The sequence below is a fragment of the Paenibacillus sp. 32O-W genome, from assembly GCF_007679495.1.
In the GTDB taxonomy this organism is placed as follows: Bacteria; Bacillota; Bacilli; order Paenibacillales; family NBRC-103111; genus Paenibacillus_L; species Paenibacillus_L residui.
Map to the genome: position 1 here is coordinate 57,672 of NZ_VEGP01000004.1, position 57,671 is coordinate 115,342.

Consider the following 57,671-nt stretch of genomic DNA (forward strand, 5'->3'; position numbering starts at 1 on the left):
CCGCGCCATGGGGGAGTTCGGCGCCGTTTCCGTCGTATCCGGGCATATCCGGGGACAGACCAACACGCTGCCGCTTCATGTGGAAATTTTGTATAACGAGTATCAATTTTCCGCTTCATTCGCCGCCGCTTCTCTGCTTATGCTGCTGGCGCTGCTTACTTTGGCCGCCAAAAGCTGGGTGGAATGGAAGCACGGCCGCGAGCGGGAAGCACAGGGAAAGGAGGATAGCGTACATGCAGATTGAAGTCGAGGGGCTTAGAAAGCATTACGGCGATTTCGCGGCCTGCACGGAGGTAAGCTTCCGCATCGGCCAAGGCAATCTGATCGGATTGTTGGGGCCGAGCGGAGGAGGCAAGACGACGATTTTGCGTCTGCTCGCTGGCCTGGAGGTGCCCGATGCGGGGGAGATCCGTTTCGACGGCCGGCGGATTAACGAGGTCCCCCCGCAGAAGCGCGGGATCGGATTCGTTTTTCAAAATTATGCGTTGTTCAGGCATATGACCGTTTACGATAATATCGCCTTCGGCCTGAGCATTCGGAAGGCTGGAAAGGCCGATATTCGCCGCCGGGTAGAACAATTGCTGGCGTTAACCGGCCTGCAGGGGCTGGAGCGCCGTTATCCGCACGAGCTGTCCGGCGGACAGCGGCAGCGGGTCGCCTTCGCCCGAGCCCTGGCACCCGAGCCCCGGCTGCTGCTGCTGGATGAGCCATTCGCCGCCATTGACGCCAAGGTGCGCAAGGAGCTTCGCTCGTGGCTGAAGGAAATGATAAGCCGGGTCGGGGTGACGACGATTTTCGTCACCCACGATCAGGACGAAGCGGTGGAGGTGGCCGACGAAATCATTATTATCCATCAAGGAAGGCTGGAGCAGATCGGCACACCGATGGAGATTTACAACCGTCCGGCAAGCCCGTTCGTAGCGAAGTTTATCGGGGAATCCAGCCTGATCGGAAATCCGTCGGCCTTCCGAAGCTTCGCCGGCATAGCGGAGGGGGCGCAGGCGATCGTTCGCCCCGAATTTATCGAAGTCGGAAGCGAACGGGAGCTGTCTACCCCATCAGCCGCTGAACCGGGTGTCGTCAAGCAGTTATTTTTCCGCGGCAGCAGCTGGCTCGTGGAAGTAGAGGCGGGGGGCCAGACGCTGTTCGCCTACCGTTCCCTGGAATCCGCTCCTCTAACCGCGGGACAGGAGGTGCTGGTGCTGATACACCGGCTGTATCTGTATGCCGGCGGGCAGATGCAGACGATTGAGAACCAGGGCAAATACGATCCGATGCCTGTGCATATTTAGGAATCCGCGAGGTGATGGTGACGGGAAACTTCGTATATCTGGAACGGACACTGCCATAAGGGGGGATAGCAATTTCCTTAAAAGCTGGAGGACTACTTACCATGCACGATGCAACGCCTGCCGGGAAAGATGCGCGATGGGAAACCCTCTATAATGCTAACGTTGAGAGGATGTAAGGTGAACTGACAAATCACGCGCAAAAGTACATGTCTTTGAGACCACTTTAGTTAAAATGAGCCAAAGACATGCGAAAGTGCAGTTAAATTCGGCCATTTCGCTGATTTTCGGATTTTTCCGGCGATTGACCTGCAGTTTTGCTTGTCTTCTTCCATATTTGGCAGATCCCGCTAAATTGACATGCACTTTTGCTTGTCTTTGGGCGATGCTGTCCGGTTGGGACGGCACCGGAATGATGGATTCAAGGGGGGGACGCGATGAGAAGCTATCCGATGTTCGCCGACCTTCGGGGAAAGCTATGCGTCGTTGTCGGCGGCGGGCGGGTCGCAGAGCGGAAGGTCGCTTCACTGCTGGCTAGCGGCGCCCGCGTCAGGGTGATCAGCCCCTCGTGTACGGAGCGGCTGCGCGAGCTGGGGACTCATGGGGAGATCGAGCTTGTGGCAAGAAGCTTCGAGCCCGCAGATATTAATGACGCGTTGCTGGTCCTGGCGGCTACGGACGATGCCGCGACGAACTTGCTCGTCAGCCGGTCGGCCGGTCCGCATCAATGGGTCAACGTGGCCGACCGCCCGGACCTCTGCAGCTTTACCGTTCCGGCGGTGGTGGAACGCGGGGCGCTCCGGATAGCCGTCGGTACGGAGGGCCGGTGTCCCGGGTTCGCCAGGAAGATGAAGGAATGGCTGCAGGGCATCATCGGCCCCGAATATGGGGAGCATCTGAATTTTGTGGCCGCATGGAGAACCCGGGCCCGGACCCTGATGCTCTCCCCGGATTCCCGGCGGGAGCTGATGGATCGTCTGCTGGACGACGCTTTGCTCGAGTTGACCCGCAGGGGGGACCGGGCGGCCAGAGATCGGGAGGCCGAGCGGTTCGCCGCCGGACTTCTCGGCAGGAAGGAGGGATGATTTGAAGAAAACAGCGGTGCTGGTCGTTGCTCACGGTTCTCCTGATCCGGGTTGGGTGGAGCTTGTCGATGAGACGGTTCGTCAGGCCGGGCTTCGGCTTCCGGTACATATTGGGTATTTGGGCGGAGTGCCGGAGCGGGGCATTGCCGCACAATTGATTCGTCTGGAACGAATCGGGATGCGTCATGTGCTGGTCGTACCGTTATTCGTATCGGAGGGAAGCACACACCTGAACGAAATCCGATACAGCCTCGGACTGATTCCTGCTCCTGCTGTGGCCACGGATCTGCAGCGGCTGATCGTAAAGGTCCGCTTGCACTGGTGTCCTCCGCTAGAGGACGATGTCCGGATCATGCGAATCTTGGAGGAGCGGCTGCGGGAGCTGTCATCTGTCCCGGCTGGGGAGGCGCTGCTGACCGTAGGTCACGGCAGCGCGGTTCCGGGCTTTCAGGAGGCGTGGGAAAATTTGCTGCTGCGGGTGACGGAGCGGTTGAGACGGCAATTCGGTTTCAGCGCCGCCGCCTACGCGACATTAAGGCCGGATACGGTGGCCGCGCAGGCGAAAGCTCTGCTGACCTGCGGCCGTTTGCTTGTGCTTCCGCTGTTTTTGAGCGAAGGCTATTTTACAAATCGGGCCATTCCCGACAGATTAGAAGGCATTCATTATTCATATACCGGGAAGGCATATTTGCCGCACCCGCTAATAGCTGACTGGATTAGGCAAACGGTGGAGCAGGCTATGGAAACGCTATGGGGCGGGGCCGCTGTGAAAGCTCATTAAGGTGAGAATCACGACTATACTGCTAAAATGACAAATTCCCCTCGTCGGCTCCATGACTATACAAGATGAGGAAGGAAGCAAGGAACGGCAGTATAGGGAAGGTTGGGAGCGGCGGAGGGAAACTGGCTGAATTCATAAGAGACGGAGAGTGAAAGAACCGTGACGGAAAAGCGGAATTGGAAGTGGGCAGACGATCCGAATTTAAACAAGATGGAGCTTACCAAGCTGGAGAAGGACGGTCTGGATGTTATCGAAACGATAATCGACAAGTACTCGAAGGAGGGCTGGCAATCGATCGAGCCGTCGGATCTGGACCGGTTCAAATGGGCGGGTATCTACCAGCAGCGGCCCAAGGACGGCCACTTCATGATGCGGGTTCGCATTCCGGGAGGAGTGCTGTCGCATGAGCAGGCGGATGCCTTGGCGGGCATTGCCGAGGACTACGGACGGGATTTGATCGATGTGACGACCCGCCAGGCTATTCAGTATCATTGGCTGACTGTAGAGAGCCTCCCGGACATCTTCGAACGGTTGGCTTCTGTCGGGTTGTCCTCTTTCGAAGCTTGCGGGGATTGTCCCCGGACCATTGTAGGCAATCCGCTGGCAGGGATCGATCCGCATGAGGTATTGGATACGAGGCCGATTGTGGCCGAGTTGGAGAAGTTTTTTCTGGGCAATCGGGATTTCTCCAACCTGCCGCGCAAATATAAAATGTCCATCTCGGCCAACGTGTACAACACGGGCCATGCGCAAATCAATGACCTGGCTTTTACCCCGGCCCGCAAGACGATTAACGGCAAGGAAGAGATCGGTTTTCACGTGTGGGTCGGAGGCGGATTGTCGACCAAGCCGCATATGGCCCGGCAGCTCGACGTCTTCTGCCTCCCGGAGGATGTCGTTCGGGTAGCCGCCGGAGTCACTACCATCTTCCGTGACTTCGGCTACCGGCATAAGCGGACTCACGCCCGCCTGAAGTATCTCGTCGCCGATTGGGGGCCGGAGAAGTTCCGCGAGGAATTGGTCCGGGTCACCGGCGAGCTGCAGAGCCGTGGGGAGGATTTAATCCGGGGCTGGAATGCCGGATATTTCTACGGGATTCATGAGCAGAAGCAGAAGGGGCTGTATTACGCCGGACTGTCCGTTCCCGTCGGAAGAATGAATGCGGCGGAGATGCGTGAGCTGGCCCGTCTGGCTCGCGAATACGGGGACGGGACCATCGGAACGTGCAATTCGCAGAACGTCCTGATCCGCCAGATTCCGGCCGACAAGGTGGAAGCCTTCAAGGAGGAGTCTCTCATTGTCAACCGTTTCCGGTTAACGCCCAATACGTTCGTCGGCTATGCGGTCTCTTGCACAGGGATCGAGTACTGCAATCTCGCCGTCGTCGAGACGAAGGAAAGAATGAGGGCGCTCGCTGAGTATTTGGACGAAACGGTGGAATTGGATACGCCGCTCCGCATCCATATGGTCGGCTGCCCTAATTCCTGCGGACAGCATCAGATTGCCGATATCGGACTGCAGGGGGCGCTGGTGAGAACACCGGATGGTATGGTGGACGCCTTTGATGTCCATGTTGGCGGTACGTTGGAAGGCGAAGCGCGGTTTAACCGCAAGCTCAAGATCAGGGTGGATGTGAACCGGTTGGGCCCTTTCCTGGCGCAGTTGATAGGCGCCTATAAGGAAGAACGGCTCGAAGGGGAGACCTATTGGCAGTATGTGGAGCGAGTCGGGATCGAGACGATTCAGAGCCAGGCCGACAGTATTTTGACACCTGCTTGACGGAGCTTCGGAAAGTTTCTTGGACGATTACGATTCGTTGGAAAACTGCATCATCATATTTACGATACCTAAAAAGGAGGCATGGCTGATGCCGGAACAGCACACCGAGCCCTATTTGTATAAACTGGAAGCCATCTTGTCCCGGGAAAGGTTAATGACCGTCGTCGTCGTCTCATCCTCGGACGAGAAGGCTTTCACCTATGCGGAAAATCAACTGCTGCGGTACACGGTCGAACCGCCGGAAATCCGGTCGCTCGGAATTGTCGAGAAGAAGCCTCTCGGCCGAGACGGGGTCGGCTACTCGATTGAAACGCTGCAGTTCGATTAATCAAACTACCAGAGACATGGGGCGCTTGCTGCTTAAATCCACTCGGAGCCTGAGGCGGCTAAGCGGTGCAAAGTGAAGAAGCCATGGGAAAGGAGCCGGAGCATGAAGGCCGGGAAAGTATACTTTATCGGAGCGGGACCGGGGGATCCCGGCTTGATTCCGTTAAAAGGGATCAAAGCGTTGGAGGAAGCCCAGGTGGTCGTCTATGACCGGTTGGCGTCCCCCCAATTGTTGGCCTATGTGAAGCAGGGCGCCCGCTTCGTGTTTTGCGGCAAGGAAGCGGGAAAGCATTCGATGGCACAGGAGGAAATTAACGAAATCCTCGTCCGTGAAGCTCTGCGCGGGAAAAAGGTAGCCAGGTTGAAGGGCGGGGATCCGAGCATCTACGGCCGGGTGGGAGAAGAGGCGGAGGCTTGCGCCAGACATGGGATTCCGTTCGAAATTGTCCCCGGCGTCACTTCCGGCATCGCAGCGGCTTCTTATGCCGGTATTCCGCTCACCCACCGCGAATGGAGCTCGAATACGGCCTTCGTCACCGGGCATCGCTGCGCGGGCAATGAGGGGAAGGAGACGAATTGGCAGGCAGCCTCCGGCTTCGACACCCTCGTGGTCTATATGGGGGTGAAGAATTTGCCGTATATTCGGCAGCGGCTGATTGAATGCGGCAAGCCCCCGGCCACCCCGGCAGCGCTGGTCCGGTGGGGAACGACCGGCGATCAGCGTACGCTCGCCGGCACCCTTGATAATATCGCCTCCAAGGCGCAGGAGGCGAACTTCGAGGCGCCGGCGATCCTGATCATCGGTGAGGTGGTCCGGCTTAGGGAAACTCTTGGCTGGTACGAACAAAAGCCGTTATTCGGCCGCAAAGTGCTGTTGTTTCAATCCGAACCTGCTACTCGGGGGGACGGCCGGCTTCTCGAGCAATGGGGCGCCGAGACGGCGGAGGTTCCGGTCCTTCCGGAACCCGCATTGGAAGCGGAACGAGTACTCCAGGCTGCGGAGTCCAGCGATTGGATCGTGTTTGCGGATGTATGGGAGGTGCAGTTTTTCTTCCAAGCCTTGCATGCGGCGGGAAGGGATATCCGCAACATAAATACCCGTATGGCGGCACTCAACGAAGGAGCGGCGGCGGAGCTCGCCCGAAGAGCGATAACGGTTGAATACGACTTTTCTGCGGATTACGCAGCCGGATCGGGAGTGCGGCCCGGGGTGCTTGGGAGCCGGATCGGCCTGCAGGAAGGAGCCCGCATGCTGCTGTTATCGCCCGAGTACACCGGAATTAACGCCCCCTATTCGGAAGATGGGGTTTGCTGGCTATTGGCCGGCATGTCCCGGCAGAAGATTCGGGCTACCGCTTATCTGGCGGAGCTGTTCCGGGAGCGCGGCTTCGATACGCTCTGGATTGGCGATGTCCGTGCTATGTACGCTCTTCAGGAATTGGCAAATCGAGAGCCGGAGCTGGCTTCCAGGCTGCTGTGCATTCCCGAATTCATATGTGTAGGCGAGGGAACGGCGGCCGTAGCCGGAGCTTATGGCTGGAAGGTGACCCGGACTATTCGTGAAGGGGAATCGTTTGTCATAGATGCCGTGGAATGGCTGAATGAGAGCCGCATGGAAGGAAGCGCACTGCATCAGGAATTCGCCGGTTAAGGCGGAACGACGCGAGGAGGGAAACTTATGCCCGGTAACCAGTGGTTGTACGAAACGCTGACAGAGGAACAGTATCGCGGTATCAATGCAGAACTGGAAAAATTAGATTCGCTGGAGGTCATCAAATGGGCTTACGGCCATTATGCCGACGAGCTCGTCTATGCCTGCAGCTTCGGTGCGGAAGCGATCGTGCTGATTGATCTCATCAGCAAAGTGCGCAAGGATGCCAAGGTGATTTTTATCGATACCCATGTCCATTTCAAGGAGACCTACGAACTAATCGTCCGTGTTCAGGAGCGGTATCCGGCTTTGCGAATCGAATTCATCGAGCCGGATCTGACGTTGAGCGGGCAGGCGGCCGTCTATGGGGATAAATTGTGGGAGAGCGACCCTAACCTGTGCTGCCGGATGCGTAAAGTGGAGCCGTTGGCACGGGCGCTGAGTGGGCTGGCGGCCTGGATGTCCGGGCTGCGCAGGGAACAATCTCCGACAAGGGCCCATGTTCAATATGTGAATCGGGACGATAAGTTTCGCTCGATCAAAATCTGCCCGTTGATCCACTGGACGTGGGACGATATATGGGAGTACATCCATACTTACGATTTGACCTATAACGAGCTGCATGATCGCGGTTACCCGAGCATCGGATGCGAAACCTGCACGCTTCCGGTGTCCGGAATCGGCAGCTCCAGAGCCGGAAGATGGGCGGGCAGCGGGAAGACCGAATGCGGTCTTCATCAATGACGAACTCTTCAAACGGCCGATTCTGCGATGACTACAATCTTTTGGAATACGAAGGGGATGGAGCCAAATGAGTATCAATACCCCCCATGGCGGGGAACTGATCCACCGGATAGATGCCGACGCGCAATATGTATCACTGACGCAGGAAATAGAGCTGGATAATATCGCTTTATCGGATCTGGAACTAATCGCCATCGGGGCGTACAGCCCGCTGACCGGTTTCATGGGAAGAGAAGATTACTTGTCCGTCGTGCAGAATATGCGGCTGGCCGGCGGCCAAGTCTGGAGCCTGCCGATCACGCTGCCCGTAACGGTGGAGACAGCCCGGCAGCTAAAGCAGGGCGAGCGGGTGAAATTAGTTCAGAACGGGATTGTCTATGGAGTAATGGAGGTAGAGGAAATCTTCGTTCCGGACAAAAGGCTGGAGGCAGAGCAGGTCTACCGGACCTCCGATCAGGCCCATCCGGGGGTCAGAAATTTGTTCTCCCGTCCCGATGTGTATATCGGCGGGCCGGTGACACTGGTTAGAAGGCCGAAGAAGGGTGCCTTCGCCGATTATTATCTTGATCCCTCGGCAACGAGAAGCTTGTTTGAAGAGCGGGGGTGGAAGACGGTCGTCGGTTTTCAGACCCGCAATCCGGTTCACCGGGCGCATGAATATATTCAAAAATCGGCGCTGGAAATCGTAGACGGCCTGTTTCTGAATCCGCTGGTCGGCGAGACGAAGGCAGACGATATTCCTGCGGATGTCCGAATGGAGAGCTATCGGGTGCTGCTGGAAGCCTATTACCCGAAGGATCGCGTGTTTCTGGCTGTATTCCCGGCCGCCATGCGTTACGCGGGGCCGCGGGAGGCTGTTTTTCATGCGCTGGTCCGCAAAAATTACGGCTGCACCCACTTTATCGTCGGCCGTGATCATGCCGGTGTCGGAAATTATTATGGAACCTATGAGGCGCAGCAAATCTTCAGGCGGTTTTCCGGGGAGGAATTGGGAATCACGTTGTTGTTCTTCGAAAACAGCTTCTTCTGTACAAAATGCGGAAATATGGCCTCGACCAAAACTTGCCCGCATCCGTCCGAGGATCGGGTTGCACTGTCCGGAACAAAGGTAAGAGAAATGCTGAGCCGAGGGGAGGCGCCGCCGCCGGAGTTCAGCCGCAAGGAAGTGGTAGAGGTATTGATTCGCGGAATGCGGACGGAAGCTGCCGTCAAGAAGTAGAGAGATGTGAAGAGGTTGCAAGGGCTGACTGATTCTAGAGCTTGACGCAGAAATAGAAAAGGATGGAGGAATGGAGCATGTCGAATTCATCGGCCGCGGAAAATATTGTCTGGCATGCGGCATCTGTTACCAAACCCGATCGGCATCGCTTGAACCGGCACAAAAGCTGCGTGTTATGGTTTACCGGCTTGTCCGGTTCAGGCAAATCTACGCTGGCCAATGCGGTGCAAACCAAGCTGCATGAATTGGAAAAGCGCTCCTACGTGCTGGACGGGGACAACATCCGCCATGGCTTAAGCAAAGGTCTCGGCTTCAGCGCCGAAGACCGCAGGGAGAACATTCGCAGAATTGGCGAAGTCGCCAAACTGTTCGTCGATGCCGGAATCATTACGCTGACGGCCTTCATTTCTCCTTATCGCGAGGACCGGAATCTGGCGCGCGGGCTGCTTGAGCCGGGAGAATTTATCGAGATCTACGTCAAGTGCCCGTTGGAGGAATGTGAACGGCGCGATCCCAAAGGGCTGTATCAAAAAGCAAGAAACGGGGAAATTTCCGAATTTACCGGAATCTCCTCCCCCTACGAGGAGCCTTTGGCACCGGACATCGTCATTGACAGCTCCCGGAAATCGGTGGAAGAATCGGTTGAATTGGTGATTTCCTACTTATATGATTCATCCTTGATTTAGCTAAACGCCACTCCTACATCAAGCTGAAAAAATACAATTCGGACCTGATTATCCCATTGGTCGGCCGGGGCTTCTATATTTTTCCTCGAAGGAATATGCGGCCCATTGTGTCGAATTTGTCTGTAAAACTGCGTCAAGTCTTGGGGTTGTCTCATAAATCGAATTACGATTTTCCAAATCCCGCCTAGAGAGTTAATTTGGGCTGCAAAAAAAAGGACCCGTTCCCACTCCATAGTGGGATTTGAGGTCCTTTTTACTTCATTGTTGGGATGTTCCCGTCTTATGCAAACAATTCCGGGGCAGCACCGTCTATTGCTGCCCGGTCTCCGTCACGTAATCCTCAACGATATCTTCGGCCCGGATCGTTCCGATAAAGAACCAATCCATGTACAGATCACCGAATTTTTCATAAAACCAGTCGCTGCTGTATCGGCTGAAGCTTCCGAACAGGTCATAGAGGTCGCCAACGGTATTGTACCTCTTGTTTCCGGAATCATCGACCCATTCCACGACCTGGTTCAGGTCAACCTCTCTGATTTCATGCATTTGCGTATAGAGAATAGTGCCGTTAATTCTGTAGTAGATTTCTACAAGGTCCTCATATTCATGGCCCTTTAGCAATTGCCAGCCTTCCATCTCGCCGGTAGCCGGTTCGTGGGACAGGGGACGCTTCGCATCCGGATACCACTCCTTATAGGTCTCGAACGGAACTTCGCCTTGGGGTACAGTGCCGATATACGCAGTAGAGGTTGGCCCGTAAAAATGAACGTCCATCTCCATAATTTCGGCCACAGCTCTGATGGGGGCATAGGTCGTCCCATTGTACAGAATGTTGCTCGTTTCTACCGGAATTCCATGAACCTGGATGGCAATATCATTGAATACGGCTTCGATCGTGTCAAATCTCTTGTCCTCCAGCACGACCTCTTCTTCGGAGGCGGCGGCCGCCTGCGCTTCTGCGGCATCAATGACTTCATCCGGTACTTCTCCGGCCGGAAGCATTCCAATATAAGCGGTTCTAGTTTTGTCATAATAGATGACGTCCCAGCCCAGCATCTCGGCCAGATTTCGAACCGGAACATAAGTCGTGCCCTCATACAGCAAGTTGTTGCTGACAGAGGTGACCCCGTTCACCTTGACCTGGATTTGGTTGAATCCAACCTCAATTTTCTCGGGCTCCGCGGCCGAAGCATAGCCGGGCAGGAGCAGCAGGAAAGCCATCATTAGTGCGATCAAACTCTTTCTCATGGGCGGTCTTCTCTCCTTGATAGTAAGTAGTTTACCAGATTATAGCATCTTTTTAGTTCCGAAGCATCAATAAAATGAGACTTAAGGTGCAGAAATTTGTCCGACACATCGATTAAGATTGCAGCTCGCCAAACTTATTTCTGCAAATGAAGGCCGCAGGCTGGCAGATCATGGTACAATAGATAACGCGATATATTAGGATAAGGGAAAAGAGTAGGTCGGAAAGGACCGGATGAATTGTGGGGATAGGAGCTGAATCTATGAGCATTCGTAAAATAGGGGAACCGATCCAAGGCGTACATATTTGGACGGCCGCTTACGGACAAGAGGGCGGGGAAGACCGGATCTATGCCGTTTCCTCAGGGGAGCCCTGCGTATTATTTGTCATCGATCCTCATACGGCGGAATGCTTGGGCCGTTATTTGCTGGAAGGGGCGAAGCATTGCTGGGGCGTCGTAGCGGTCGATTCCGGTGTATATATCGGAGGGGACGGCAATTTGTACCGGTATACGCCGGAGCAAGGGGCGGTCAATCTGGGCAATGCGATTCCAGGGGAGCATTATACATGGCGTCTCGCCGCAGACAGTCAAGGCAGGGTGTACGGCGGATGCTATCCCGGAGGAAAGGTGTACCAATACGATCCGGCGGTAGGCGGCTTCCGGGATTATGGGCAGATCGTCGAAGGAGAGCAGTATACGCGCTGCATGAAGGCGTTGAATGACAAGCTGTATATTGGAGTCGGTACGAAGAAGCCGCATTTGATAGAATTGGATACGCAGACGGGGGTTGTGAGGGAGATTACACTTCCGGCCAAGTGGCAGGAGGAACAGCTGGTTTATGATCTCGACATTGCCTATCCGAAGCTATTGATCCGCATCACTCCTTCCAATGTGCTTCTCAGTTATGATCTGGAAACCGGAGAATGGGGCGATGAAGTGGAAGGGGTATCGGGCTTGTCTGTCTCGCCGCCCAGCGAGGAAGGGCTGGTGTACTTTGTTAAAGACGACGTTCTGCACTCCTATGATCCGCAGACGTCGGCATTGGCCCCGACATCCCTGGCCATGCCGCAGCCGGCTTCCGACTATGGATGGCTGGAATGGAAGAGCCCGGAATTCCCGGGGAAGAGCCTGGTCAGCGTCAACCGCGACGGAAGCTACTGGATTTATCATCCGGCTACGGACCGATACATAACGATGCGGCCGGAATTAACCGGACGCCCGATTACCCTGCAATCGTTGACCTGCGGACCGGATGGCCGAATTTGCATCGGAGGATATTTCGCCGGCGGATTTGCAAGCTATGATCCGGCAGCCGATAAGCTGGCGTCGTTCCAAGGAATCGGTCAGATTGAGAACATGCTCGCATTCGACGGCAAGCTGTACATGGGGGTCTATCCGAAGGCGATTCTGTTCTGCTATGATCCTGAAGAGCCCTGGGATTATGGGGTTAATCCGAAGCCTCTGTTCTCGCTGCAGGGGGATGAGCAGGACCGGCCCTTTGCTTTCGCCGCTGCAGGGGAGGAATTGGCGATCGGAACCGTATCCAGTTACGGGAGGCTGGGCGGAGCATTAACCTTATATCGCCCGCAGGAGGACCGCCACGAGGTCTACCGCAATATTATCGATAAGCAAAGCATCATTTCACTGGCTTACCATGATGGAACCATCTTCGCCGGGGGTACCGTATGGGGGGGACTGGGGGTTGTACCGGAGAAATCGGAGGCCGTCCTTCTCATGTGGGATACGGCAACGAGGACGAAGGTCTGGGAAGGCGTACCGGTTCCCGGAGAGAAGGCGATATCCGCTCTGGCGTTCGACAGTGACGGTTTCTTATGGGGATTAACGGCCGGTACTTTGTTCCGGTTTGACCCTGTGCGCAAGGAGGTGCTCGAGACGGTCCCGCTATTTCCTTTCGACTGGAAAGAGGTGCCCCATTACTGGAGGGGGGGCTATCTGCAATATCATTCCGACCACTCCTTGTACGGCACTACTTTGGGAAGGCTGTTCCAATATGAATTGAGCTCAGGCAAACTTAACATTCTGGACGACGAGGCCTTCTTGTTCGCCGGTGATCAGAACGGGAATTTGTATTTCGCACGCAATACGGAGCTTTATCAGTATTTACGGCAGGCTTGAGGCCGCCGGATCATAATTGCGCAAGCTAACGATACGGCCCATTGAAAGGATTCAAGTTCAGTGGGCCGTTGATTTGATTTTAAACTTTCCCTATGGCAAATATGTTAATGATGGGAAAAATAGAATACTCCTTTCATAGGTTGGGTTAGTGTTTTTTCGTCACGGTTTGACTTTGTAAAGCTAGATTCGATAGAATAAAATGTAAATTTTCATAGATTCGGGGAGAATTTATTTTACAAGAGAGAGGCTATCAGGTGATTGGCTTCACGAACTTCTCTCCCGGTGACTGTCAGACACTTTTGCAGTGCTATCGGTGGTAGAAAGTTAGAATAATGAAGCGAACCCATTAAATGAATGAGAGGAAAACATCATGGCTAAGAAAATCAAGTGGATCATCGTATCCCTCTTTGTTCCGATCCTGCTGATTGCCGGTTATTACGGTTACTCTATTATTACCTTCGGCATGCAAATTCAAAAAGGAGCAAAGGAAATGGGGTACTCCGAAGTTAAACAAGACAACGGAGGGAAAGAGCAGGTAGACAAGGAAGTCATCCCGGAATGGGAGGGGAAAGAGAGGGTCAACATTTTGCTGCTTGGAGCAGATGGCAGAGAAGAAGGCGATCATGGGCGGTCGGACACGATTATGGTCCTGTCTATCGATCCGGTTTCCAAGAAAGCTCATTTGTTTTCCATCTTACGGGATACCTATGTAGAAATTCCCGGGCACGGCCATAGCAGAATTAATTCCGCATTTGCCTATGGAGGCCCCGAACTGACTATGAAGGTGGTCGGAAATCTGATGGGACTTCCGATTCATTACTATTTTTATGTTGAACTGGACAGCTTTATAGCCTTGGTCGATGCGATCGGGGGAGTGGATCTTTATGTCGAGAAGGATATGAAATATACCGATACGGCGGATAAGCAGGAGTATCAGATCGATCTAAAAGAGGGAATGCAGCACCTGGACGGAAATAAAGCTCTGCAGTACGTCAGATTCCGTAAGGATGCATTGTCGGATTATGCACGGACCGAGCGCCAGCGCAAGTTTCTGAAGGCCGTTGCGGATAAAATGCAGTCCACCTCGACCTTGGTAAATGTCCCGAACATCTTGAATAAAATCGCCCCTTATATTGAAACCAATATGGATTTAAGCAGTATGATCAAGCTGGCGGTTCTGGGGTATAAAATCAAGGCCAACTCCATGGTGACGGAGCAAATTCCGCCTATGGACCTGCTCAGGGAAGAAACGATTAACGGGGCCGCGGTCCTTACGGTCGATCAGAAACGGCTGAGGGCCTTTATAGAGGGGCTGTTCCAAGCGGATGAAGTGGGCCCGGGCCATACTGAGGAGCCATTGGCTCCAAATCCACGATAGAGGCTGAGCGCTTGCAAGGGGAGCCGTCAACGTTACAGTGCCGTTGGTGTCCGCTTCCAGACTAAAGTGCATCTATTTCGCGCCGGAAGTGCCGGATGCGGTGAAATAGAAGTAAAAGTGCATCTAAGCGAAAGCGGTAAGCTTTCGAAATATAAAGCGTCTCCCGATGATCGGGAGACGCTTATTTTTAGGGAAGCGGTTCTGCACACTGCAAGCCTCGACAGGTCAGTCGCCTACGGTTCGATGCGGTTTTAGGCCTGAGCAGATGTTCGCCGTCCGCTTGCTGTCCGGCGGTTCCAGGCCACCGACAGCACCAGGCTGAGCAGCAGTATGATAGCGCCGAACGAGTATGGGATATCCGTATGCTTATCGAATAATATCCCGGCCAGAGACGGGCCGATAATATTGCCAAGACTCATATAAGCATTGTTCATCCCGGCGACGAAGCCCTGCTCATTGCCGGCCATCTTCGACAGCAGCGTATTGATGGCGGGTCTAAGAATCGATGTGAACGTGAAGAACAGAATCGTAATGAGCAGAACGTACCAGAAGTTGCCTGATAACAGCATAAGCAGCAGGGCGACCGCCGAAATCAGGAAGCTCATATTGATCAGCTTTCTTTCCCCATAACGGGTAATCAGCCGGTCTATGAATATCGCCTGGATAATGACCCCGACCAAAGCTCCGATCGTAATGAGGATGGAAATATCTTTGGGAGTAAACCCGTACTTGATATCAACATATAGCCCGAAGATCGCCTCAAAGTTGGCCAAGCCGAAGGTCAGGGCGAAGACCAGGATCAGAAGCACCAGGTAGGGCGCTTTAAAAGACATGGCGAATTGCTTGAGGATGTTCTCTCTCTTGGTCTTGGTGCTGCGGGCTTCGAGCTGCTTATCGCGGGATAGCGTTTCGGGAAGCACTATGATGGAAATCAGCATCGCCACTCCGGCAACAGCTGCCGAGACGTAGAACGGTACCCGGACTCCATATTCTGCCAGGAATCCTCCGATGCCGGGACCGATGACAAAGCCGAGAGACATCGCGGCACCCAGCATGCCCAGTCCCTTGCCCCTCTTCTCCTCCGTTGTAATATCCGCTACATATGCCATCATCGGAGGGATCATGGCAGCGGCGCTCAAGCCGCCCAGCAACCTCGACACGTAAAGCATCCACATCTCCGTGCCCATGGCAAAAATAAGCTGGGACAGGGTAAAGGCAGTCAGCCCGCCGACTATCATTATCTTACGGCCGTATTTATCGGACCATTCTCCGGCTATGGGAGAGAACAGAAATTGCGTCAATCCGAAGGCTGCGACCAGGAAGCCCAGCGCTTTACCGCTGGCGCCGAATTCAAGCATGAATTTCGGCAATATAGGAATAACAAGCCCGATCCCAAGCATGGCAATGAACATGTTGATCATCAGAATAATTAATGCGGTTGTATTCTTTTTTGAAGAACTCACGTAAGGTCTCTCCTCTATAATTATCTATCCGTATATTATCTTTCTGTGTATCTTCTATCTTCTATAAATTTAACTTTCAGCAACTTGGGCTCGACGTTCGGATGGCGAAGAACCTGTCTGGCATGGAAAAGGGCGACCCTGGACCAATGAATTGCGGCTAGGCTCTCCGGTTCATAGGAAGAAATTCGACGGGAATAAGGTTCCTGGATGAATTCTCCGTAATCCGATGGGAGGATGATCGGGTGACGATGGTTTCCACAGCTTTCGTTATTGGACATCGATGGACAATAATTCATTATACCAGCATACAGGCCCCCTTTCGATGGAAAAAATCATTATAAATAGATTTAACCAATGCTGATCTTGTCATGATCAGAGCTATATTATAATGGATAGGCGTGCCTTAAAACAACCGAAAAAATGAGGCGGAGCGGGCCGCCTCTTGTCTATCGCTTATACGGGGGTGTCTTTACGTTAGGTTGCTTTGGGGAATGCTTTCCAGTCATCATTCAATCCGAGTCCGCGTAAATCGGCAATCGTTCCGTTCTGCTCGGCTTCGTATAAGCGCCAGATTACGCGCAATCCCTGAAGACTGGAGGTGCCGTCGGTAAGGGGCTGACGGCTGTTATGGATACAGTCCAGAAAATGAATTATTTCGTACTGGGTCAATTTCCCCGTATCTTTCTGCTCGTATAATACTTGGGAGTGTGAGGAGGTATCCAGATTCGCCTTTTCCGGATGGATTTGTGAGTGCAGAATTAGCTTTCTTGTCGCCGAATCGTATTCGAGCATTCCTTCGGTGCAATGGATGTGAATGCTATAGCCAAGCCTGGTGCCTCGTGCCCCCCAGGTGCCAAAGTGATAGCCCAGTGTGCCGCTTTCAAATTCCAGGACGACATTGCTCGTCCCTTCTCCTTCGAGCCAGGGGGTGCCTTTGCGAGTTCCGATATGCGCCCCTCTGATCGGCTGGCCGAGAAACCACAGCAGAAGGTCGATGTAGTGGCACCCGTGGCTGAAAAATTGCCCGCCGCCCAGCCTGACTTTGGAGTGAGCCCAGTGTCCGGGGGAATATCGGGTATACTGTTCTGTCCAAATGGACATTTGGAATACATCGCCGTAGGTTTTATTATCGACGTACTGCTTCATTAGGCCGATCACCGGCCAGAACCGGACCGGATAAGCCGTCATCAGCGTAAGCTTATTTCGCTCGGCGGTCTCGATCAGCGTCAGACATTCCCGCTCGGTATTGCACATTGGTTTCTCCATAAGCACATGCTTGCCCGCCTCCAGACAGGCCATTCCTACCTCATAATGCAGGTCGTGAGGCAGTGCAATCAATACTGCATCTACGAAGGGCAGTATTTCCCGATAATCGGTGACGGCCACCCCGGCTCCGGTAAAGTCTGCTGCGAGACGGACTTTCTCCGGATCGATATCGCAAACCGAGGTGATCGTCATCCGATCGCCGATCATAGCTAGTCCCTGTAAGTGGGAGCCCGTCATTCCCCCGCATCCGATGATGCCCATACGGATATGGCTCATTTTTTTACCTCCATGAGATCCTATTTTTTTCTCTTGCGTTCATTCATATAATAGGCTTAAGTAAGAGGGTTTGGCTTTAGCGGCAAGGACGACTATTTTATCATTTTGTACGGAGGGGCAGGGGAAATGGGATACCCGAAATATGATTTAAGAGAGGAACTGTCCGTTCGTCAGCTGGTGACCTTTGTCTACAAGGAATTTCCCGTCCATTTCAGATCGCGTGGGGAGAGTCACGACTTCTGGGAGTTTGTCTATGTGGATAAAGGGAAGGTGGAGATCGAAGTCGGGACCGGCCGGGAAATTTTGCAGCAAGGAGATATGATTTTTTATACCCCCAATGAGTTCCATGTGGGTCATGCCCTTGACGGTACGGCTCCCAATTTGCTTATAGTGTCCTTTGTATGCGATTCCCCGGCCATGCGTTTTTTTGAAGGAAAGACATTCCAGTTGAAGGAAGGGGAGAGACAGCTGTTATCCTGTTTGCTGCAAGAAGGAAGGGAGGCGTTCGATCCTCCGGTCGATTCTCCGCTGATGTCGCTGCCTCGGAGGAACAGGTTCGCTTCTTTTGGCAGCGAGCAGGTTATCCGCAACTATCTGGAGATTTTGCTCATTCAATTGATTCGCACAGGGGAGAGAGGCGGATCAGATCGTAAACCTTTCAAGACTGTGTTATCGAACGAAAACAAGGCTTTGGCGGAGCAAATCATCGCCTACATGAGGGAACATCTCTCTGAGGAGCTGTCCATTGATAAGCTATGCAGCCAGTTCCAAATCGGCAGAACCCGCTTAATTACGTTATTCAAGGAAGAGACTGGGGGTGGGGCTATGGCTTGTTTCGGCAAGCAGAAGATCGAGCAGGCCAAGAGCTGGATTCGCGAGGAAAAGCTGAATATGACGGAGATCGGCGAACGGCTCGGTTATAGCAGCATACACTCCTTTTCCCGATCATTCAAACAGGCCGTAGGTATGACTCCGACGGAATATGCCCGTTCCGTCCATGCCCGTTCGGTCCGAGGAACGAAGACGGCCAGGCCGGCCGATCAAGCTGCCGTGGAGGGATAGCCTGGCTGCAGCATATAACACGGTTGCCTATTCAGACGGATCGGGAAGCCTCTTGTTGGGGGGAGCATGGCGAATAAGCAGGTACTGCAGGAAGGATTGATAAATAGGTGGATGCTCCTTAAGGAATTGAACCAGACTGGCGATACGGCAGGAGGTCTGCTGGCCGATATAATGCTCAATCTGTTCGATTTCTAGGCAGGCAACCTCATCGTCTACGCGAAGGATGCGGAAAAACTCTTCCAGGATTTCGTGTTTCCTGACAGTGGACTGACCAATCTTTTTCCCTTTGGCCGTTAAAATAACGTCGCGGTATTTCTCGTAACGGACGAATCCGGATTCGTGAAGGCGCTGAATCATCTTGGTGACCGTAGGCGAAGTGACTTTAAGGCGCGCCGCAATATCGACCGGCCGGGCGTATCCTTTGGTTTCGATCAGCCGATAAATCTGTTCCAAATAATCTTCCATTGCGGGAGTGGGCAAGGATGGTTCACCTCCTTGGACATCATCAACCTATTTGGTAAGAAAAGGGAGCGGCCGCAAAGGCCGACTCCCTATGAATTGCTTATCGTCCAACGGTGACCAAGGATAGCCGCGGCTGATTTATACTGCGGGACTGCTCGCCGCATGGTCGCGGGTCATCCGTCTCTGCTTAAGCTTGCGGAACACTACGCCGTGGGTCGGAGAGAAGAGCAGTGCGATGACGAACAAAACTCCCGCGACGCTGATCATGCATCCGGCAATCGAGGCATCCAGCAGATGTGCGGTGTAATAGCCGGCAATGGAACAGAAGCAGCCGATCAACAGGCTGTATGTGATCATCCGGCCCAGTTTATCCGTCAGCAGATAAGCGGTAGCCGGCGGCACCACCAGCATACCTACGACAAGAATCGCGCCGACGCTTTCGAACGAGGCGACCGTCGTCACGGATACGAGTCCCATGAGTAAATAGTGAAAGAAGGCGACGGGGATACCGACAGCGGCGGCCATGGCCGGATCGAAGGAGCAGAGCTTGAACTGCTTGTAAAAAGCGGTAATCAATATGGCGCTGAGCAGAAGGGCGAGTCCCACACCCCAGACGGCCTTCGGCCCGATGTCGATTCCGGCAATCTCAATGGTATTCCAAGGAACGTAGGCAATTTCCCCATAAAGCACACAATCCAAATCCAAATCAATATTTCTTGTATATAGGCTGACCAGAACGATGCCCACTGCGAAGAGGGCCGTAAACACCACTCCTATGGATGCGTCTGATTGAACGCCGCTCTGATGAAACATTTGTATGAGAAACACGGTAACCAGCCCGAGTACCGCGGCCCCAAGCAGCATGGCCAGTGAGTCTCTGGTGCCGCTAATGAGGAAGGCGATCACGATGCCTGGAAGCACCGAATGACTGATCGCGTCTCCGATCATGGCCATCTTCCTCAGAACGAGGAAGCACCCGACGAGGCTGCAGGCCCCGGCGACCAGCGCACCGGTGAAAATGATCCAGAATGTACTCATACGGCTCTCTCCTTTCGCTCCAGCTTGAGGGAGGCTTCCTCCCGTCTAACCTTGCTGCGGACCGAATGGCGCAGCAGCCACTTGGAAAGGATGCCCCGGCGGGGGGCAAAGATGACCGAGATGACAAAGAGCAGAGTCGCGGACAGCACGCTGAGCGGGCCGGTCGGCAGGTTATTGCCGCTGGCGCTGATGAATGTGCCCACCAGACCGCTCAAGGCTCCGAACAATCCGGACAGCGTCACCATTACGCCAAGCTTCTCGGTCCAGTACCGGGCGGAAACTGCCGGAGTAATCAAGAGCGCAGCCATAAGTACGACTCCAACGGCCTGAATGCCGACGACAACGGCCACCACGATAAGGAACATGATGAGCTGCTCCAGGAAAGTAACGGGGTATCCCATCCCACGCGCAAAACCGGGATCAAAGCTCAGCAGCTTGAATTCCTTAAACAGCAGGGCGCAGGCACCGACAAGCAGGACGGAAATGATGGCCATAATGACAACATCCGTATGAATCATCGAAGCGGCTTGCCCGAATAGAAATTTATCCAGACCGCTTTGATTGCCGTTACCGCTATGCTGTATTTGCGTCAGCAGGACGATACCGAAGCCGAAGAAGACGGTCAGTGTAATAGCCAAAGCCGAATCCTGCTTAATTCTTGTGTTGCGGGTGATATATCCAATGCCGAAGGTAGCAATGATCCCGGCAATTGCAGCTCCCAGAAGGAAGAGCAGGATCGATTTCGAGCCCGTCAGCATAAAGGCAATGCATACCCCGGGAAGTGCGGCGTGGGATAAGGCATCGCCCATCAGCGACTGTTTGCGCAAGTAAGCGAAGCTGCCGATGACTCCGCTGCTTAATCCAAGCAGCATGCAGCCGAATAAAATCCATTGTGTATTAGGATCGAGGAAAATTTCCAGCCATCCGAACATCCTTCATCACCTCGCGTTCAAGATCCATGCCGAGCGGTTTTCCTGATCGAGCATGGTCAGTCTGCCTCCGTACGTCTGCTGTAATTTATCGGCTGTAAATACTTGGTCCGCGGGGCCGAAGTCGATTAAATTGACGTTTAAAAGCAGAACCCAATCGAAATATTCCTGGACCGTGGCCAGATCGTGATGGACGACCAGGACGGTCTTGCCCTGCATCTTCAACTCGTTCAGCAGAGTAATAATCGCTTTCTCCGTAGCGGCGTCTACGCCGACAAAAGGCTCATCCATAAAGTACAGCTTGGCATCCTGGGCGAGGGCCCGCGCAAGAAAGATACGCTGCTGCTGTCCACCGGAAAGCTGGCTGATCTGCCGGTCGGAATAATCCGTCATTCCGACCTTGGCCAGACAATCCATCGCTATTTTCTTCTCTGTCGAGCCGGGACGTTTAAACCAACCCAAATGCCCATACCGTCCCATCATGACGACATCGAGGGCGTTCGTCGGAAAATCCCAGTCGACCGATTCCCGCTGAGGAACATATCCGATCATGCTCCGCTGTTCGGCATAGGGGCGGCCGTAGATGGACACTTCGCCGGATAGGCGGGGTATAAGTCCAAGGGCCGCTTTAATCAGCGTCGATTTTCCGGCACCGTTCGGACCGATAATTCCGATCAGCTTGCCTTCCGGCACTTCGAAAGAGACGTTCCGGAGCACCGGCTTCTTCTGATAGGCGACTGATAAATTGTCTATTTTCAATGGCACCTTATTCATATGTTTTTCATCCCCTTAGATTATTGATAGCTTGCAAGCAGGGCGAATGCAGCCGGATGGCGGAAGCCGCATCCCGGGCATTCCCGCCGTTTGCGGAATCTGCCGCTATTTCAAAGCATTAACGATGGTATCCACGTTATGGCGCACCATTCCGATATAAGTTCCTTCCGGTGTTCCGTCTTTGCCCATCGCGTCGGAGAACAGCTCGCCGCCGATTTTTAGTTCGTGACCTTTTTCCTTGGCGCCTTGAATGACCGCTTTAATTGCTTTATCGGGGACACTGGTTTCGATAAAAACGGCTTTGATTTTATTCTCAATCAAATAATCACGCAGATCGGTCACGTCTTTCGTCCCGGCCTCCGATGCGGTGCTGAGCCCCTGCAGTCCCATCACTTTAATTCCGTAGGCGTCGCCGAAATAGCCGAAGGCGTCATGGGCGGTAACGAGAACCCTGCTGGATTCCGGGATCGTGTTGATTTTGTCGGTGACTTCCTTGTGCAGCTGTTCCAACTGCTTCAAATAGGCGTCTGCATTCTTCTGATAATCGGCCGCATGAGCGGAATCGAACTCAATTAGAGCGTCCCGGATCGTTTCGGTCGCTGTCATCCACAGCCTCACATCGAACCAAATATGCGGATCGAATTCTCCCATCTCTTCGTCTCCTGCACGCAGTTGAGAGGTATCGATCTTGCTCGCGACGGCGACGGTCGGCTTCTTCTTCTCCATCCGTTCGAAAATTTCGACCATCTTGCCTTCCAGATGCAAGCCGTTGTAGAACACGATATCCGCCTGATCCAGCTTGGCGATGTCACCCTGGGACGCTTTATACAGGTGAGGGTCGACCCCCGATCCCATCAGGCCTATAACCTCTACATGCTCGCCGCCGATTTCCTTGACCACATCGGTTATCATTCCGATTGTCGCCGTTATCTTAATTTTCCCTTCGCTGCCGCTGAAGGCGTCCTTCGTTCCGCAAGCCGTCAGCATAACGGCCAGAGTCAAACAGGCCAAGACCGCCATCAGCTTTGTCAGCGAGCCTCTTTTTGTGAATTGCAAGTTTGCTTCTTTGGTTTTCCATCCACTCATGTTCATTCATTCCTCCGAAAAATAGTATTTTTAATAAAAAAGCGACCCTCTTTCCTTAAGCGAAAATAGTTAATAAGGTAAAATAAAGTTGAACAAGGTAAACTTTTCTTCAATTCTATTCCAGTTAAATTTGTTTTGTCAATCCTTTTTTTTGCTTAAGTTCAATTAAATTTGGATTAATTAAAAGTGTTGCGTAGAGACAAGATGTTCTGCTGCATGGAACAAAGGAGCCCGGGGGATTTTTAGTCCATTATGTTATTGGCATAAAAAGCGACCTTTAAAACCGGGTTATTCATCTTCGAGCCGGCTCCGTATAAAAGCTTTTTTTACCCAATCATTACATGGTTTTAACAGCGCGTTGAAGATTGCCCGTTACAATGGATGAGACAACTCATTATAAGACGAAGGAAGTGCTCTAGGATGTCTCAAAGAAATTGGTTGGCCGTTCTCGTGTTCATGCTAATGTCTGTCGTATCGATTCCGGCGTACGCCGAACAAAATCCGGTATTTTCAGACATTGAACACTCCCCCTTTAAGGAAGCGATTCTGGATTTGCACCGGGACGGTATCATAAACGGCTTCGAAAATCATTTTTACTATCCCAAGCAGCCTCTGACAAGGGCACAAGCGGCGTCGCTATTGGTCCGAGGCTTTCATCTGACGCCGATCGAACCGATCATTCCAAGCGATCCGACGATGAACAAATCGTTCCGATACTCCGATCCTCTCGGGGTCATCGATGAATCATTCTCGATTCCGTCTGCTTCGGATATCGTAAATCATTGGGGCTTGCAGGATATCGAGGGCTTGATCAAGGTTCGGGCCGCGGAAGTGGAGGGGGGAATTTTCTCACCGGAGCGGTTCGTCACCAAGAAGGAATGGCGGGAGATGCTGGCCAAGGTCGTTTTAGGCGTGGATTCCGGTGCTAACGGTCCGGAAGAGCTGGTCAAGCTTGGTCTTCTGAGGGAGGAAATCGACCTAGAAGAGCTGATTACACGAGAGGAAGCCGCCGGAAGTTTGCACCATATTGTGCGGCATCCCGATTTCAAGATCATTACCGTCTTTGCCACATCGGACATTCATTCCCATCTGGAGCCGTACAGGCCGGCAGGAGAGGAATATGTGATTGGCGGTCTCGCCAAAATGAGCCGGATCGTTAAGGATACCCGCAAGCGGCAGCCCAATACTTTGCTGGTGGATGCCGGAGACGCTCCGTATAACACCAATATCGGAAATTTGTTCGAGGGAGCTTCGACGATCGAGGTTATGAACGAGATGAAATACGATGCCATGGTGCTCGGAAATCATGATTTCGATTTTCCGATCCAGGTGATGCAGCGCAATGCGGAAAGCGCACAGTTTCCGTTTCTGTCGGCCAACACCTTCTATCGTGAAGCAAAGCCTTCCTTCCTGCATTCTTCTATTATTAAGGAAATAGACGGAGTGAAGATCGGTATTGTCGGCGTCACCGACGATGAGAGCCATTATTACACACATCCTCAAAATGTCGAAGGAATCAGCTTCACCGATCATTTCGAGGCGGCTCAGAAAGAGGTCGACGAATTGCGGGGCCGAACCGATATCATTATTGCCTTGGCCCATCTGCATGGAGACAATCCGCTGCTTCCGGCTCGGGTAAGCGGCATTGACGTGGAAATCGGAGGAGGTCAGGACGTGGTGGACTTTCCCAAGCAAATAGAGGGAACCTGGCTCATCTCTCCGGGAAAGCATGCAGAGGTCCTTAATCAGATCAACATTCAGACGATGGGCGGAAAGATGATCGGTCTGAACTTCGCTCACCTGTTCATGACGGACAATCTTCCGTCAGATCCGAAAGTGAACGAAATCATCGATCGCTACAGCAGCCAATTGGATCAGAAGATGAAGCAGGTCGTCGGCACGGCGGAAGTTCCATTGGACGGGGAGAGACAGACAGTAAGACTGAAGGAATCCAATTTCGGGAACGCATTGGCTGACAGTCTGAGAGACTTGACCGGAGCGGATATTGCTCTGCAAAATGGGGGCGGCATCCGGGCAAGCATTCCCGCCGGGGACATCACGCTGGAGCAAATTTACGCCGCGCTTCCTTTCGACAATACGGTTGTCATGGTAGAGGCAAGCGGGCAGACGGTTTGGGATGCGATCGAGCACAGCCTGGCAAGCTATCCGGCCGCTGCCGGAGGATTCCTGCAGGTATCCGGGATTCAGTACACGTTCGACGCCTCGAAGGAGCCTGGCGCAAGACTGGTGGAGGTGACGATGGACGGTCAACCATTGGACAAAAACAAAACCTACAAGGTGGTTGCCAATGACTTCCTGACAGGCGGCGGGGACAAATTTACGATGCTGAAGGAAAACACGGTCTTAAAGCAGAAGACGAAGCATTACTTAAGAGATGCATTTACCGAATACGTGCGGAAGAATGGGACGATCTCCCCTCAGTTGGAGGGTAGAATCCGCATTCTGAATTCAGGTGAATAGAGCGGAAAGGAAGGACTGTCCCTCCAAAGTGGAAATGAAGAAGAGGCCGTTGACCTCGCTCCGCAAAAAAATGCAGCCGACCCTGTCCAAGGGCGGCTGCATTTTATTATTTCGAATATCTGACTGTCCACAGAAGGTTACAGGCGTACTTCCGTTTGAGTTTCGGCCGATTCGTAGATTGCGGATAAAATCTCGATCATGTCAACGCCGTACTCGGGAGTGATGATCGGCTCGGTCCGTCCGAATACGCAGTCAATGAAATGGCGAATGTTGAGATGATGCGCCTGATCACCGGTCTTGGGAAACCGGGGAGTGATGTCGCACAGCACCTGCTCGATCTCGGTAAACAGCTTCAAATCGTCATTCTGCATGCTGCAGCCGGCGAGCGTTCCTCGAAGCTCGAGAAATTTCGATTCGTGCTCAATGTTGGAGGCCCAGCTAAACTCGATTTGCAGCGTAGCCCCGTTCTGGAACCGGATGAACCCGGAGGCCAAATCCTCGACATCGAAAGTCCCTCCGACCGGCCGGCCGGTTACTTGCTTGAGATTCGGGTCCGATATCGTTGTGCCTGCGAATTTCGTATAGGTGGAGGCGGATACGGACATCGGCTTCGGATTTCCCATTAACCAAATGGCGAGATCGATCATATGAACCCCGAGATCAATAAGAGGGCCTCCGCCGGACAGAGCCTTTGTCGTAAACCAGCCTCCCCGACCGGGGATGCCGCGGCGGCGGATCCAACCCGTCCGTCCGGTATAGATATCACCCATCGCTCCGGAGTCGATATATCTTTTCAGAAATTGCGACGCCTGGGTAAACCGGTTGTTCCGCATCACCATCAGCACTTTGCCGGATTGCCGGGCCGCTTCGGCCATCTTGCGCGCTTCGGCGGGATTGATGGCGTCCGGTTTTTCGCAAAATACATGGATTCCCCGGTTCAATGCGAAGATCGATATTTCCGAATGGAACAGGTTAGGGGTGCTGATTCCAACCGCGTCCAGCTCCTCGCGCTCCAGCATCTCCCGATAATCGGTATAGATGCGCGGAATTCCGAAATCCTTGGCCGCAGCCTCCGCCAGCTCCCGATTCGAATCACACGCGGCCACAAGCTCCACCTCCGGAAGAGACAGCCAACCGGGAGCATGGATATGGCGGAAAATATTGCCGGTTCCGATAACACCAATCTTAAGCTTGCTCATTCGTTAAACGCTCCCCTTATCTTTAATCGGCTCCAGGGATGGAACGTAACGCCCGTACTTCGGCTTGCTGTCGCCCGTCGGTGCGGCCCAGCGTACGCTGTTGGCGATGATGCGGCGCACTCCTTCATTATAGTAAGTCGGATGCGTCTCATGACCCGGACGGAAATAGAAGATGCGTCCCAGCCCTCTCTTGAAGCAGCAGCCGCTGCGGAACACTTCCCCGCCTTCGAACCAGCTTACCAGGACGAGCTCGTCCGGTTCCGGAATATCGAAATGCTCTCCATACATTTCTTCCTGCTCCAGCTCGATGTATTCGCCGATTCCCTGCACGATAGGGTGTCCGGGAGAGACGACCCAGAGCCGCTCCTTGTCTCCGGCTTCGCGCCACTTAAGATCGCAGGAGGTACCCATTAATTTCTTGAATATTTTGGAGAAATGCCCCGAGTGGAGAACGATCAGTCCCATTCCGGCAAGCACCCGCTGATAGACCCGCTCGACGATCTCATCCTGAACTTCCTTATGGGCCATATGCCCCCACCAGACAAGGACGTCGGTCTCGTTCAGCACTTCTTCCGTCAATCCGTGCTCAGGCTCATCCAACGTTGCGGTGCGGACTGCAAATTCCGTGCCCAAGGCTTCCGCCAGGACGGCATGTATTCCTTGCGGATAAATGTTCCGGACCGCCTCATCTTTTAGTTCATGGCGGTATTCATTCCATATGGTGACTCTCACATTGCCGCTCATTTCATTGCCTCCTTATTTATGCATTGCACTAATGGTTTGTTCTTGTCCCCTCTATCATAAGTAAACAGAACGGCCGAGAAAAGGAGCGATCCTGACCATTTTGTATCCAATTGTGCTCACAAGCGATCAAGCATGGTATAATTAATCGATGGAATAGCGATTCTTAAGTTTATCAGCCGTTCGGCTGTTTGACAATGTGGGACAAGCAAACGATTAAACCGACCCGGCGGGGGGAAAACAATGAAGATCAGCCATGAGGAAGTCCATTATCAGAATCCTTTTTTGTGTCTCAAAATTTGGGAAATCGTTCACGACAGCGGCGGAGAAATGATGCCTCAACCGGCCGATACTCCGCCGGATCGCTGGCATTATCATAGAGAAGCGGAATTCCTGCTCATTCTGCAGGGAGAGATGGAGGTGGGGGTTCCCGAAGAGAAATGGACGATTGGAAGCGGGGATGTGCTGCTGATCGGCTCCTCTCAGCCGCATTGGACGCGTCCGCTCGGCAAGCCGCTGAAGTACATTGTGTTCCAGCTTGATCTTGCATCCCATTTTGATCAATCCGTAGTGGTTCACCTGAAATATTTTCAAGAGCAGATCCGGCCGTTAAGCGCGTTAAACTATATCTTTAAAGAAAATCCGGAGGCAAAGAAGAAGGTGGCCGAGGCCATTCTGGGCATTTACGAGGAAATCGGGGGCCAGGCCAAGGGCTATGAAATTGCGATTTCGATGCTGGTCAAGCAGATTATTCTGGTGCTTGTCCGGAGTGACCGCAGCGACAGACTGCAGTACGATCGCGGAGAGCAGCTGCAAATGCTGGCGCCTGTTCTACTTTATATCGATAAGAACCTGAAGGAGAAAGTGACGGTTGCAGAGGCAAGCCGGCGGATGAATTTAAGCTATCATCATTTCTTGCGGACGTTCAAACGGGCAATCGGCATGTCTTTCACAGAGTACGTTAATTTTAAACGGATCCGGAAGGCGGAGCAGCTGTTATTGACCGAGGACCTGACCGTCGAGCAGATTGCGAACGAGGTGGGGATACCGAACCGGGCGCATTTTCATGAGCTGTTCAAACGGCAGCACGGCTGTTCTCCGGCACAGTTCAAGAGAAGAATGCATAAGCAGTTTCCGACCGGCGAGTCCCGGAAGATCTCGGGGCCGGAAGAAGCTGCAGCGGGCACAGATGGCTAAAACCTGTGCACACGGCCTGGCATTACAATACGTATTTTTATATACTAAAATTGATTTATTTTGTAAATTTCTATATATCAGTTGCATGGTTTCAATACTAGTCTTATACTCGTGTTTAAGAGGAACTCTGTCTTGAATTTTCTAAGCGGGATGCGGCCATATAACGATGATTGGGCCTGTCGTCCTTGTATGCCAAGACGACATATTAACGGGATAGGGAGGTTGCCTGTGCTGCGAAAGAGGAAGACCGCCATGAGAAATAAAATTGGCTCTTTATTAATCCTTATAGGTGTCATTTTCATATTCGTTAGTGTATATCAGTATTTCAGCCATAAGATAGGAATGCAAAGAGCGTTGGAGGAGGCGGAAAGCAAGATTTCCTTGGAACAGGAATTCAAGCCCAAGCCGATAGTTCAGCCGGAGGTGGATTCTAAGGAAGCTCTGCAGGCTGCCCAGTTAGCAGCAAGACAGCAATTTGATCCCCAGGATAACGATGTCATCGGTGTTCTGAAGATTCCGAAGATTGAAGCCAAGCTGCCGATTATCGAAGGAACGGATGAGGAAATGCTCGCCAAAGGAGTAGGACACTACCGCACAACGGCATTTCCTATGGATAATGAACAAATCCTGCTGTCGGGACACCGTGATACCGTCTTCCGAAATTTCGGCGAATTGGAGATTGGAGACCGTCTGATCGTTGAAATGCCTTACGGAACATTCGAGTACAGCATTGAGGAAACCGAAATTGTCTCCAGCGATAATACAACGGTTATAGGCCCCAAGGGAGAGGAAGTCTTAACCTTGTCGACCTGTTACCCGTTCAGATATGTTGGGGATGCCCCCGACCGGTTTATAGTTTACGCTTATCCGGTAGAGGATGAATAGAAACCATGTTGTATCAGCAAGGAGTCAGATGGCTTGAGCCTTAATCATGAGGTTTGGGCCATTTTCTTTTATCACCTTCGTTTCTACTTCCAGATCGCGAATTCAACAAAAAATGGTCAGAAATTGTATAGGAGCCTGTGAGATTATAAATATAATATCGTCCAAGCTCGAGGTGGTCTCTTTGCATCACATACATGGCACTTATAACATTCCGCTTGTCATTCTTTCCGTCTTCATTTCCATTTTTGCATCTTATGCTTCATTAAATATTATAGACAGGGTAGTTTTGAAGCAAGGAAGATCCCGGTTCCTTTGGATTTTATTCGGGTCCTGTGTAGAGGGGTTGGGCATTTGGTCGATGCATTTTGTCGGGATGCTGGCGTTTCATCTGACTTTCGAAGTAACCTATGATCCTTGGCTGCTGGTGCTTTCGATGATCCTTCCCGTCTGTGCGGCTTTTATCGCCATGCAGTTTGTCAGCAGAGAGAATGTCACCCATTTCCAAACGGTATTGGGCGGCTTGTTCATGGGACTGGCTATTACTACGATGCATTATACCGGGATGTTCGCAATGATCGTTCCTGCGGAAATTCACTACGATCCCTACTTGGTTACCCTGTCTCTGCTCATTGCGGTTACGGTTTCCATAGCGGCGCTCTATTTGATGTATCAATATAAAAAGGGCTCGCGGAAATCACCATATCTCTTAAGAATTGCCGGAAGCTGCATGATTGGCGGCGCCATTACCAGCATGCATTACACGGGGATGGCTGCGGCCAGCTTTACCGTATCTGAAGAGATGCTGCAGCGCTCTATGGAGTATCCGGTTGTAAACAATATTGACCTTGCCGCTTGGATCGGTTTGACCGCGGTATTCATCCTGCTCCTGATCATCTCTCTGCAGTCGATCGAACACAAGATAGAAATGCGATTGGCTACATTGAATGAACGAAGATATCATTACATGTTTGAGCACAATCCGGATATCGTGTGCCTCTTTGATGTGCACGGAAAATTGCTGCAGGCCAACTCCTCAATGGAGAAGCTTACAGGCTACACTGTGGAAGAGGTAAGAGAGAGGACGATTCCCGGCATGCTGGATCTCCGGAATCGTTATAAAGTGATTTCCAAATTCAAGAAAGTATCGGAAGGACGTTCCCAATCGGTCGAAATTACCTTATGGCATAAGAACGGCTCGCTTCTTCATCTGAATACTACGATCGTTCCCATCTTTATGCACGGAGAAATAGTTAACATTTACGCGATTTCCAAGGATGTAACAGCCCATAGAAGAGCTGAGGCTGGATTAAGAAGGGAGAAGGATACCGCCCAGAAATATTTGGATGTCGTTGGCGTTATGCTGTTAGTTCTGCAGGCGGACGGGACGGTTTCCTTGATCAATAGAACGGGGTGCCAAATTCTCGGCTATCCGGCTGAACAAATCATCGGTGTCCATTGGTTTGAGCATTTCGCAGCGGATCCTTCCCGAGATCAATTCAGGCTGTTGCTCCAGAGGCTTATAGATGGAGCCCAAGAGATGGAAGAAAGCTTCGAAAGCACGATCAGGACCAGAACAGGAGAAAGAACGATCCTATGGCATCATACGATTCTTCTGGATGACGATGAGAACAAGCGAATCCTTGTTTCCGGAGCGGATATTACGGAACGTAAGCAAGCCGAGATCGCGCTGCAGAAGAGCGAAGCCAGTTTATCGGAATCCCAACAAATTGCCAAGCTGGGAAGCTGGGAGTGGGATTTGAAGAGAAATGAATGGAACTGGTCCATCGGCATGTACAAGATTATCGGATTGGACAAGGACAAGCTAACGTTGGCCCATATTGTTTCCCTGGTCCATCCGGAAGACCGCTTGCAATTCCAGCAGAAAGTGGAAGAAGCGTTAAAAAATAAAAGCGAATGTACTCTGGAATATAAAATGCTGATGCCGGATCAGACGATTCGCTATCACTACGGGGAAATCCACATGGAGGTGGATGATCGGGGGACTCCCGCCAGAATGTACGGCTTTGTTCAGGATATTACGGAGCGCAAACAGCTGGAAATGAAGCTGCGGGAAGTCACGCAGGCCAAGAGCAGCTTCCTCGCCAGCATGAGTCATGAAATACGGACGCCGCTGAATGCTATTCTGGGGCTGGGCCATCTCATTCAGATGACCGATTTGTCCGACAAGCAGAAGGACTATATTCATAAGATTCAATCGGCCTCGCAATCTCTTCTGGGCATTATTAATAACATTCTGGATTTCTCCAAAATCGAGGCGGGGAAAATAGAACTCGAGTCCATTCCTTTTCAGCTAAGCCGGGTGCTGAAGGAGGTGACCGATGTTATTTCCGTCAGTGCCGCTGAGAAAGGGCTGCATATTTTCTTTAGTTCAGAATGGGATGTACCCGATGAGCTGATCGGCGATCCTTTGCGGCTTGGACAAGTCATCATCAATCTGGCCAATAACGCCATTAAGTTTACGGATAGCGGAGAAATTGTAATTCGAACGAAATTAGTCTCACTAAAGCATGATAGTGTAAAGCTGCAGATTTCTGTCAAGGATACGGGAATCGGTCTCACACCCGAACAAAAATTGGTCATTTTTCAGTCGTTCGCTCAAGCGAATGAAGCGACAACGCGCAAATATGGAGGAACCGGCCTGGGTCTGTCGATTAGCCAACAATTGGTTGAGATGATGAACGGGAGCATCCATGTGGAGAGTCGCATCGGGAAGGGGAGTACGTTCTCATTCACGGCGGAATTCGGGCTTCAGGAACAGCGGGAAAGAGTATTAATTCCCGACAAGCCGTATAAATTATTAGTTATCGATCAAAGCAAAACCTCCCAGGATTGTATTAGGGAATCGCTATGCCCTTATACTTTTGAAGTGACCTGCTTGGATGACGCTTCTTCGTTGGATACGGGGCGGATCCCTTTACGGCAGGACGTGAGAACCGGATATGATCTAGTCTTGTTGGACTGGAATACAGACAAAAGTAATTGTTTCGCGGCAGCGAAAGTCCTAGGGAATAGTTCTGAAGTAAGTGGTATCCCTTCCATTACCATGGTAAACTGGTTTCAACGGACTGATATGGATGGAAATAGCAATTTGCCCCGTCCGGATTATATTTTGGAAAAGCCCTTTAACAGGGAGGAATTACTTGCTGCCGTCTGGAAAGCCATAGTGCCAGCTAAACGGGGTGATGCCGGCGAAGTCCAAGCACTTTCTCTTACCGGACCTATGGAAGAAGGGCCTAATCAGACAAGGATTTTGATCGCGGAGGATAATCAAATCAATCGTTTGGTTTACCAGGAGATTATAGCTCCGTATTTTAATAATGTAGTTTTAGTCGGCAGCGGGAAAGAAGCGGCGGATTTATTTACTCGTTCACCCCGCCTACAATTTGATATCATACTGATGGATCTGCAAATGCCGGAAATGGACGGCTTCGAAGCGGTCCGGCTTATTCGCAGTCAGGATGCGGAAGTTCCGATTATTGCCATCACGGCTCATGCTCTGTTATCGGTTAAGCAGCAATGTTTAGAACAAGGAATGAATGATTTTATTTCCAAGCCGATCGTTCCGTCGCAGCTTATTTCTACCATTATTAAATGGACTAACGGCAGATTGGAAGAAGGTTATATTAAATATGGAGAAACGGCTGTAAGCAGGTATAGTCCTCCGAATATTCCATCCTTGGATTCAGACCTGCTCGATTTGGGCACGCTATCAGGCCGTCTAAACGGGAATCAGGCTAAACTATATGATCTATTGATGACGTTCCTTAAAGAGCATTCCGAATTTATTCCGCAAATCCGTCGATATTTAGCCGAGGAGGACTATGTATCCGCAGGCCGCCTTGCTCATAATTTGAAAGGAGTGGCCGGCAATCTGTCCATGGATTCCCTGGCGCACTCCGTTCATCAGCTGGAGAAAGCTCTTAATCGGCGGGAAGGAAGTAAGATCAGGGTTCAGATAGAAGAGTTGAGACTTCTTATAGATGCGTTAACCAAGAAAATTGAAGCCTGGCTCCAGCAAGTCGATGATGCTATGGAGATGGAGCCCCTGGTCCAGAAACCGGGCAAAGTATATATAACTTCATTATTTAGAGAGCTTGATCTTCTGTTAAGCAAGAACAGCATGGCGGCGTTCGAAGTTTCGGAACGTATATATAAGGTTCTGCGCGGAGATCCCGGGATCGGGAAAGAGGCAAGAAGCCTTGTGCATTCAATAAAACAGTTGGATTATAGCCGGGCAAGACAAATATTGCTGGAAATCGAAGCCGGTTTGCTTTATCAAATACCCGAAGACAGGGTGGGATTTGAAATTGAACGATAAACATACGATACTAATTGTCGATGACTCACCTTCCAATATTTTGCTGCTGCAAGCGATTCTGGGAGAGGAATATGAAGTCTTGTATTCAACAAGAGGGGAAAAAGGATTGGAAATGGCGCAAGAGCTACAACCCGATTTGATCCTTCTGGATGTTATGATGCCGGATATGGATGGGTATGCCGTGTGCAAGCAATTAAAAGAGAACCCTCTGACCGTTGCCATTCCTGTTATTTTCATTACCGTACTGGATCATGAGGAAGATGAAGGAAACGGGCTTCAGGCAGGGGCCATTGACTACATAACCAAGCCATTCAATACAACGAATATTATGATGAAGATTAGGAATCATTTGACGTTTAAGGACTTGATTCGCCACAGAAGGATCAACTGATTGATGCCTACAGAACCAAACCATTCAACGGACGGCAGGTCTTCGAAGTACGGACATATGCCTTAGTTGAACGAGGGTTAATACATAATTTTAAAGCGAATAAGCCGCACATACAAAATTAATTGAAAGACTGCAGTTATTGCTTAAATTTCAACCCGGCTAATATAAAATCGGCCGTATGACGGATCTCAAGGCTCGAATCCTTCTCCAAAGCCTGGCTGGACTCGATAAGGAAGGAGTCATATGCCGGATATACCAGTATGGAAGCAATGAACATCAGGACCAAATCCAACGATTCATAATGAAACACACCATTTTCTCTACCATTAATAAGTATCTTCTTGAGATAAGAGAAATAGGGTGAGATGATTCTGCTAATCACTTGCTTCCGGGGACTATCGGTTGATAGTTCGTGTCTTAAAATCATGTTAAACTGCTTGTCCTGCTTCCGCAAGTTTATAAAAATGTCAACGAAGGAGCGCAGGGCCTCTTCAGGGTCCGCGATATCCTCATGCTTATCAAGTTTATGTCCATTATTCAGATATAAGGATTCAATGACCGTGTAATAGAGATTTTCTTTGGAGCCGAAATAATAGGAAACAAGAGCCAGATTGGCATCAGCCGCCTCACAGATTTGCCGGACGGAAGTCCCGTCGTAGCCATTGTTGGCAAAACAGACTTTGGCTGCTTCCAGAATTCTTTTTTTCGATTCGTCCTGTTTATGATTCATTCCTATCCTCCGCGAAAATTCATTTATCACGATTATAGTAAATTTAGACTAAAACTACAAACCGTAAGGATTAAGGATGTGCCAAAAGGTTTCTTGTTTTCGCATCCGACCCGATTACCGGACCGGCAAAAACGGGCCGACACCTTTCCGTTAAGGAAGGTGTCAGCCCGTTTTTCAGTGTACGGCAGGGGGTGAATTAATATCTGCCTATTCCTTTTGACTTGGAAGGATAGTTAGCGGCGCCGGCGACCTCGTCTCTTTCGGAATAAGTGTAATAATGGCAAGGTACGGGGACACAATGATGGCGGTTAACTACTTCTATCGGATGAATGACCGGGACAACCTGCGGATGATAATAGTCTCTTACTACCCGAGAGGTCGGAGCAATCACCGGTTTTGCTGGAGGACATGGATTATGATGACAATGCATTCTGATCAACTCCTTCTTGACCAAGTATACTAACACTATACGCCGGCAAGGCGAATGGAGACTGTTCATTAGTCTAGATAACTGCTCTTTTTAGGCAAAATGGGGGATAGCCTACAGCTCTTTGGGCCCTTGCGGACATTGGGATGCTGGGAGCCATATGACTGACTGATGCTAATTCCATGGAGCCTTACGGCGAACCATAATAGAGAACCTGAACGAATATGGTAAACTAAATGAAGAAGGCTTGGTTTGCTAATTCACTCCATGATACGGACGCGAAAGTGGCCGAGCTCCATTGGATGACAAGAGGAGGAAGTTCTTATGAAGCCTAAAGTGTTCATAACCAAACCGATACCGAAGGATGTGCTGGATTATATTTCCCGTCATGCCTCTGTCGATGTATGGGAGTCGGAAGGTCCCGTTCCGGAGCAGGTATTACGGGGAAAACTGTCTGAGGCGGAGGGGCTTCTAACCTCCGGATTGCGGGTCGACGGCCGACTGCTGGATCTGGCTCCCCGGTTAAGGGTGGTGAGCAGCATTTCGGTCGGGTACAATCATCTGGACGTAGCGGAGCTGGCCCGGCGGAGGATCATGGCCACGCATACTCCGGGTGTGCTGGATGAAACGGTGGCTGATCTGATCTTTGGGCTTATTCTGGCCGCGGCCCGCCGTATACCGGAATTGGACCATTACGTCCGTGCGGGACGGTGGAAGGCGGGAAGCCAGGAGCATCTGTTCGGAATAGACGTACACCATGCGGTGCTGGGCATCGTTGGAATGGGACGGATTGGCGAGGCTGTAGCAAGAAGGGCCAAATTCGGCTTCGGAATGGAGATTTTGTATGCGAACCGGACCAGGAAGCCGGAGGCCGAAGCGGAGCTGGGGGCACGGCATTGCGATTTGAACGAACTGTTGGAGCTGGCCGATTATATGGTGCTGATGGTTCCGCTAACCGAACAGACCAGGCAAATGATCGGGGCCGAGCAGTTTGCGCGGATGAAGCCGACAGCCGTCTTCGTGAACGCTTCCCGCGGGCAAACGGTGGATGAACAGGCGCTGGTGGAAGCGCTGCGGAACGGCACGATTCGCTCGGCCGGATTGGATGTCTTCGCGGAGGAGCCGATTAGCGGCGACCATCCGCTCGTCTCTCTGCCGAATACGGTGCTGGTTCCCCATATCGGCTCGGCAACCGCGAAGACACGGTATGATATGGCCAAGCTTGCTGCCCAAGACTTGGTGGCCGCTCTGCAGGGCAGACGCCCCGCTCATCCGCTTCCCGAGCTTCGCTCCTTGCTGGAGGATAACTTGCCGGGGTGATTGCCGTAATCACCGACGATGTCAATGGATTGCCGCTCAGTCTGTCAGATGGTCAAAATTGATTCTCTTGCCATATGGCTCTTTAATAAGTTTTATTATTTGTCAAATTTGCCTGGACGGGTGTCATTGACACCCCCATCTTCTTATACTACTATTTGTAGTGTGATGTACAGCCGTTGGCCTGCGGCTATATACAGATAAGAAGGTGATTGTGCTGAATGCTGCCGATTTAAGCCTCTGGATCGTTTTCGGAGCAGGCATCCTCTCGTTCGTCTCGCCCTGCTGTCTTCCTTTGTACCCGTCCTATCTGTCTTATATTACGGGAGTGTCGGTTAAAGATCTTCAGGAAGGCAAAGGATTATTGGAGAGACGAGCGATGCTCCACACCGTTTTCTTCATACTGGGATTTTCCATTATTTTCGTTGCCCTTGGATTCTCTTTAAGCTTTATCGGGTCCTTCTTCGCGGAATATCAAAACCTGATCCGCAAGCTGGGCGGTATCTTCATTGCCGTCATGGGGCTGATTATGTTGGGGATATTTACGCCCAAAGCATTGATGAAGGACCGCCGGTTTACTTTCCGGAGCAAGCCGCTCGGGTACTTCGGGTCTGTCCTCGTAGGTGTGACCTATGCAGCCGGCTGGACACCCTGTGTCGGCCCTATCTTGGCCGCTGTTATCACTCTTGGAGTAAGCAATCCGGATCAGGCTTTCTTCTATACGCTAGCCTATACGATCGGATTTGCCATTCCATTCTTCATCATGGCTTTCTTCATTGGCAAGATGAAATGGATGATGCGGCGTTCCGGGTTGATTATGAAAATAGGCGGGGGCCTGATGGTCCTTACAGGGATTTTGCTATACACCGACCAAATGACGAAAATCACCATTTATTTTATCGAACTATATGGGGGCTTTACCGGATTCTAGTCTCGCTATAACTCTTCTCTATAATTACATTAATAGGAAAATGAAAGATGAATTGACAATGTCTTCCTTCTGTAGTATAGTTATGCTTATATAAGGCATTTCGCTCGTTGGAGCGGGATGCCTTCGTTTCTCTATAGGAATGTGGCAACTTGCCGGTTTAAAGGGTGGTGATGACGCCATGCATGTTCTTGTTCTTGGAACATAACACCTATCAGCCGTTCGCAGCTTGGATTTGAGGCTGCAGGAGCAAGTCCAACAGGATTATAATAGAACAGGTGAAGGATGGATATGAAAAATTTTCCTAACAAAAGCAAATCGGAGAAGGAACCTCCTGTCATTGAGGCGAAAGTATGGATATGTACGGGAGGTCAGTGTCCGGGCTGGATGCGGGCGGAGTTTACTTTCGCGGAACAGCCGGAATGCCCGCTGTGTCACTCGGAGATGAGCCTTGGGGTTAAAGTGGTGCCTAAAATATCGTAAACAATATCTCCACGAAAGGGGAACTTCTATGATTCAAGTGAAGGAATTTTTAGATACTCATAATTCATCCGCCGAGAAGAAAACGAACGATTTTCTAGCGACTCTACGTGACGATCAACTGATTGATATTAAATATTCTACCGGGATGAAAACATTCGGCACGACAACGGAGCAAAGAAGCTATATTCTAGTTATTTATAAAGCCGACCCACCTTCCAAATAGTAGAACCGGATCTGTGGCAGGCCTTCCGGGGAACTCTGTCTATCCTGAGTGAAGTCCGAATAGTCGATCAGACAGTCCCTCGCTCGTTTCAGCGCGCCTGAACCGTCCTTGACGGCAGGGCGCTGTTTAATTTTATGCAAAGTAAATTGCTGAATAAAGCAGATTTCATTATGCTTGTAGTATTAGATGCGGGAAATTAGGAGAGCTTGCCATGAAAAGACAGATCAGGAGCTTATTTTCGGGTAAAAATATGCTGATATATTTTTTTGTCGTGATTATACCTGTGCTCGCGTCTAGTTATCAATACTATAGCGTAATAACCGGCAAGATAGAGGGCAGGCTGTCCGATAAGGTCATGAAAGAAGCGGTTCAGAACAGTCTGTATATAGAAAATTTTATGGTAGAGACCGTGGGCAGGATCGAAACGCTGGCTCTGACCATATCGGCCAAGGATAATCCGGCATGGATTCAAGAGATGCTGTCCAAGATGCATCAACTGGATCCCCGTTTCTCAGGTTTTATCTGGGCATCTGACACCGGTCAGATTCGGCTCAGCTCCATTCCATTCGACGGAAAGCTAAATTTGAGCGACCGCTCTTATTTTACCGAAGCCATCCGTACCGGCCGTTCTCAAATATCGGAAGCTTATTTCGGACGAATAAACGGAAATTACATTGTATCGGTGGCTACGCCTGTTATCGATTCCGAGGAACAAATTATCGGGGTATTGATCGGAAGCGTCAATCTTCAGGTCATGAGCGAGTATGTTAATCAACTGTCCAACTCGGAAGTCCGGCTTTATGATCATTATGGGAATTTACTGTTTCTGTCCAACTCTTCCGGCAAAATTCGTCATCCGGTTTCTGCGCAATACGAACTGAATAATGTTCCCTGGAAGCTGGAGGTCGTCATTGACCTCTTTCATCCGGATTTCTCCGGCAGGCTTCTTCTGTTTGTCGTCTTTGCGTTTATTCTGGCGAATGGTTGCTTTATGATATTCCAGCTGTGGAGGATGAGGAGAAACCTGCAGAAGGAAAGGGAGCAGAATGAGGCGCAGAAGCTGAAATTGATCGGTACGATTGCAGCCAGTACGGCCCATGAAATTCGTAATCCTTTGACAGGAATTAAAGGCTTCATCAGTCTGCTCAGCGAGAAATACACGGATGAGAAGGATCAATACTTCTTCAGCCTCATTAAAAAGGAAATTGACCGGATCAATTCCATCGTCAGTGAATTGCTGATCATCGGCAAGCCCGCGGAGACGGAGGCGACCCAGGAAGTGAGTCCGCTTGAAGAGATCTTGACGGATATCCTGCCTCTGATAGAATCGGAAGCCCATCTGTATAATGTGAGCCTGCTTGTTGATATTCCTGACAGACCTCTGCCCGTCCGCTGCTCCAAGGTCCATATCAAGCAGGTTCTTCTGAACCTCGTCAAGAATGCATTGGAGGCGATGGTTTCCGGAGGAGAGCTGACGATTAGAATACTGGCGGAGAAGCAGCAGCTGACGATTATCGTATCCGATACCGGAATCGGGATGTCCAGGCAGGTCGTTAAGGAAATCTTTACTCCTTTCTTTACATTAAAACCGAATGGCACCGGATTAGGGTTAGTCGTCTGCCAGAATATTATTGAAAGCTGCGGTGGGGTTATCCACATCGAAAGCGAGCCCGGCAAAGGAACGGATGTGTTCATCCGTCTGCCTTTGGTTCAGACGTAGGAATCTGTCCGGCGAAGCATAACAAGTTCCCAATTCCAATTCAAGCCATACTTTGCGTTCGAGCATCCCTACTTCATTATAGGGGGATGCTTTTTATTATTGGACTGCTTTCGTAAATTAGGATAAGAAATTGGGCTTTGCTTGCATTTTTTGCTAAAATAATAACCAGAGTTCTCGAAGTCGGGTGAAAACATGGAACTAAGCAGAAAATAATCCATAAATCACTTTACTTCCTGGCAAACGGAATTGGGAATCAAACCATCGAGTTCAAGATGCATAAGTTGAAGGAGTTTACGATTATGATCCAAAATGAGCGGAGCGATGAATCGATCCAGGTGGTTAAGGTGCTGGCCGTTCATCGGCACAAAATTGTGATCGTCAGACAATTCAGACGGTCTATGAACGAATATACGTATGAGCTTCCCGGAGGACGGCTGGAGAACGGGGAGCACCCCAAAGCGGCTGCGCTTAGAGAAATGCAGGAAGAAACCGGATTGAAATGCAATCGTCTGACCGAATTGGGGACTTTCATCGATTCGGAGCGAAGAGTGGCCGCCGGTTTATATTTCACTAATGACATCATAGCGGAAGGACCCCAGAATCTCGAGCCGGACGAACGAATTGAGGTTCGTCTGGTTGGAATTGAAGAGGCGCTCTCCAATGTCCTTCATCGCAGATGGAGAGACCCGAGACTCGGGGTCGCCCTTATTCTTGCCCGATCCAAAGGATATTTGGACAAGAGAGGATAAGTCTGCCTTCGGTAATAACGGGGCAATCGGATTCATTTCGTACCGGCACCGGCATATCCCCCTCCCTCTGCCGCAGAAACGGTTACAGTCCAAGTTTCCGATTCGGCTATGACCGTTTCCTTATCGTCAAGAATTTTGACCTGCAGTTCCCATTGGCCTGGCTTATAAATATCAGATTGCGGGTGAACAACGATCTGCTGCTCGCTGATCCATTCGGTCGGCTGAGGCTTCCCGTTTATATAAACAACGCTAAGCGGGGCGAAGGCCCGGCCCTTAATCGGGACAGATGCCTCCTTAGCTGTCAGGGGCAGACTCTGGCCGATCACCAGCGGTTCGGTGGGGAAGGGTCCCAGTATCATTGGATCATATCCTAATGTGAAGCCGGGCTGCACAATGCTGTCCTTCCATCCGGAGTAGCCATGCTGCTCCCCGAAGAGAATATCATATTGCAGCGCTTCATATTCCTTAAGATCTTCGTCGCGTACTCCCATTCTTACATAGTAATCTTTGGGCGGAATGACCGGGATACGGCGGCCCAAGTCAAGCAGGTAATCGGTATAATAGCTTCCTCCGACCTTAGCCAGTTCCAGAATATAGGGGCCCAGGAAAGAAGGGCTGAGGTTAATGGCCTCTTGCTTGTTCGGCAAATAGTTGTTCCATACGATAACGGGTACACGGTACATTTTGTCAAGAAAGTCGGGGTCATTCTCCTGCAAATACCCTACATCTTTGTAAACCTTGTAGTCATCCCCGAGGAAAGGGAGATGATCACCGAAGAAAGCGAGTATAGTCGGTTCCTCCGAGGCGCTGAAATATTCCACCAGCTGCCTCAGCATATCATCCGCCCCTTTGGTCCCTTGAGCATAAGTCTCCAGCATCCCTCTGGATTCCTCGGACATTCTGCCCTCCACCCGAATCGTATTTTGCTTGAATTTCCCCGGATAATAATGAAAGTGGTTTTGCATCGTATTGGCGAAAATAAATGCCGGGCCCTCCGTTCTTTCGGTTTCGGAAATAATGACGTTGGCGACCTCTTTGTCCGCGATATAAGGGCCTTCATATACCGGCTTGAGAAATTCCATACTAATATATTGGGAGAAGCCGAAGTATTCATAAACCTTATCGCTGTTGAAATACCAATGGTGGAAAGGACTGATGGCTTTCGCCGTGTAGCCCTGTCTGGTTAGTATGCTTGCGAGGGAATCGACCGGACGGTTGATATATTGATTATAGGCGATGGAGCCTTGCGGCAGGAAACGCATGGAAAGGCCTGTCAGCACTTCAAATTCGACATTGGCCGTACCGCCTCCGAATTGGGGGGATAACAGCGTGCCGCTTGGATAGTCGTGCTGCAGAGAGTGATAGAACTCCAGAGGGTCCCGGCTGAATTTAACGTCTTTAAGAACGGTCGGATCCCACAGAGATTCGCTCAGGACTACAATGACGTTCGGTGGCCGGGACTCTCCGGCCGGGGTCGGCGGCTGATACTGACTAACGATGGCTTCTACCGTATCCGTATCCATCCTGTCTTGGGAATTTTGGAACAGAAGCTTCACATTCATCAGCGATGCGAGGGCGAATCCGTTCTCCTTGACATTATCCGCCTGGTTATAATCGATCGTTTCGAAGCCTAACGTCTTCTGCAGGGGAGGGAAATCCGTATATAGAAAGGTCAGAAGCAATAAGGAAGAAGAGGCGAGAACCCATCTTTCCTTGCCATATATGCGGACGGGAGAAGGGGGAAGTCTGTATTGTAACCCATAGCTTCCCGCCAGGAAAACAATAAGCGCGGCCAGAATGGGAAAGGTAAATAAATTTGTGATATACGGTATCATATCCCTGGTTTCGCCGGCGAGCAGGAAATCCCAGGGAAGCAGCGGGACATGGAGGATCTTCAGCTTGATCCCGCTAACCCATGAGAAAATAAGAATAACGGGCCCAATGCTCCAATAGGCGGCCCGGGGTCTTCCCGTAAGGGCGGAAATAAGCAGCAGGAAGCCAAGAACGGTCAGCACATTGAAGCCAAAGTGGGCGAAGCTCCGCCATGTCCACTCCAATGCCTGGAGTGCATTTCCACGGCTAAGCACCTCAGAAATCCATACTATCCAAACGGAAGACAGAACAATTACATATCTGGACTTCGCATATCCGGCCACTGGTTTTACCCATCGGTCCATGCTATCGCTCTCCCGGAACAGTTTAAGATTTTGTAAATATATGATTACGCTTACACATTATATCAGGGAATTTCTTGTTGTTAAAGAAGGAATTTTATTACATAAACGATGAAAAATATTCGGTAGTATAGCGGTTCACTAAAAATTGGGACTGATTTTTGTTTTCGTATTTGGTCATTTTATTTCGAAAATTATAAAAATTATTTTTATTTTCTGTTGATTTTGTGGAAAATATTGAGCATTATTATTATGATAACGTTATCATCGAAAACAAGGAGGAGAATCATGAAGTTTCGAGTCATTATTATTTTGTTGATTTTTTGCTTGGCGGTAGGGATAGGTGGGCAGGTTGGTTATTCTTCACCATCGGATATTCAAGAGACAGCTCAGGACAGAATTACCCAGGAGGAAATAGGCCCGGTACATCGGGTTCAATCTTCCAATTACCGGGATCTGGATTCGGTAAGCGAACAGGGGCCGGTCATTCCCGGCTTGATGCAGGGCCTGATCCCCCAAGGAATTGCTTATTACGAAGCGATGGATTGGCTGCTTGTGTCTTATTATCGTGATAATGGTCAACCGAGTGTGGTAAGTGTTATCGATGGAGCAACCGGACAGTTCATCAAGGCGCTGGACCTGTACAAAGACGAATCCACGCCGTATACGGGTCATGCAGGCGGGTTGACGGTAAGCGAGAAGCATATGTGGGTAACCTCGGAGAAGAGCGCCTACGCGGTTAAGCTGGAAGATCTGATTCAATCCGCAGACGGTGGCCGGCTTGTATTCTCGAGTATTACCCGCACGGAGACGAATGCTTCTTTCGTCACTTATGATTCCGGTATTTTGTGGGTGGGCGAGTTTGCCAGATTTAATTTTAATACAGAGCCGTCGCATCATATGAGAAACCGGGAAAACATCGAGCATTCTGCCTGGGTTGCCGGATACCGGCTTACAGACGAGGATTTGATCGATACTTCTCGGACGGTTGAGAAGACCAATGCGGCCATTCCGGATCTTCTTCTTTCCATTACAGACGAAATTCAAGGGATGGCGTTCGTGGACGGGCATATCCAGCTCAGCCAGTCTTACGGCCGGACGGTAGAGAGCTCGCTGCTGACTTACCGGCTTTCCCTGGATGAATCACCGCATGCCTATACCGACCGTTTTGGCAATGATCCGGTTCCTATCTGGTTTCTGGACGGATTGAATAAGGTTCATACTGTTGTTATGCCCCCGATGTCGGAAGGGATTGTCGAGCATAACGGCCGTTTGTATATTTTGTTTGAATCCGGGGCGGAAACTTATCGGGACAGCTTCTATCCCGTTGACCGCGTTTACGTTGCCGATTCCGGCCGACTGCTAGCGATGACCCCTACGGTTCCCGGAGCATCGGGAGAAGCTTCGCTCTTGATCACCGAAATGGTTGTGGCTTCACCGGGTGAGGGAGAGCCGTACGAATATATAGAGCTCTATAATAACAGTAATCGGGCAATTGATCTGGCAGGTTACAAAATGTATTACTATTACGACCCGGCTCATCCGGAGCTCTGGAATACGAAAGTGACCAAATGGCTGATAATGACGGCGAAAGATGTGGATCCCGGCGTGAAAGAGGAGACGAATACGGTGATTAGACCGCATCAAACCAAGATTGTTTGGCTCAAGAAGCCCGGTCATTACGACAAGACCGTCGCGGATTTCAATGCCGCTTACGGGACGAAGCTGAAAGCTGGCGATTTCGTATATATCAAGCTTGCGCAAGGTCAAGGGCTCTCCAATACGACCCAGAGATTTCTGGCTGTGGTGGCGCCTAGAGGGAATCAAGTTTTTGATCGGATCAGTCATGTAACTTATAATGGCAGCTCGGAGAATCCTTCTTCGGAAAGCTGTGGAAGCGCCGATCGCCCCTGCGATTTTGCCGTCGGCGAAAGCATTATTTATTATTATCCGGAGGAGAGTCCGGCAGGAGTGTTGGGAATGGTGAGGAAGGTTCCGCAATCTCTTCATCAGACCCCGACTCCGGGCAAGCTTCTGCCCGAGCAGATCCGGTCTATCGCCAAGGGAAGATAAATTCAATAAGGTTGCTCCTATTCTTCATAGCTCCACAATGGTTAAGCTCCTCAAGTGCAAGTGAGAGTTAATCCGGACGGCTATTCTTCGAAAGATGTAAGTCCGAGAAAAAAACAAAAAAGAGCGGGCGTTGGAGGGAACTTGCCCCCGGCCTCGCTCTTTTTGTCTTAATTTTAAATTCGGATCCGGATAAACTTGATTGCGGCTGGGATCACTAAGAGAAGAAGATCGTGCGAATGTTGTTAACAGCCAATACTATCAAGACCAGAATCCCAAGAATGGCCACGATATTTTTGAACCATGTATTCTTCAGGTCGCCCATAACTTTCGAATCGTTGGCAACCCTGTACATGGCAACACCGATAATAGGCACGATAATGACGGTGATGGCTTGGGCGAAGATGATCATATTCAGAGGCACCGCCCCAAACAGCAGGGCTACGATTCCTCCTACGGCCATTACGGCAAGAATGCAGATTCTCACGCCGCGTTCGCTTAACTTGCTTCCAAGTCCGAGAGATTCGGCCAGCATAACCCCTCCGATGGTAGCGTTCCCGGTAAGAGAAGAGAAGGAAGCGCCGAACAAGCCGATTATAAACACGACGTTCGCCCAACTGCCGAAGACAGGCTCCAGAGCTTTGCCGATATCGCCGGCGGTATTGACTTGAATGCCCTGGGGCAGAAGAATGGCGGCTGAGCTTATCATAATCATGGAGGAAATCAGTCCAAGAATGATGATCCCCGTAAAGCTCTCTTTCACGCCGTCTCTAAGCCGGTCCTTAGTCAGTCCCTTCTCCTGCACCAAGTAGGATTGGTAGAAGGCACCGACGATACTGAAGGTAGTGGCTACCAGCCCGATGATAAGCAGCAGGGAGCCTTCGGGCACCCTCGGGACTAATCCGCTCAAGATGCCGCCGATACTGGGCTTGACCATGATTAGGGTCAACAGGAAAGAAATAATCATTAGAGCGACCATAACCAGCATCATTTTTTCCAACACTTTGTAGAAATTTTTGGTAAAGAGCAGAGACATGCCAAGCAAAGTCGTAATGATCACCCATACCGGCGTTGAAGTCTGGGTCAGATCGGCAATGGCCAGCCCCGAACCGATGGAATTTCCCGCCTGAAAGGAAGAGGTGACCAGGCAAGCACCGATCCCGATGACGACTGTAACGGCTTTACCCCATTTCTCACGAATAACCGACAATAGGGAACGGTTCGCAGCCATCCCGATTCTGGCGCTCATTTCGGTAAAGGCTAACATAAAACAAACCGATATTACCATGACCCACAGCAGATCGTAGCCATAAATGCTGCCCAGCTTGGAGGTAAGCGTGATGCTCCCAGGCCCGAGGACCAGTGCCGCTGTAATCAGGGAAGGGCCTAATGTGCCCAGCCACCGGGCTAAGGACGAGGAAGATGTTCTGCGATCTGGCAGTTGCGACGGGTTGTTCATTCAGAATACCCCCTTGACTTAATGATGAAGCGCTTACGTAATTGTATTTTAGTGAGCGTATGTTTAAATGACAAGTCTTTAATTTGTCTTTAAATTGAGAGAGGAGGTAAGCTCCTTAAGAATTCGATTTGTGATTTTATCCGAAGCGCCGCCGCAGCCCGCAAATCGGTCATAGGTGAAATTGAAGCGGTCCGAATCGGAAGCATTCCACAACGCTTTCATATGTTCGTCTAAGCTTTCTCCGGTTAACATTTTCATCTTGGCTTCCATTCTTTCCCGTTCAGATCGGTCTAAGGAAGTCATCATTCCGATCTGCTTGACTAACTCGCGGGGACAGCGGGCAATCGCTGCTACGCCTTGACTCTGGAGGTACAGGGCGTTATCCGCTTCCTGCCCCGGCAGGGGGCGATAAACAATAATGGGAAGGCGGGAGGCGAGAGCTTCCGTTAATGTGATTCCTCCGGCTTTGGTCACTATGCATGCGGAAGAGGCCATCAATTCCGCCATTTGTTCAACGAAGCCGTAAATCTCCACATTCGGGTCATTCCCGAAATTTTTTGCGATGGAGTTAAACAGGGCCCGGTTTCTTCCGCATACGACAGCTATACGGGCATCCTTCAGTTCTCTGCGAATGAGGGAAATCACCTCGGATAAATTGCGAAGAATACCGTTGGCGCCGGCCATTACCAGGACCCGGAGGAAAGTGCGGGCAGCTGCCGGATCCCGGTCGGACATGGTTTGTTCCCTGAGATGTACGGATGGAAAGGAGGAACGGATCGGTATGCCGCTTACGGCAACGCGTCCGGGATCGATTCCCTGCTCGAGAATGGATTTCTTCAAGTCGGGGGTGGCTACGAACAACAGGTCATATTCCGAGTATATCCAACGGTTGTGCAGAGCGAAGTCCGTCAAGATCGTAAACGTAGGAATGTTAGCTCCGCTTCTTCCGCGAATGGCAGGCATCGGAAAAGTACAGATGAGAACATCCGGCTTCTCCCGGGAGATCAGCTGCATCAGCTTCTTGGCCCCCCATGCTTTCAACCCTTTGTTCAGCATCCGCTGAGGCTTCATATTTTGGGTACATCTATATATCCAGCCATAGATGTACGGGAAATATTGGGAAGACATCTTGTAGAACTGTTGAACAGCCCGGTCCAAAAATGGATACGACTCCCCATATAAGTCCACGAGCTTCACTGCCTTGAACCCCCTCCGGGATAAAGTCTCCTGAAGAGCCCGTGCCGCCTGGAGATGGCCGTCCCCGTAGCTTGCATACAGAATAAGTGCTTTTAATCCATACATATAAGCATCCGTCCTGCCCTTGAAATGGAAGAGAAGTATTATTGCCGGTTCGCCACATAAGATGATCTTTTACGATTGAGGTATATGTATTTAATGTGTTCTCATATGCGGAAAATCATGTACCGTATCAGGGCAATTGTATGAATTACCAAACATTGTAGAATGAAAGGGCTAATCTAGCATGTTACAATCTAGTAGAAATTCGGCCGAAGCACAATCTAGTGCGCGGGGGAACCAATAGTGGGGGTGAAGCGGCTTTGCAAGCCGTAGGGCGATTACTCTTTGACCCGAACCCGTCAGCTAACTTCGCAGGCCAAACAAAGAGGAGGAAACTGAACACCATGAAGAAACACATTAAGAAAGTTGCTCTTTCCGGAGTTTTGCTCGTGGGGACTATGTTGTCTGCCAATGCAGCATTCGCTGCTCCGCAAACATTTCATTCTGGTGATGCAGTAAACCATATCACCAAGAAGTACGGGATTGACCTTGAATCCTTGTTCAAGAATCATCCCAAGTTCAGCAAATTTATCATTATAGGACAAGACGGATTTAAGTTTGATTTCTCTTGCAATCCTATACCTGACAAAGGAAACGGAAGCAAGCCTGCACCATCCAAGCCGGATAAAGGCGATCAGGGAAGCAAGCCCGCGCCATCCAAGCCGGATAAAGGCGATCAGGGAAGCAAGCCCGCGCCATCCAAGCCGGATCAAGGCAATCAGGGAAGCAAGCCTGCACCATCCAAGCCGGATCAAGGCAATCAGGGAAGCAAGCCTGCACCGACCCAGCCAAACCAAGGCGATCAGGGCAACAAACCTGCCCCGACTCAACCTGACCAAGGTCAATCCGATATTTCTCAATATGCTAAAGAAGTAGCAGAATTGGTGAATCAGGAACGGGCGAAGGCCGGACTGAAGCCTCTGCAGCTGGATTCCGCACTTTCCGCTATGGCGTTGGATAAAGCCAAAGATATGTATCATAACAATTACTTTGACCATAATTCGCCAACCTACGGCTCTCCGTTCGATATGATGGACACTTACGGCATCAAATATTCATATGCCGGAGAGAACATTGCCAAAGGCCAACGCACACCCGAGGAAGTTATGAATGCATGGATGAACAGCCCGGGCCACAAAAAGAACATCATGAGTCCTAATTTCACCAAAATAGGCGTAGCTTATTACCAAGGGGAATGGGTACAAGAATTTATCGGTTAATAAAATAACCAAAACGAAAGAGACCGACGCTTATGCGTCCGGTCTCTTTTTTTTCATCATGAGTCCAGGTCTTTCCAGCCTCCATAAGAGAAGAAGCTGATTCCGGCAGCCCCCGCTTCTTGAGCGACAAGCTTATATTTTTCCCAAAGAGGTTGATCGATCGGGAATTCGTCTGACCGCAGCAGCCCTGCATATAGAGGCACTTTATTTTCGGAACGGGCTATTTGCTCCCGGATGATCTGTCCGAAGCTTTCGGGGGTGAGCCAATAGTTCATGGGGCACACAAAATCCATCAGCCCTTCCTTGATCCACTCCCACCATTTCTGGCCGAACTGCTCATATTCACTGCCGGGATGGAAAGGCTCATTTCTCAGTTCGTTTCCGTAAGGCGAATTGTACCAGATTGCCGCAGACAGCTGCGCTTCCTTGCGTTGAGCCGTGATCTCCCGCCGGATATTTCGAACAACTCCGGTAATCAATGAGGAGCGGAACGCATACCAATCCTCCGCATGATGCTTCAGAATCCAATCCGCCCGCTGCCGGGTCTCTTCCAACTCGTCAGGGATCGAGAGATTAAACTCCCGTGCCAACCTTTCCAGGCAGCGCTCGCAGAAGCAATAATGGTAAGAACGTCTGAGATGCAAATGACGGCCAATTGGAGGATCATTATAATGATTGAGGGCTTGTTCCACAAAGAAGGTCGTTGTCGTCCCGTTCGCCGTCGTCAGCTTCAGAGGCTCCCCGGCACGGGGAATAACCGTCCAATGCCCCGCCTGATTCGTATCGATAGACAAGCGGCTCTCATAATGATAGAAACGGATGAAATCCAGATGAATCCCTGCCAATCCGGGATGCTTGACCAGCATATCTTTGCAGCGGCCGGCAATGAACGAGACAACATCCGGATTCGAGGGATCCAGAACATAGCGGCGGCCTGCCAAAGGCTCGTCCCAATTGGAAATTCCTTCATAATCGACGCAGTACGCCTCCCTGGATTGGAAAGGAAGACTTGCTCTATCTTCAGCCCGAAGCTGGAGGGTACCGATCATCCCGTGTATTTCAATGCCTGCCTTTGAGCACGCCTCCACGACCGAATCCATCTGTTCAGCGAATTCCGCCGCCGGATTCGTCCAATCGTGCAGATGAAGCAGAAGCTTGCCCACCCTATGCCGTGCGCACCACTCCACTAACTTCTCTGTATCCCCTAACGTCCAATTCTTATTTCCGATATACAGCCATGCCGTGTTTTGCCTAACTGTTGTCATTAAACTAACACCTCTCCGTTCTTTTTCCGGCCTCTCAAGCTAATTTGAAAGCCGCCTTGCGTTGCAGGTAAGTCCATTATAGCCCATCCTTCGTCGAGCTCAAGACGGAAAGGGACAAGCTTGGGCAAATAGTAATGAAAGTACTAAAAAAAGTAATCACTGTCCGCTATTCATCGGCCCCCATTACGGGTAAACTTGGAAGCATAGAAAAAAGCATTCCTTTTTTAGGTTTTATGTAGGAGATTTTCTCCAATAGCTACACACTCAGAAAGAAATTTACGGATTTAGGGGGAATTCAATGAAACCGACAACAAGAACGCCGCCAGTCATTCCAGCCTCCCGCAGAGGATATTGGGGTCAATTAGGGGCAGATATCAGGAAGGATTGGGATTTATATGTCGCTTTGATCCCGGGAATTCTGTTTTTGCTTCTGTTTAAGTATACACCCATGTATGGAATCATTATTGCTTTTAAAGATTTTAATATTTTCACAGGATTTGCGGAAAGCCCCTGGGTGGGGATGGACAATTTTAAAAGGCTGTTTACCTCGCCTGATTTCGTCAACGTATTCAAAAACACGCTGATAATCTCCTTATATAAAATTGTATTTCTGTTTCCTCTTCCGATCATCGTTGCCATTTTAATGAACGAATTAAAGAACATGATCTTTAAGAGGACAATTCAGACTATTGTCTATTTGCCGCATTTTTTATCCTGGGTTATTGTAAGCGGTTTATTTATCGACCTTCTTTCCACCAACGGAGGCTTAATCAACCGGATGATTGTGGCGTTGGGCGGAGAACCGATAGCATTCTTCCTGGACCACACGATATTTCGCTCCGTGCTGATCACCTCAGCCGGATGGAAGGAACTTGGCTGGAGCACTATTGTTTACTTGGCGGCCTTGAGCGGAATTGACCCGCAATTATATGAAGCGGCCAGAATTGACGGGGCCAACAAGTTTAAGCAAATTTTATATATTACTTTGCCGGGTCTGACGCCGATTATTCTGCTGATGTTTATCCTCCGCCTGGGTAGTATTCTTGAAGCGGGGACTGAGCAAATTCTCGTTATGTACAATCCGAACGTTTACAATGTCGCTGATGTTATAGGTACCTATGTCTACCGGGTGGGGCTGGGTGAGCAAGACTACAGCTTCTCGACGGCCGTTGGCTTGTTCGATTCGGTTATCGGCTTCATTCTGATCATTACAGGCAACTACTTATCCCGTAAATATTTGCAGAGAGGCATATGGTAAGCGATTTTGCGTAACGAGAGGGGAGATCATGACATGGATATGCCAGAAACAGCTTCTGTAAAGAAGAAAAATAGAAACGCCATTAAAGAATCGATAGGGGAAAAAATATTTTATTTCTTCAATTACATTTTTTTCATCCTATTTGGAGTAGTTACTCTGTTTCCGTTCCTGAATCTCATAGCCAAATCATTAAGCAGTGAGGCGGCGGTTATTTCCGGAATGGTCACAATATTCCCGGTGGATCTTCAATTCGGAACCTACAAATATGTACTTCAGGATTCCATGTTTCTTAATTCCTTTAAAGTTTCGGTATTTATTACGGTCGTAGGTACGGCGCTTAGTCTGTTCATGACCGCATTGGCCGCATACCCGCTATCCAAGCCGAGACTCCGTGGACGGAAATATTTCATTCTGATGTACGTGTTTACGATGCTGTTCAGCGGCGGATTGATTCCGACCTACCTGCTGATGCATAATCTGGGGCTGATCAATCAGCTTCCGGTACTGTTCCTGCCCTCGATGATCAGTGTTTTCAACATGCTGATTATCAAGAACTATTTTGAAAGCCTGCCGGAAAGTTTGGAGGAATCGGCCAAGATTGATGGGGCCAGCAATCTGAAGATTTTATATAAAATCACATTGCCCTTATCCATGCCGGTTTTTGCCACAATCGCCTTGTTCTATGCCGTAAGCTTCTGGAATGATTTCTTTGCTTCCATGATTTATATCAACAGCCCGGAGAAAAAGCCGATGCAGCTTTATTTGAAAGAACTGCTCGTATCCGCTAGCGATGCTTTTATATCCGGAGGAAATGTCGTCAATATCGATGCGGCCATGAACATAACTCCACAAGCGATCCAGGCGGCATCCATACTGTTGGCCACGATCCCCATCTTGCTTGTGTACCCGTTTTTGCAGAAATATTTTGTGAAAGGCGTACTGATCGGTTCGGTCAAAGGATGATGGGATTCATTGTTACCGTGCCAAAAAGAAAGCATGGAAAGGCGGTGATCATTTCTCCTAATCGGATAAGAACTGAAGGAATTTCATAATGAAATCTTTGAAAAGAAGAAAGGGAGGTTCATCCATGCAATTTCAATCCAACGTAACTAAAAAGATGCTGTCTTCCGTTTCCATCGCCGCATTAGCCGTGACAGTGGCGGCTTGTGGAGGAGGCGGGAACGATAATAAAGGAGCTGCCCCGACCAATTCTCCGGCCGCTTCCGAAGCCCCGAAGAATGAAGGGGGCGATAAGGCGGAAAAGCCTCAACTGCGCCAATTGCTGCCTTTTGAACGCTTCGATCCGAATAAGGATCCCGTGGCCGCCTACTTGAAGGAGAAGACGGGATATGATGTCAAATACGATCAGCTTCCCGCCGAGAATGCCGATGAGAAGCTGAACCTGCTGATGGCTAACCAAGAGGCGTACGACTTCATGAAGCTCGGTAAGTCCCAATTCGCCAGGCTGGCGGCTTCCGGCGCGCTAGAGCCGCTGGACGACCTGATTGATAAATATGGTACAAATATGAAACAAGTGATTCATGAAGAGACCTGGAACAGCGTCATTGTTGACGGCAAAAAGTACGGAATCCCGGAAGGAACGGCTGGAACACAGGTAGGTACCGAGCTGGTTGTCCGCCAGGACTGGATGGATGAGCTCGGACTGGAAATACCGACGACCACTGATGAATTGTACAATGTGTTGAAGACGATTAAAGAAAAGAAGAACGTCATTCCTTTAACCGGAGGCAAGGATCCGATGGTTGGGGATATCGCTTCGACCTTCGGAATAACGACGGATTGGGTGGAGCGTGACGGCAAGCTGGTGCATGCCGTAGAGCTCCCAGAGATGAAGGAGTATTTGGCCTTCATGAACAAGCTGTATGAGGAAGGCTTGATGGATCCGGAATGGGGAATTAATACTTCGGCTAAGGCCATCGAGAAATTCTCCAGCGGCAAAGCGGCCATGTACCGGTTAGCTTGGTGGGATGCAGGGAATATCAACAATGCCCTGGCCAAGAACTTCCCGGATGCCAAAATCTCCATCATACCTTTCCTTAAGGATAAAGACGGCAAAACACAGGTTGTCGGTTCGGCCGGAGTTACCTACGTCGTTGCCATCCCTAAATGGGCCAAGAACAAAGAAGATGCGATGAAGCTAATCGATATGAAGCTGGAGAAAGATATTCACAAAGGGCTGGCGATCGGCGAAGAGGGAGTTCACCACGAAATGAAGGACGGCAAATATTACCCGATTCATCCCAAATTCGCGGATGAGTGGAACAACGCAAGTTACTTCCTGACGGGAACGGATCAGGACAATTATCCGATTTACTGGCAGGCACGTGTGCGTAAGGATGAAAATGTGCAGAAGTATTTCGAAACCTATCAGGAGAACGCTAAAGAACATATGGTGATTGATCCGTTAACCTACGCACCTCCGATTGAGGCCATCTCCAAAAACACCCAAAAGCTTGCCAAGCTTAGGGAAGACAGCTTCATCAAATTTATTGGCGGAGTAGAGCCTGTCGACAATTACGATAAATTCCTGGCGCAATGGAAATCCCAAGGCGGAGAGGAAATGATTAAAGCCGCCAATGAGTGGTATCAGTCCAATAAATAAAGCGCGAAAGAGGCGGTTTCTAAAGCAGTTTACAAACGACTGCGAAATGGCCTAAACCGAGAAAACAGTAAAATCTATCTGAGAAAAGAGCGGGGCAAGTGGTCAATTTTTTCCACTTACACTCGCTCTTTCTCTTGCATCGTTGTACAGGGAAGCCGTGCGCCTGCTCCAGATGCCCGTTGAGCTGAATGGGGCTGAAAATCGCAAACCGGCTGTCGGGAGAGCTCTATTTTCCGGCTAAATTCGGCTGTTCAACGGCGAGAAAGCCGCCGAAAGAACCGAAATCGCTGCTTAAGAGCATGGACCGGATTTCCTGTTTATGGTACTATCGTGTTGAGAATTTAATAATACATGCCGCCGCGCATGGGATGGAAAAGAGGATGAAGGATGAAATATTCTGTATTCACGGTCATGCTCCCCGAGCTATCGCCCCAGGAAGCAATACATGAGCTTAAGAAGGCAGGCTATGACGGAGTGGAATGGAGAGTAACGGCAATCGACCCGGCCAAGCAGGAGGAGCCCCCGTCTTTCTGGGGAAACAATCGGTGTACCGTCGATACTCAATCGTCCGAAGAAGATATTCTGAGCTTGAAGGCGGAGACAGAGCTTGCAGGCTTGGAAATTCCCGCTCTAGCATGCTATTTGCAATGCGGCGATGTGGAAGGAACGGCACGGGGGATGCAAATAGCTCAATGGTTTGGGGCCTCTGCGATTCGGGTTGGTGTGCCGATGTACAATCGAAGTAAGCGCTATCAGGAGTTGTTGGAGGAAGGCCGTTCTTATCTGGAGGAAGTACAGAAACTGAGCCGCCAATATGGCGTCCAGGGATGGATCGAGATCCATATGAACAATATTGCCTCCAGTGCCAGTCTGGCACACAGGCTGGTAGAAGGCTTCGATCCGGAACATATCGGGGTCATCTATGATCCCGGCAACATGGTCTATGAAGGATACGAGCAGTACCGTATGGGCTTGGAGCTGCTGGGGCCTTATCTGGCTCATGTTCACGTGAAGAATGCTCATTGGGTGCGGACTAACGACCCGAACCGTCATATCTGGCAGGCGGATTCCTGTCCAGTCAGTGAAGGAGTGGCGAATTGGAAACAAATCGTGGACGACTTGAAGACGGTCGGGTACGATCGCTGGCTCAGCTTCGAAGATTTCAGCCGCTCAGGAACAGGTGAAGAGCTGCTGGCTCGTAACCTGCAGTATATGAAATCCTTGGTTTAGAGCCGGGCCAGGGGAAGGTCGTTCAAGGCTTGTCTTGACTTTCAAATGACCATCCGCTCGTATGGGGAATTAAGGATAGAATGGATATAATTAAAATTTCCCGGCACCATGCCGTGATAACCATGCTAGAATGAAGGTTGGCTTACTTGCTGTCAATGACTGCTCATGAACAACAGCTGCAAGGAACCCGTATTCGTAAGGGGGTTGAAGAAATGAGCGTTCTTGAGAAGGAAAAGATTAATGTAAGCGGAAACAGTCAGCCGACCGACGAATTGGTTTGGGAAGTCGAAGCGAATGTAGACGAGAACGGTACACCGGGGAGAAGCCGGCTTCTGATCACCAGGAGCCGGCTTGAGGTCGTTTCCGAAGAGGGGGAGCTTGTCAGGGAATATCCCTTGTCGTCTGTTAAAGAAGCCCGGATGCTGTCGGCGGTCGGGGGGCGGAACGCTTGTTATAGACACAGAGGAGGGGGCTGTTGTTCTTGCCCGTTTTACAGCGGAACTGAACAGACAGATGAGCTTCGCAACGAAAACGATCCAAGCACTCATCCAAGGAGAGGAGCTCCCGGTTCTCACCTCCAAAGACATGCCCAGACTATGTCCTACCTGTCAGGAACGGCTGCCGGAAGGAAGCAATCTATGCCCGACCTGCTCGGATAAGGGGAAGGTTATTTCCAGGCTGCTCAGTTATGCCAAGCCGTATAAGATGCGGATGATAACAGCGGCGTTAATGATGATGGCCGCTACGCTGATGGAACTGATCCCTCCTTATTTGACGAAAGTCATTGTCGACGACGTTCTCCAGCCGAAGCATATCGGCCACGCTTTGCTGTGGCTGGTTATCGCTCTGGCCGCCACCCGGGTTGCTCTTTCGCTGATGCAGACATTGAGGGGGTATATAGGCGTATGGATCGGCGGCAAGCTGATGGGGGATATCCGCAAGGATACATACCAAGCGTTAATGAGGTTGTCGCTCAGCTTCTTTGATCGCAGACAGACATCGCAATTTATAGGCAGGGTGAACAGCGATTCGGAAGCGATGAGGCAGTTTCTGACCGACGGAATCATTTGGATAGCCGGACAATTGCTGATGCTTATCGCCATTATCGGCATGATGCTTAACCTCAATTGGAAGCTGGCTTTGCTGGCCTTGCTGCCCACGCCTCTGATTGTCATTACTTCGCTCTCCATTTGGCCCCGGATTCGGCATCTCTGGTATCTTCAATGGCGTTCGGTCAACAAAATCAATATGCTCGTAGGCGATGCCCTGCAGGGGATCCGCGTCGTCAAAGCGTTCGGCCAGGAGACGACCGAGAGGGAGAGATACGGGAGCGCTAACGAGGAGCTGGTGCATCAGACTATCCGTTCGGAAGGCATTTGGTCCGGTGTGTTCCCGTTATTTTCCTTGATTACGACTTCCGGGGCGCTGCTTGTCTGGTACTTCGGCGGCTGGCAGGTCATCCGGGACGAGCTGACACTGGGTACTTTGATGGCTTTTACCGCTTACTTGACCATGTTCTTCGGCCCTCTCCAATGGTTCAGCCAATCGATAAGCTGGACCAGCCGTGCGTTAACCGCAGCGGACCGCGTCTTCGAAATTATGGATACGCCGACGGATGTTCCTACCGCCCGAAATGCGGTATCTATCCCCAGGGTAGAGGGCAGGGTCGAGCTGGACAATGTTTCTTACGGATACGAGAAGCATCATCCCGTTCTCAAAGACATCAGCTTGCAAATCACTCCGGGAGAGATGATCGGCTTGGTCGGCCATTCCGGAGCGGGCAAATCGACCTTGATCAACTTGATTTGCCGATTTTACGATCCCGATTCAGGGATTATCAGGATTGACGGTATCGATTTGAAACAAATCGACCAGGAAGCCTTGCGCAAGCAGATCGGTGTCGTGCTTCAGGAAACTTTTCTGTTCGACGGCACGATTGCCGAGAATATTGCCTATGCGAATCCAGAGGTAAGCCCTCTGGAGATTATGCGGGCGGCTAAAATTGCGAATGCCCACGATTTTATCGTCCGCATGCCGGATGGGTATGACACCCGGGTGGGAGAGCGGGGCCATCGTCTATCCGGCGGGGAGAAACAGCGTATTGCCATCGCCCGTGCCATCATTCACGATCCTCGCATTCTTATCCTCGACGAAGCTACCGCTTCGGTCGATACAGAGACCGAGCGCCAGATCCAGGAGGCGATCGCCCGGCTGGTCAAGGGAAGAACGACCTTCGCTATCGCCCATCGCCTGTCGACTTTAAGGAACGCCGACCGGCTCATCGTTCTGGATAAGGGGAAGGTGGCGGAAATCGGAACGCATGAGGAGCTGTTGGCTCTTCGGGGAGTGTATTACAAGCTGGTGGAGGCACAGAAGGAAATGTCCAAGATCAGAGGGGTGGAAGGATGAGTAACGGATCGTATGAAATCATGGTGCTCGACTCCGGATCGGTCTCATTCAGACGAACCGAAGGCGGAATGCTGTCGATGGAAAGCGGAGGTACCCTTTATCCGGAGGTCCTGCTGTACCGGGGTTTCCCGCTGTCACGACAAGACGAATATATTTCCGTGCGCGACAGGGAGGGC

The 57,671-nt window shown here is 50.7% G+C and carries 50 protein-coding genes and 1 riboswitch (2 of these 51 cut by a window edge); of the genes, 33 read left to right on the top strand and 17 right to left on the bottom strand.

Annotated elements, in window-relative coordinates; all coding sequences use genetic code 11:
* From cysW to cysC, 10 genes are all read left to right on the top strand, one after another.
* Window positions 1-244: the final stretch of a sulfate ABC transporter permease subunit CysW gene (gene cysW, locus FS806_RS02580; protein WP_144932872.1), read on the top strand. The gene continues 650 nt to the left of window position 1, outside the view; the window shows 244 of its 894 coding nt (coding positions 651-894); its start codon lies beyond the left edge, outside the window; it ends in the stop codon at window positions 242-244.
* Window positions 234-1,292, top strand: a complete 1,059-nt coding sequence (locus FS806_RS02585) for a sulfate/molybdate ABC transporter ATP-binding protein (RefSeq protein ID WP_144932874.1) — start codon at window positions 234-236, stop codon at window positions 1,290-1,292. Before cysW ends, FS806_RS02585 begins: the two co-directional genes overlap by 11 nt.
* A gap of 434 nt (window positions 1,293-1,726) precedes the next feature.
* Window positions 1,727-2,374 (top strand): precorrin-2 dehydrogenase/sirohydrochlorin ferrochelatase family protein, encoded by a 648-nt coding sequence (locus FS806_RS02590; protein WP_144932876.1) that lies wholly within the window; start codon window positions 1,727-1,729, stop codon window positions 2,372-2,374.
* A gap of 1 nt (window position 2,375) precedes the next feature.
* A complete protein-coding gene (locus FS806_RS02595; RefSeq protein WP_144932878.1) occupies window positions 2,376-3,155 on the top strand; it encodes a sirohydrochlorin chelatase in 780 nt (259 codons plus the stop codon).
* A 210-nt stretch (window positions 3,156-3,365) separates the two neighbouring features.
* The gene (locus tag FS806_RS02600) at window positions 3,366-4,934 is read left to right on the top strand and encodes a nitrite/sulfite reductase (RefSeq protein ID WP_186328179.1); all 1,569 of its coding nucleotides are present in this window, start codon (window positions 3,366-3,368) and stop codon (window positions 4,932-4,934) included.
* An 88-nt stretch (window positions 4,935-5,022) separates the two neighbouring features.
* Window positions 5,023-5,262, top strand: a complete 240-nt coding sequence (locus FS806_RS02605; protein ID WP_144932882.1) for a DUF3906 family protein — start codon at window positions 5,023-5,025, stop codon at window positions 5,260-5,262.
* A 102-nt stretch (window positions 5,263-5,364) separates the two neighbouring features.
* On the top strand, window positions 5,365-6,912 hold the full coding sequence (cobA, locus tag FS806_RS02610) for a uroporphyrinogen-III C-methyltransferase (RefSeq protein ID WP_144932884.1): 1,548 nt from the start codon (window positions 5,365-5,367) through the stop codon (window positions 6,910-6,912).
* 27 nt (window positions 6,913-6,939) lie between these two features.
* Window positions 6,940-7,656, top strand: coding sequence for a phosphoadenylyl-sulfate reductase (locus tag FS806_RS02615; RefSeq protein WP_144932886.1), 717 nt, complete (start codon window positions 6,940-6,942; stop codon window positions 7,654-7,656).
* Window positions 7,657-7,723: 67 nt separating this feature from the next.
* A complete protein-coding gene (gene sat / locus FS806_RS02620; protein WP_144932888.1) occupies window positions 7,724-8,875 on the top strand; it encodes a sulfate adenylyltransferase in 1,152 nt (383 codons plus the stop codon).
* 77 nt (window positions 8,876-8,952) lie between these two features.
* On the top strand, window positions 8,953-9,561 hold the full coding sequence (gene cysC / locus FS806_RS02625; RefSeq protein ID WP_144932890.1) for an adenylyl-sulfate kinase: 609 nt from the start codon (window positions 8,953-8,955) through the stop codon (window positions 9,559-9,561).
* Here the strand turns inward: cysC and FS806_RS26050 are convergent.
* Window positions 9,558-9,716 carry a hypothetical protein gene (locus tag FS806_RS26050; protein ID WP_222126580.1) on the bottom strand — a complete coding sequence of 53 codons (159 nt, stop codon included), beginning with the start codon at window positions 9,714-9,716 and terminating at the stop codon, window positions 9,558-9,560. The two genes, cysC and FS806_RS26050, sit on opposite strands and share 4 nt — an antisense overlap.
* A gap of 154 nt (window positions 9,717-9,870) precedes the next feature.
* Complete coding sequence (locus FS806_RS02630; protein ID WP_144932892.1) at window positions 9,871-10,809, bottom strand: stalk domain-containing protein; 939 nt, start codon at window positions 10,807-10,809, stop codon at window positions 9,871-9,873.
* A gap of 260 nt (window positions 10,810-11,069) precedes the next feature.
* On the opposite strand from FS806_RS02630, the gene FS806_RS02635 reads away from it, so the two are divergent.
* Entirely contained in the window at window positions 11,070-12,944 is a 1,875-nt protein-coding gene (locus FS806_RS02635; RefSeq protein WP_144932894.1) for a WD40 repeat domain-containing protein, read from the top strand.
* 370 nt (window positions 12,945-13,314) lie between these two features.
* Window positions 13,315-14,322, top strand: coding sequence for an LCP family protein (locus tag FS806_RS02640; RefSeq protein ID WP_144932896.1), 1,008 nt, complete (start codon window positions 13,315-13,317; stop codon window positions 14,320-14,322).
* A gap of 251 nt (window positions 14,323-14,573) precedes the next feature.
* Here FS806_RS02640 and FS806_RS02645 read toward each other — a convergent pair whose 3' ends face one another.
* Window positions 14,574-15,785 (bottom strand): MFS transporter, encoded by a 1,212-nt coding sequence (locus FS806_RS02645; protein ID WP_260981956.1) that lies wholly within the window; start codon window positions 15,783-15,785, stop codon window positions 14,574-14,576.
* Window positions 15,786-16,259: 474 nt separating this feature from the next.
* Window positions 16,260-17,327: a Gfo/Idh/MocA family protein gene (locus tag FS806_RS02650; RefSeq protein WP_144932898.1), complete on the bottom strand. Its 1,068-nt coding sequence runs from the start codon at window positions 17,325-17,327 to the stop codon at window positions 16,260-16,262.
* Window positions 17,328-17,453: 126 nt separating this feature from the next.
* On the opposite strand from FS806_RS02650, the gene FS806_RS02655 reads away from it, so the two are divergent.
* Entirely contained in the window at window positions 17,454-18,389 is a 936-nt protein-coding gene (locus FS806_RS02655; RefSeq protein ID WP_144932900.1) for an AraC family transcriptional regulator, read from the top strand.
* A gap of 27 nt (window positions 18,390-18,416) precedes the next feature.
* On the opposite strand, the gene mntR is transcribed toward FS806_RS02655, so the two are convergent.
* The 5 genes from mntR to FS806_RS02680 all read right to left on the bottom strand — a co-directional run bounded on the left by mntR (window position 18,417) and on the right by FS806_RS02680 (window position 22,678).
* Window positions 18,417-18,869, bottom strand: a complete 453-nt coding sequence (gene mntR / locus FS806_RS02660; protein ID WP_144932902.1) for a transcriptional regulator MntR — start codon at window positions 18,867-18,869, stop codon at window positions 18,417-18,419.
* 120 nt (window positions 18,870-18,989) lie between these two features.
* Window positions 18,990-19,889: a metal ABC transporter permease gene (locus FS806_RS02665; protein ID WP_144932904.1), complete on the bottom strand. Its 900-nt coding sequence runs from the start codon at window positions 19,887-19,889 to the stop codon at window positions 18,990-18,992.
* Window positions 19,886-20,821, bottom strand: coding sequence for a metal ABC transporter permease (locus FS806_RS02670; protein ID WP_144932906.1), 936 nt, complete (start codon window positions 20,819-20,821; stop codon window positions 19,886-19,888). Before FS806_RS02670 ends, FS806_RS02665 begins: the two co-directional genes overlap by 4 nt.
* Window positions 20,822-20,827: 6 nt before the next feature.
* Window positions 20,828-21,592 (bottom strand): metal ABC transporter ATP-binding protein, encoded by a 765-nt coding sequence (locus FS806_RS02675; protein ID WP_144932909.1) that lies wholly within the window; start codon window positions 21,590-21,592, stop codon window positions 20,828-20,830.
* Window positions 21,593-21,697: 105 nt separating this feature from the next.
* Entirely contained in the window at window positions 21,698-22,678 is a 981-nt protein-coding gene (locus tag FS806_RS02680; protein ID WP_144932910.1) for a metal ABC transporter solute-binding protein, Zn/Mn family, read from the bottom strand.
* A gap of 420 nt (window positions 22,679-23,098) precedes the next feature.
* Here FS806_RS02680 and FS806_RS02685 point away from each other — a divergent pair, with 420 nt between their 5' ends.
* The gene (locus tag FS806_RS02685) at window positions 23,099-25,159 is read left to right on the top strand and encodes a 5'-nucleotidase C-terminal domain-containing protein (RefSeq protein WP_186328173.1); all 2,061 of its coding nucleotides are present in this window, start codon (window positions 23,099-23,101) and stop codon (window positions 25,157-25,159) included.
* A 137-nt stretch (window positions 25,160-25,296) separates the two neighbouring features.
* Here FS806_RS02685 and FS806_RS02690 read toward each other — a convergent pair whose 3' ends face one another.
* Both FS806_RS02690 and FS806_RS02695 read right to left on the bottom strand, forming a co-directional pair.
* Entirely contained in the window at window positions 25,297-26,358 is a 1,062-nt protein-coding gene (locus FS806_RS02690) for a Gfo/Idh/MocA family protein (RefSeq protein ID WP_144932914.1), read from the bottom strand.
* Between the two features lie 3 nt (window positions 26,359-26,361).
* Window positions 26,362-27,102 carry a ThuA domain-containing protein gene (locus FS806_RS02695; RefSeq protein ID WP_144932916.1) on the bottom strand — a complete coding sequence of 247 codons (741 nt, stop codon included), beginning with the start codon at window positions 27,100-27,102 and terminating at the stop codon, window positions 26,362-26,364.
* Window positions 27,103-27,342: 240 nt separating this feature from the next.
* On the opposite strand from FS806_RS02695, the gene FS806_RS02700 reads away from it, so the two are divergent.
* From FS806_RS02700 to FS806_RS02715, 4 genes are all read left to right on the top strand, one after another.
* Window positions 27,343-28,296 carry a helix-turn-helix domain-containing protein gene (locus FS806_RS02700; RefSeq protein WP_144932918.1) on the top strand — a complete coding sequence of 318 codons (954 nt, stop codon included), beginning with the start codon at window positions 27,343-27,345 and terminating at the stop codon, window positions 28,294-28,296.
* A 252-nt stretch (window positions 28,297-28,548) separates the two neighbouring features.
* Window positions 28,549-29,181, top strand: coding sequence for a class D sortase (locus FS806_RS02705; protein ID WP_144932919.1), 633 nt, complete (start codon window positions 28,549-28,551; stop codon window positions 29,179-29,181).
* Window positions 29,182-29,362: 181 nt separating this feature from the next.
* A complete protein-coding gene (locus FS806_RS02710; RefSeq protein ID WP_186328174.1) occupies window positions 29,363-33,520 on the top strand; it encodes a PAS domain S-box protein in 4,158 nt (1,385 codons plus the stop codon).
* On the top strand, window positions 33,510-33,911 hold the full coding sequence (locus FS806_RS02715; protein WP_186328175.1) for a response regulator: 402 nt from the start codon (window positions 33,510-33,512) through the stop codon (window positions 33,909-33,911). The genes FS806_RS02710 and FS806_RS02715 overlap by 11 nt, the downstream gene beginning before the upstream one ends.
* A gap of 136 nt (window positions 33,912-34,047) precedes the next feature.
* Here the strand turns inward: FS806_RS02715 and FS806_RS02720 are convergent, their stop codons facing one another.
* Window positions 34,048-34,641: a TetR family transcriptional regulator gene (locus tag FS806_RS02720; RefSeq protein ID WP_144932927.1), complete on the bottom strand. Its 594-nt coding sequence runs from the start codon at window positions 34,639-34,641 to the stop codon at window positions 34,048-34,050.
* Window positions 34,642-34,837: 196 nt separating this feature from the next.
* Entirely contained in the window at window positions 34,838-35,071 is a 234-nt protein-coding gene (locus FS806_RS02725; protein WP_144932929.1) for a CotD family spore coat protein, read from the bottom strand.
* A 321-nt stretch (window positions 35,072-35,392) separates the two neighbouring features.
* Between FS806_RS02725 and FS806_RS02730 the strand changes: the two genes are divergently transcribed.
* From FS806_RS02730 to FS806_RS02755, 6 genes are all read left to right on the top strand, one after another.
* Entirely contained in the window at window positions 35,393-36,388 is a 996-nt protein-coding gene (locus tag FS806_RS02730; protein WP_144932931.1) for a 2-hydroxyacid dehydrogenase, read from the top strand.
* Between the two features lie 214 nt (window positions 36,389-36,602).
* On the top strand, window positions 36,603-37,316 hold the full coding sequence (locus FS806_RS02735; protein ID WP_144933026.1) for a cytochrome c biogenesis CcdA family protein: 714 nt from the start codon (window positions 36,603-36,605) through the stop codon (window positions 37,314-37,316).
* 288 nt (window positions 37,317-37,604) lie between these two features.
* Window positions 37,605-37,796, top strand: a complete 192-nt coding sequence (locus FS806_RS02740) for a cold-inducible protein YdjO-related protein (protein WP_144932933.1) — start codon at window positions 37,605-37,607, stop codon at window positions 37,794-37,796.
* Between the two features lie 28 nt (window positions 37,797-37,824).
* A complete protein-coding gene (locus tag FS806_RS02745) occupies window positions 37,825-38,019 on the top strand; it encodes a sporulation protein Cse60 (protein WP_144932935.1) in 195 nt (64 codons plus the stop codon).
* 211 nt (window positions 38,020-38,230) lie between these two features.
* A complete protein-coding gene (locus FS806_RS02750) occupies window positions 38,231-39,739 on the top strand; it encodes an ATP-binding protein (RefSeq protein ID WP_144932937.1) in 1,509 nt (502 codons plus the stop codon).
* Window positions 39,740-40,038: 299 nt separating this feature from the next.
* Window positions 40,039-40,488: an NUDIX hydrolase gene (locus tag FS806_RS02755; protein ID WP_186328176.1), complete on the top strand. Its 450-nt coding sequence runs from the start codon at window positions 40,039-40,041 to the stop codon at window positions 40,486-40,488.
* A gap of 32 nt (window positions 40,489-40,520) precedes the next feature.
* Here FS806_RS02755 and FS806_RS02760 read toward each other — a convergent pair whose 3' ends face one another.
* Window positions 40,521-42,665, bottom strand: coding sequence for an LTA synthase family protein (locus FS806_RS02760; RefSeq protein WP_144932941.1), 2,145 nt, complete (start codon window positions 42,663-42,665; stop codon window positions 40,521-40,523).
* Window positions 42,666-42,950: 285 nt separating this feature from the next.
* On the opposite strand from FS806_RS02760, the gene FS806_RS02765 reads away from it, so the two are divergent.
* Window positions 42,951-44,735, top strand: a complete 1,785-nt coding sequence (locus FS806_RS02765) for a lamin tail domain-containing protein (protein ID WP_186328177.1) — start codon at window positions 42,951-42,953, stop codon at window positions 44,733-44,735.
* A 214-nt stretch (window positions 44,736-44,949) separates the two neighbouring features.
* On the opposite strand, the gene FS806_RS02770 is transcribed toward FS806_RS02765, so the two are convergent.
* On the bottom strand, window positions 44,950-46,191 hold the full coding sequence (locus FS806_RS02770) for an Nramp family divalent metal transporter (RefSeq protein ID WP_144932945.1): 1,242 nt from the start codon (window positions 46,189-46,191) through the stop codon (window positions 44,950-44,952).
* Window positions 46,192-46,269: 78 nt separating this feature from the next.
* Entirely contained in the window at window positions 46,270-47,493 is a 1,224-nt protein-coding gene (locus tag FS806_RS02775) for an MGDG synthase family glycosyltransferase (protein ID WP_144932947.1), read from the bottom strand.
* Window positions 47,494-47,687: 194 nt separating this feature from the next.
* Window positions 47,688-47,823, top strand: a riboswitch (cyclic di-AMP (ydaO/yuaA leader).
* 11 nt (window positions 47,824-47,834) lie between these two features.
* Here FS806_RS02775 and FS806_RS02780 point away from each other — a divergent pair.
* On the top strand, window positions 47,835-48,710 hold the full coding sequence (locus tag FS806_RS02780) for a CAP domain-containing protein (protein WP_144932949.1): 876 nt from the start codon (window positions 47,835-47,837) through the stop codon (window positions 48,708-48,710).
* Window positions 48,711-48,766: 56 nt separating this feature from the next.
* Here FS806_RS02780 and FS806_RS02785 read toward each other — a convergent pair whose 3' ends face one another.
* Complete coding sequence (locus tag FS806_RS02785; protein ID WP_144932951.1) at window positions 48,767-49,975, bottom strand: hypothetical protein; 1,209 nt, start codon at window positions 49,973-49,975, stop codon at window positions 48,767-48,769.
* Between the two features lie 298 nt (window positions 49,976-50,273).
* Here FS806_RS02785 and FS806_RS02790 point away from each other — a divergent pair, with 298 nt between their 5' ends.
* From FS806_RS02790 to FS806_RS02815, 7 genes are all read left to right on the top strand, one after another.
* Window positions 50,274-51,233: an ABC transporter permease gene (locus FS806_RS02790; RefSeq protein WP_144932953.1), complete on the top strand. Its 960-nt coding sequence runs from the start codon at window positions 50,274-50,276 to the stop codon at window positions 51,231-51,233.
* 39 nt (window positions 51,234-51,272) lie between these two features.
* Complete coding sequence (locus FS806_RS02795; protein WP_144933028.1) at window positions 51,273-52,196, top strand: carbohydrate ABC transporter permease; 924 nt, start codon at window positions 51,273-51,275, stop codon at window positions 52,194-52,196.
* A 124-nt stretch (window positions 52,197-52,320) separates the two neighbouring features.
* Window positions 52,321-53,856 carry an extracellular solute-binding protein gene (locus FS806_RS02800; protein ID WP_144932955.1) on the top strand — a complete coding sequence of 512 codons (1,536 nt, stop codon included), beginning with the start codon at window positions 52,321-52,323 and terminating at the stop codon, window positions 53,854-53,856.
* Between the two features lie 387 nt (window positions 53,857-54,243).
* Complete coding sequence (locus FS806_RS02805) at window positions 54,244-55,086, top strand: sugar phosphate isomerase/epimerase family protein (RefSeq protein WP_144932957.1); 843 nt, start codon at window positions 54,244-54,246, stop codon at window positions 55,084-55,086.
* Between the two features lie 212 nt (window positions 55,087-55,298).
* Entirely contained in the window at window positions 55,299-55,745 is a 447-nt protein-coding gene (locus FS806_RS26530; protein WP_260981957.1) for a hypothetical protein, read from the top strand.
* Complete coding sequence (locus FS806_RS02810) at window positions 55,672-57,495, top strand: ABC transporter ATP-binding protein (RefSeq protein ID WP_260981958.1); 1,824 nt, start codon at window positions 55,672-55,674, stop codon at window positions 57,493-57,495. The genes FS806_RS26530 and FS806_RS02810 overlap by 74 nt, the downstream gene beginning before the upstream one ends.
* Window positions 57,492-57,671 carry the 5' end (the start) of a DUF1854 domain-containing protein gene (locus FS806_RS02815; protein WP_144932961.1) on the top strand. The gene runs 321 nt beyond the window's last position, so only the first 180 of its 501 coding nucleotides appear in the window; the start codon lies at window positions 57,492-57,494; its stop codon lies off the right edge, out of view. Before FS806_RS02810 ends, FS806_RS02815 begins: the two co-directional genes overlap by 4 nt.

Coding starts and splice junctions, on each gene's coding strand:
- FS806_RS02770 (WP_144932945.1), bottom strand. CDS start 46,191: ATGAACAACCCGTCGCAACTGCCAGATCGCAGAACATCTTCCTCGTCC.
- FS806_RS02600 (WP_186328179.1), top strand. CDS start 3,366: ATGGAGCTTACCAAGCTGGAGAAGGACGGTCTGGATGTTATCGAAACG.
- FS806_RS02640 (WP_144932896.1), top strand. CDS start 13,315: ATGGCTAAGAAAATCAAGTGGATCATCGTATCCCTCTTTGTTCCGATC.
- FS806_RS02765 (WP_186328177.1), top strand. CDS start 42,951: ATGAAGTTTCGAGTCATTATTATTTTGTTGATTTTTTGCTTGGCGGTA.
- FS806_RS02805 (WP_144932957.1), top strand. CDS start 54,244: ATGAAATATTCTGTATTCACGGTCATGCTCCCCGAGCTATCGCCCCAG.
- FS806_RS02760 (WP_144932941.1), bottom strand. CDS start 42,665: ATGGACCGATGGGTAAAACCAGTGGCCGGATATGCGAAGTCCAGATAT.
- FS806_RS02680 (WP_144932910.1), bottom strand. CDS start 22,678: ATGAGTGGATGGAAAACCAAAGAAGCAAACTTGCAATTCACAAAAAGA.
- FS806_RS02730 (WP_144932931.1), top strand. CDS start 35,393: ATGAAGCCTAAAGTGTTCATAACCAAACCGATACCGAAGGATGTGCTG.
- FS806_RS02675 (WP_144932909.1), bottom strand. CDS start 21,592: ATGAATAAGGTGCCATTGAAAATAGACAATTTATCAGTCGCCTATCAG.
- FS806_RS02695 (WP_144932916.1), bottom strand. CDS start 27,102: ATGAGCGGCAATGTGAGAGTCACCATATGGAATGAATACCGCCATGAA.
- cysC (WP_144932890.1), top strand. CDS start 8,953: ATGTCGAATTCATCGGCCGCGGAAAATATTGTCTGGCATGCGGCATCT.
- FS806_RS02790 (WP_144932953.1), top strand. CDS start 50,274: ATGAAACCGACAACAAGAACGCCGCCAGTCATTCCAGCCTCCCGCAGA.
- FS806_RS02740 (WP_144932933.1), top strand. CDS start 37,605: ATGAAAAATTTTCCTAACAAAAGCAAATCGGAGAAGGAACCTCCTGTC.
- FS806_RS02650 (WP_144932898.1), bottom strand. CDS start 17,327: ATGAGCCATATCCGTATGGGCATCATCGGATGCGGGGGAATGACGGGC.
- FS806_RS02705 (WP_144932919.1), top strand. CDS start 28,549: ATGAGAAATAAAATTGGCTCTTTATTAATCCTTATAGGTGTCATTTTC.
- FS806_RS02775 (WP_144932947.1), bottom strand. CDS start 47,493: ATGTATGGATTAAAAGCACTTATTCTGTATGCAAGCTACGGGGACGGC.
- FS806_RS02685 (WP_186328173.1), top strand. CDS start 23,099: ATGTCTCAAAGAAATTGGTTGGCCGTTCTCGTGTTCATGCTAATGTCT.
- FS806_RS02690 (WP_144932914.1), bottom strand. CDS start 26,358: ATGAGCAAGCTTAAGATTGGTGTTATCGGAACCGGCAATATTTTCCGC.
- FS806_RS26530 (WP_260981957.1), top strand. CDS start 55,299: ATGAGCGTTCTTGAGAAGGAAAAGATTAATGTAAGCGGAAACAGTCAG.
- FS806_RS02665 (WP_144932904.1), bottom strand. CDS start 19,889: ATGAGTACATTCTGGATCATTTTCACCGGTGCGCTGGTCGCCGGGGCC.
- FS806_RS02630 (WP_144932892.1), bottom strand. CDS start 10,809: ATGAGAAAGAGTTTGATCGCACTAATGATGGCTTTCCTGCTGCTCCTG.
- FS806_RS02810 (WP_260981958.1), top strand. CDS start 55,672: ATGCCCAGACTATGTCCTACCTGTCAGGAACGGCTGCCGGAAGGAAGC.
- FS806_RS02585 (WP_144932874.1), top strand. CDS start 234: ATGCAGATTGAAGTCGAGGGGCTTAGAAAGCATTACGGCGATTTCGCG.
- FS806_RS02655 (WP_144932900.1), top strand. CDS start 17,454: ATGGGATACCCGAAATATGATTTAAGAGAGGAACTGTCCGTTCGTCAG.
- FS806_RS02670 (WP_144932906.1), bottom strand. CDS start 20,821: ATGTTCGGATGGCTGGAAATTTTCCTCGATCCTAATACACAATGGATT.
- FS806_RS02800 (WP_144932955.1), top strand. CDS start 52,321: ATGCAATTTCAATCCAACGTAACTAAAAAGATGCTGTCTTCCGTTTCC.
- FS806_RS02750 (WP_144932937.1), top strand. CDS start 38,231: ATGAAAAGACAGATCAGGAGCTTATTTTCGGGTAAAAATATGCTGATA.
- FS806_RS02635 (WP_144932894.1), top strand. CDS start 11,070: ATGAGCATTCGTAAAATAGGGGAACCGATCCAAGGCGTACATATTTGG.
- FS806_RS02780 (WP_144932949.1), top strand. CDS start 47,835: ATGAAGAAACACATTAAGAAAGTTGCTCTTTCCGGAGTTTTGCTCGTG.
- FS806_RS02725 (WP_144932929.1), bottom strand. CDS start 35,071: ATGCATTGTCATCATAATCCATGTCCTCCAGCAAAACCGGTGATTGCT.
- FS806_RS26050 (WP_222126580.1), bottom strand. CDS start 9,716: ATGAGACAACCCCAAGACTTGACGCAGTTTTACAGACAAATTCGACAC.
- FS806_RS02615 (WP_144932886.1), top strand. CDS start 6,940: ATGCCCGGTAACCAGTGGTTGTACGAAACGCTGACAGAGGAACAGTAT.
- sat (WP_144932888.1), top strand. CDS start 7,724: ATGAGTATCAATACCCCCCATGGCGGGGAACTGATCCACCGGATAGAT.
- cobA (WP_144932884.1), top strand. CDS start 5,365: ATGAAGGCCGGGAAAGTATACTTTATCGGAGCGGGACCGGGGGATCCC.
- FS806_RS02745 (WP_144932935.1), top strand. CDS start 37,825: ATGATTCAAGTGAAGGAATTTTTAGATACTCATAATTCATCCGCCGAG.
- FS806_RS02785 (WP_144932951.1), bottom strand. CDS start 49,975: ATGACAACAGTTAGGCAAAACACGGCATGGCTGTATATCGGAAATAAG.
- FS806_RS02700 (WP_144932918.1), top strand. CDS start 27,343: ATGAAGATCAGCCATGAGGAAGTCCATTATCAGAATCCTTTTTTGTGT.
- FS806_RS02755 (WP_186328176.1), top strand. CDS start 40,039: ATGATCCAAAATGAGCGGAGCGATGAATCGATCCAGGTGGTTAAGGTG.
- FS806_RS02590 (WP_144932876.1), top strand. CDS start 1,727: ATGAGAAGCTATCCGATGTTCGCCGACCTTCGGGGAAAGCTATGCGTC.
- FS806_RS02720 (WP_144932927.1), bottom strand. CDS start 34,641: ATGAATCATAAACAGGACGAATCGAAAAAAAGAATTCTGGAAGCAGCC.
- FS806_RS02795 (WP_144933028.1), top strand. CDS start 51,273: ATGCCAGAAACAGCTTCTGTAAAGAAGAAAAATAGAAACGCCATTAAA.
- FS806_RS02605 (WP_144932882.1), top strand. CDS start 5,023: ATGCCGGAACAGCACACCGAGCCCTATTTGTATAAACTGGAAGCCATC.